The sequence below is a fragment of the Pseudomonas sp. MF08875 genome (assembly GCF_059862525.1).
On the sequence record NZ_JCBCUW010000018.1, the window covers coordinates 54,560 to 107,024 of the forward strand.

68 protein-coding genes, 2 tRNA genes and 1 pseudogene (2 of these 71 cut by a window edge) are annotated in these 52,465 nt (G+C 59.4%); 42 read left to right on the forward strand and 29 right to left on the reverse strand.

Annotation, left to right across the window (positions count from 1 at the left end):
• Window positions 1-421, forward strand: the 3' portion of a protein-coding gene (locus tag AC19YT_RS12755) for an SDR family NAD(P)-dependent oxidoreductase (RefSeq protein ID WP_500610365.1). The gene continues 398 nt to the left of window position 1, outside the view; the window shows 421 of its 819 coding nt (coding positions 399-819); its start codon lies off the left edge, out of view; the stop codon is at window positions 419-421.
• A gap of 10 nt (window positions 422-431) precedes the next feature.
• On the forward strand, window positions 432-1,601 hold the full coding sequence (locus tag AC19YT_RS12760) for an MFS transporter (protein WP_500610366.1): 1,170 nt from the start codon (window positions 432-434) through the stop codon (window positions 1,599-1,601).
• A 45-nt stretch (window positions 1,602-1,646) separates the two neighbouring features.
• Here the strand turns inward: AC19YT_RS12760 and AC19YT_RS12765 are convergent, their stop codons facing one another.
• The 4 genes from AC19YT_RS12765 to AC19YT_RS12780 are packed head-to-tail and all read right to left on the reverse strand — an operon-like array spanning window position 1,647 to window position 4,349.
• Complete coding sequence (locus tag AC19YT_RS12765; protein WP_500610367.1) at window positions 1,647-2,087, reverse strand: nuclear transport factor 2 family protein; 441 nt, start codon at window positions 2,085-2,087, stop codon at window positions 1,647-1,649.
• A 12-nt stretch (window positions 2,088-2,099) separates the two neighbouring features.
• On the reverse strand, window positions 2,100-2,495 hold the full coding sequence (locus tag AC19YT_RS12770) for a hypothetical protein (RefSeq protein ID WP_500610368.1): 396 nt from the start codon (window positions 2,493-2,495) through the stop codon (window positions 2,100-2,102).
• Window positions 2,482-2,829 carry a c-type cytochrome gene (locus AC19YT_RS12775; protein ID WP_500610369.1) on the reverse strand — a complete coding sequence of 116 codons (348 nt, stop codon included), beginning with the start codon at window positions 2,827-2,829 and terminating at the stop codon, window positions 2,482-2,484. Before AC19YT_RS12775 ends, AC19YT_RS12770 begins: the two co-directional genes overlap by 14 nt.
• Before the next feature lie 11 nt (window positions 2,830-2,840).
• A complete protein-coding gene (locus AC19YT_RS12780; protein ID WP_500610370.1) occupies window positions 2,841-4,349 on the reverse strand; it encodes an FAD-binding oxidoreductase in 1,509 nt (502 codons plus the stop codon).
• 129 nt (window positions 4,350-4,478) lie between these two features.
• Between AC19YT_RS12780 and AC19YT_RS12785 the strand changes: the two genes are divergently transcribed.
• The 8 genes and pseudogenes from AC19YT_RS12785 to AC19YT_RS12820 all read left to right on the forward strand — a co-directional run bounded on the left by AC19YT_RS12785 (window position 4,479) and on the right by AC19YT_RS12820 (window position 15,527).
• Entirely contained in the window at window positions 4,479-5,363 is an 885-nt protein-coding gene (locus tag AC19YT_RS12785) for a LysR family transcriptional regulator (RefSeq protein ID WP_500610371.1), read from the forward strand.
• Window positions 5,364-5,767: 404 nt separating this feature from the next.
• Complete coding sequence (locus tag AC19YT_RS12790; RefSeq protein WP_500610372.1) at window positions 5,768-7,396, forward strand: DUF1302 domain-containing protein; 1,629 nt, start codon at window positions 5,768-5,770, stop codon at window positions 7,394-7,396.
• Between the two features lie 13 nt (window positions 7,397-7,409).
• Window positions 7,410-8,768 (forward strand): DUF1329 domain-containing protein, encoded by a 1,359-nt coding sequence (locus AC19YT_RS12795; protein WP_500610373.1) that lies wholly within the window; start codon window positions 7,410-7,412, stop codon window positions 8,766-8,768.
• A 20-nt stretch (window positions 8,769-8,788) separates the two neighbouring features.
• Window positions 8,789-9,928, forward strand: a complete 1,140-nt coding sequence (locus AC19YT_RS12800; RefSeq protein WP_500610374.1) for a WD40/YVTN/BNR-like repeat-containing protein — start codon at window positions 8,789-8,791, stop codon at window positions 9,926-9,928.
• A gap of 5 nt (window positions 9,929-9,933) precedes the next feature.
• Window positions 9,934-12,399, forward strand: a complete 2,466-nt coding sequence (locus tag AC19YT_RS12805; RefSeq protein ID WP_500610375.1) for an efflux RND transporter permease subunit — start codon at window positions 9,934-9,936, stop codon at window positions 12,397-12,399.
• 36 nt (window positions 12,400-12,435) lie between these two features.
• A pseudogene (gene gabD / locus AC19YT_RS12810) lies at window positions 12,436-13,889 on the forward strand (NADP-dependent succinate-semialdehyde dehydrogenase).
• 27 nt (window positions 13,890-13,916) lie between these two features.
• Window positions 13,917-14,813 carry an alpha/beta hydrolase gene (locus tag AC19YT_RS12815; RefSeq protein WP_500610376.1) on the forward strand — a complete coding sequence of 299 codons (897 nt, stop codon included), beginning with the start codon at window positions 13,917-13,919 and terminating at the stop codon, window positions 14,811-14,813.
• Window positions 14,814-15,353: 540 nt separating this feature from the next.
• On the forward strand, window positions 15,354-15,527 hold the full coding sequence (locus AC19YT_RS12820; protein ID WP_500610377.1) for a hypothetical protein: 174 nt from the start codon (window positions 15,354-15,356) through the stop codon (window positions 15,525-15,527).
• A gap of 154 nt (window positions 15,528-15,681) precedes the next feature.
• On the opposite strand, the gene AC19YT_RS12825 is transcribed toward AC19YT_RS12820, so the two are convergent.
• The 6 genes from AC19YT_RS12825 to AC19YT_RS12850 form a co-directional block, all read right to left on the reverse strand.
• Window positions 15,682-17,073, reverse strand: coding sequence for a tyrosine-type recombinase/integrase (locus tag AC19YT_RS12825; RefSeq protein ID WP_500610378.1), 1,392 nt, complete (start codon window positions 17,071-17,073; stop codon window positions 15,682-15,684).
• 286 nt (window positions 17,074-17,359) lie between these two features.
• Complete coding sequence (locus AC19YT_RS12830; protein ID WP_308447964.1) at window positions 17,360-18,538, reverse strand: tyrosine-type recombinase/integrase; 1,179 nt, start codon at window positions 18,536-18,538, stop codon at window positions 17,360-17,362.
• A 352-nt stretch (window positions 18,539-18,890) separates the two neighbouring features.
• Window positions 18,891-19,385 (reverse strand): hypothetical protein, encoded by a 495-nt coding sequence (locus AC19YT_RS12835; RefSeq protein WP_500610379.1) that lies wholly within the window; start codon window positions 19,383-19,385, stop codon window positions 18,891-18,893.
• A gap of 49 nt (window positions 19,386-19,434) precedes the next feature.
• Window positions 19,435-20,208: a hypothetical protein gene (locus AC19YT_RS12840; protein ID WP_500610380.1), complete on the reverse strand. Its 774-nt coding sequence runs from the start codon at window positions 20,206-20,208 to the stop codon at window positions 19,435-19,437.
• A gap of 49 nt (window positions 20,209-20,257) precedes the next feature.
• Entirely contained in the window at window positions 20,258-20,845 is a 588-nt protein-coding gene (locus AC19YT_RS12845; protein WP_500610381.1) for a hypothetical protein, read from the reverse strand.
• A 46-nt stretch (window positions 20,846-20,891) separates the two neighbouring features.
• Window positions 20,892-21,620 (reverse strand): hypothetical protein, encoded by a 729-nt coding sequence (locus AC19YT_RS12850; protein ID WP_500610382.1) that lies wholly within the window; start codon window positions 21,618-21,620, stop codon window positions 20,892-20,894.
• A gap of 104 nt (window positions 21,621-21,724) precedes the next feature.
• Between AC19YT_RS12850 and AC19YT_RS12855 the strand changes: the two genes are divergently transcribed.
• Window positions 21,725-21,994: a hypothetical protein gene (locus tag AC19YT_RS12855; RefSeq protein WP_500610383.1), complete on the forward strand. Its 270-nt coding sequence runs from the start codon at window positions 21,725-21,727 to the stop codon at window positions 21,992-21,994.
• Here the strand turns inward: AC19YT_RS12855 and AC19YT_RS12860 are convergent.
• The 19 genes from AC19YT_RS12860 to AC19YT_RS12950 all read right to left on the reverse strand — a co-directional run bounded on the left by AC19YT_RS12860 (window position 21,984) and on the right by AC19YT_RS12950 (window position 33,593).
• Complete coding sequence (locus AC19YT_RS12860) at window positions 21,984-23,165, reverse strand: RNA-directed DNA polymerase (RefSeq protein ID WP_500610384.1); 1,182 nt, start codon at window positions 23,163-23,165, stop codon at window positions 21,984-21,986. The genes AC19YT_RS12855 and AC19YT_RS12860 overlap by 11 nt on opposite strands.
• 211 nt (window positions 23,166-23,376) lie before the next feature.
• A complete protein-coding gene (locus AC19YT_RS12865; protein ID WP_500610385.1) occupies window positions 23,377-23,733 on the reverse strand; it encodes a four helix bundle protein in 357 nt (118 codons plus the stop codon).
• 55 nt (window positions 23,734-23,788) lie between these two features.
• A complete protein-coding gene (locus AC19YT_RS12870) occupies window positions 23,789-24,409 on the reverse strand; it encodes an Lcl C-terminal domain-containing protein (protein WP_500610386.1) in 621 nt (206 codons plus the stop codon).
• A 75-nt stretch (window positions 24,410-24,484) separates the two neighbouring features.
• On the reverse strand, window positions 24,485-25,078 hold the full coding sequence (locus AC19YT_RS12875; RefSeq protein WP_500610387.1) for a DUF1566 domain-containing protein: 594 nt from the start codon (window positions 25,076-25,078) through the stop codon (window positions 24,485-24,487).
• A gap of 57 nt (window positions 25,079-25,135) precedes the next feature.
• Window positions 25,136-25,447, reverse strand: a complete 312-nt coding sequence (locus AC19YT_RS12880; RefSeq protein ID WP_095110524.1) for a hypothetical protein — start codon at window positions 25,445-25,447, stop codon at window positions 25,136-25,138.
• Between the two features lie 69 nt (window positions 25,448-25,516).
• The gene (locus AC19YT_RS12885; protein ID WP_500610388.1) at window positions 25,517-25,987 is read right to left on the reverse strand and encodes a hypothetical protein; all 471 of its coding nucleotides are present in this window, start codon (window positions 25,985-25,987) and stop codon (window positions 25,517-25,519) included.
• Entirely contained in the window at window positions 25,984-26,226 is a 243-nt protein-coding gene (locus tag AC19YT_RS12890) for a hypothetical protein (RefSeq protein ID WP_095110525.1), read from the reverse strand. The genes AC19YT_RS12885 and AC19YT_RS12890 overlap by 4 nt, the downstream gene beginning before the upstream one ends.
• The gene (locus tag AC19YT_RS12895) at window positions 26,223-27,851 is read right to left on the reverse strand and encodes a YqaJ viral recombinase family protein (RefSeq protein WP_500610389.1); all 1,629 of its coding nucleotides are present in this window, start codon (window positions 27,849-27,851) and stop codon (window positions 26,223-26,225) included. The genes AC19YT_RS12890 and AC19YT_RS12895 overlap by 4 nt, the downstream gene beginning before the upstream one ends.
• Window positions 27,848-28,654, reverse strand: a complete 807-nt coding sequence (gene bet, locus AC19YT_RS12900) for a phage recombination protein Bet (RefSeq protein WP_500610429.1) — start codon at window positions 28,652-28,654, stop codon at window positions 27,848-27,850. Before bet ends, AC19YT_RS12895 begins: the two co-directional genes overlap by 4 nt.
• Window positions 28,655-28,822: 168 nt before the next feature.
• Entirely contained in the window at window positions 28,823-28,993 is a 171-nt protein-coding gene (locus AC19YT_RS12905) for a hypothetical protein (RefSeq protein ID WP_017528181.1), read from the reverse strand.
• Window positions 28,974-29,201 carry a hypothetical protein gene (locus AC19YT_RS12910; protein ID WP_500610390.1) on the reverse strand — a complete coding sequence of 76 codons (228 nt, stop codon included), beginning with the start codon at window positions 29,199-29,201 and terminating at the stop codon, window positions 28,974-28,976. Before AC19YT_RS12910 ends, AC19YT_RS12905 begins: the two co-directional genes overlap by 20 nt.
• Entirely contained in the window at window positions 29,198-29,488 is a 291-nt protein-coding gene (locus AC19YT_RS12915) for a hypothetical protein (RefSeq protein WP_500610391.1), read from the reverse strand. Before AC19YT_RS12915 ends, AC19YT_RS12910 begins: the two co-directional genes overlap by 4 nt.
• A 21-nt stretch (window positions 29,489-29,509) precedes the next feature.
• A complete protein-coding gene (locus AC19YT_RS12920; protein WP_200656480.1) occupies window positions 29,510-29,770 on the reverse strand; it encodes a hypothetical protein in 261 nt (86 codons plus the stop codon).
• 21 nt (window positions 29,771-29,791) lie between these two features.
• Entirely contained in the window at window positions 29,792-30,034 is a 243-nt protein-coding gene (locus AC19YT_RS12925) for a hypothetical protein (RefSeq protein ID WP_500610392.1), read from the reverse strand.
• 167 nt (window positions 30,035-30,201) lie between these two features.
• Window positions 30,202-30,345: a hypothetical protein gene (locus AC19YT_RS12930; RefSeq protein ID WP_500610393.1), complete on the reverse strand. Its 144-nt coding sequence runs from the start codon at window positions 30,343-30,345 to the stop codon at window positions 30,202-30,204.
• Between the two features lie 256 nt (window positions 30,346-30,601).
• Window positions 30,602-30,841, reverse strand: a complete 240-nt coding sequence (locus AC19YT_RS12935) for a LexA family protein (RefSeq protein ID WP_500610394.1) — start codon at window positions 30,839-30,841, stop codon at window positions 30,602-30,604.
• Window positions 30,842-31,568: 727 nt separating this feature from the next.
• Complete coding sequence (locus tag AC19YT_RS12940; protein WP_500610395.1) at window positions 31,569-32,090, reverse strand: type II toxin-antitoxin system VapC family toxin; 522 nt, start codon at window positions 32,088-32,090, stop codon at window positions 31,569-31,571.
• A 1-nt stretch (window position 32,091) separates the two neighbouring features.
• The gene (locus tag AC19YT_RS12945) at window positions 32,092-32,802 is read right to left on the reverse strand and encodes a hypothetical protein (protein ID WP_500610396.1); all 711 of its coding nucleotides are present in this window, start codon (window positions 32,800-32,802) and stop codon (window positions 32,092-32,094) included.
• Window positions 32,803-32,858: 56 nt separating this feature from the next.
• The gene (locus AC19YT_RS12950) at window positions 32,859-33,593 is read right to left on the reverse strand and encodes a S24 family peptidase (RefSeq protein WP_500610397.1); all 735 of its coding nucleotides are present in this window, start codon (window positions 33,591-33,593) and stop codon (window positions 32,859-32,861) included.
• A gap of 104 nt (window positions 33,594-33,697) precedes the next feature.
• Between AC19YT_RS12950 and AC19YT_RS12955 the strand changes: the two genes are divergently transcribed.
• The 31 genes from AC19YT_RS12955 to AC19YT_RS13105 all read left to right on the forward strand — a co-directional run.
• On the forward strand, window positions 33,698-33,931 hold the full coding sequence (locus AC19YT_RS12955) for a hypothetical protein (protein WP_500610398.1): 234 nt from the start codon (window positions 33,698-33,700) through the stop codon (window positions 33,929-33,931).
• Between the two features lie 2 nt (window positions 33,932-33,933).
• Entirely contained in the window at window positions 33,934-34,242 is a 309-nt protein-coding gene (locus AC19YT_RS12960; RefSeq protein ID WP_500610399.1) for a CII family transcriptional regulator, read from the forward strand.
• Between the two features lie 205 nt (window positions 34,243-34,447).
• Complete coding sequence (locus AC19YT_RS12965) at window positions 34,448-35,272, forward strand: replication protein (RefSeq protein ID WP_500610400.1); 825 nt, start codon at window positions 34,448-34,450, stop codon at window positions 35,270-35,272.
• Window positions 35,269-36,669 (forward strand): DnaB-like helicase C-terminal domain-containing protein, encoded by a 1,401-nt coding sequence (locus AC19YT_RS12970; protein ID WP_500610401.1) that lies wholly within the window; start codon window positions 35,269-35,271, stop codon window positions 36,667-36,669. The genes AC19YT_RS12965 and AC19YT_RS12970 overlap by 4 nt, the downstream gene beginning before the upstream one ends.
• 1 nt (window position 36,670) lies before the next feature.
• Window positions 36,671-36,943, forward strand: a complete 273-nt coding sequence (locus AC19YT_RS12975) for a hypothetical protein (protein WP_500610402.1) — start codon at window positions 36,671-36,673, stop codon at window positions 36,941-36,943.
• Window positions 36,940-37,362: a phage protein NinX family protein gene (locus tag AC19YT_RS12980; RefSeq protein ID WP_095110401.1), complete on the forward strand. Its 423-nt coding sequence runs from the start codon at window positions 36,940-36,942 to the stop codon at window positions 37,360-37,362. Before AC19YT_RS12975 ends, AC19YT_RS12980 begins: the two co-directional genes overlap by 4 nt.
• Entirely contained in the window at window positions 37,359-37,787 is a 429-nt protein-coding gene (locus AC19YT_RS12985) for a hypothetical protein (protein WP_500610403.1), read from the forward strand. Before AC19YT_RS12980 ends, AC19YT_RS12985 begins: the two co-directional genes overlap by 4 nt.
• Window positions 37,784-38,011 (forward strand): hypothetical protein, encoded by a 228-nt coding sequence (locus AC19YT_RS12990; RefSeq protein WP_177006222.1) that lies wholly within the window; start codon window positions 37,784-37,786, stop codon window positions 38,009-38,011. The genes AC19YT_RS12985 and AC19YT_RS12990 overlap by 4 nt, the downstream gene beginning before the upstream one ends.
• A complete protein-coding gene (locus tag AC19YT_RS12995; protein WP_500610404.1) occupies window positions 38,008-38,424 on the forward strand; it encodes a recombination protein NinB in 417 nt (138 codons plus the stop codon). The genes AC19YT_RS12990 and AC19YT_RS12995 overlap by 4 nt, the downstream gene beginning before the upstream one ends.
• Window positions 38,424-38,693: a hypothetical protein gene (locus AC19YT_RS13000; RefSeq protein ID WP_500610405.1), complete on the forward strand. Its 270-nt coding sequence runs from the start codon at window positions 38,424-38,426 to the stop codon at window positions 38,691-38,693. The genes AC19YT_RS12995 and AC19YT_RS13000 overlap by 1 nt, the downstream gene beginning before the upstream one ends.
• Window positions 38,690-39,277: a recombination protein NinG gene (locus AC19YT_RS13005; RefSeq protein WP_500610406.1), complete on the forward strand. Its 588-nt coding sequence runs from the start codon at window positions 38,690-38,692 to the stop codon at window positions 39,275-39,277. The genes AC19YT_RS13000 and AC19YT_RS13005 overlap by 4 nt, the downstream gene beginning before the upstream one ends.
• A complete protein-coding gene (locus AC19YT_RS13010; protein WP_095111164.1) occupies window positions 39,274-39,855 on the forward strand; it encodes a hypothetical protein in 582 nt (193 codons plus the stop codon). Before AC19YT_RS13005 ends, AC19YT_RS13010 begins: the two co-directional genes overlap by 4 nt.
• A gap of 106 nt (window positions 39,856-39,961) precedes the next feature.
• Window positions 39,962-40,037 (forward strand) — tRNA-Thr (locus tag AC19YT_RS13015).
• A gap of 3 nt (window positions 40,038-40,040) precedes the next feature.
• Window positions 40,041-40,115, forward strand: a tRNA-Asn gene (locus AC19YT_RS13020).
• 295 nt (window positions 40,116-40,410) lie between these two features.
• A complete protein-coding gene (locus AC19YT_RS13025; protein ID WP_500610407.1) occupies window positions 40,411-40,782 on the forward strand; it encodes a chemotaxis protein in 372 nt (123 codons plus the stop codon).
• A complete protein-coding gene (locus AC19YT_RS13030; RefSeq protein ID WP_500610408.1) occupies window positions 40,782-41,120 on the forward strand; it encodes a hypothetical protein in 339 nt (112 codons plus the stop codon). The genes AC19YT_RS13025 and AC19YT_RS13030 overlap by 1 nt, the downstream gene beginning before the upstream one ends.
• A 51-nt stretch (window positions 41,121-41,171) precedes the next feature.
• A complete protein-coding gene (locus tag AC19YT_RS13035) occupies window positions 41,172-41,795 on the forward strand; it encodes a putative metallopeptidase (protein WP_500610409.1) in 624 nt (207 codons plus the stop codon).
• 31 nt (window positions 41,796-41,826) lie between these two features.
• Entirely contained in the window at window positions 41,827-42,300 is a 474-nt protein-coding gene (locus tag AC19YT_RS13040) for a DUF2280 domain-containing protein (protein WP_500610410.1), read from the forward strand.
• Window positions 42,300-43,850: a phage terminase large subunit gene (terL, locus tag AC19YT_RS13045; RefSeq protein WP_500610411.1), complete on the forward strand. Its 1,551-nt coding sequence runs from the start codon at window positions 42,300-42,302 to the stop codon at window positions 43,848-43,850. The genes AC19YT_RS13040 and terL overlap by 1 nt, the downstream gene beginning before the upstream one ends.
• Before the next feature lie 16 nt (window positions 43,851-43,866).
• Complete coding sequence (locus AC19YT_RS13050; RefSeq protein WP_500610412.1) at window positions 43,867-45,252, forward strand: DUF1073 domain-containing protein; 1,386 nt, start codon at window positions 43,867-43,869, stop codon at window positions 45,250-45,252.
• A gap of 1 nt (window position 45,253) precedes the next feature.
• Window positions 45,254-45,547, forward strand: coding sequence for a hypothetical protein (locus AC19YT_RS13055; RefSeq protein ID WP_500610413.1), 294 nt, complete (start codon window positions 45,254-45,256; stop codon window positions 45,545-45,547).
• Window positions 45,548-45,550: 3 nt separating this feature from the next.
• Entirely contained in the window at window positions 45,551-46,366 is an 816-nt protein-coding gene (locus AC19YT_RS13060) for a phage head morphogenesis protein (protein ID WP_500610414.1), read from the forward strand.
• 25 nt (window positions 46,367-46,391) lie between these two features.
• Window positions 46,392-47,549: a DUF2213 domain-containing protein gene (locus AC19YT_RS13065; protein ID WP_500610415.1), complete on the forward strand. Its 1,158-nt coding sequence runs from the start codon at window positions 46,392-46,394 to the stop codon at window positions 47,547-47,549.
• Between the two features lie 2 nt (window positions 47,550-47,551).
• Window positions 47,552-48,046: a structural cement protein Gp24 gene (locus AC19YT_RS13070; protein ID WP_500610416.1), complete on the forward strand. Its 495-nt coding sequence runs from the start codon at window positions 47,552-47,554 to the stop codon at window positions 48,044-48,046.
• A gap of 5 nt (window positions 48,047-48,051) precedes the next feature.
• A complete protein-coding gene (locus AC19YT_RS13075; protein ID WP_500610417.1) occupies window positions 48,052-49,080 on the forward strand; it encodes a DUF2184 domain-containing protein in 1,029 nt (342 codons plus the stop codon).
• 68 nt (window positions 49,081-49,148) lie between these two features.
• Window positions 49,149-49,475: a hypothetical protein gene (locus AC19YT_RS13080; protein ID WP_500610418.1), complete on the forward strand. Its 327-nt coding sequence runs from the start codon at window positions 49,149-49,151 to the stop codon at window positions 49,473-49,475.
• A gap of 43 nt (window positions 49,476-49,518) precedes the next feature.
• A complete protein-coding gene (locus AC19YT_RS13085; protein WP_500610419.1) occupies window positions 49,519-49,938 on the forward strand; it encodes a DUF4054 domain-containing protein in 420 nt (139 codons plus the stop codon).
• Window positions 49,939-50,538 carry a hypothetical protein gene (locus tag AC19YT_RS13090; RefSeq protein WP_500610420.1) on the forward strand — a complete coding sequence of 200 codons (600 nt, stop codon included), beginning with the start codon at window positions 49,939-49,941 and terminating at the stop codon, window positions 50,536-50,538.
• On the forward strand, window positions 50,535-50,906 hold the full coding sequence (locus AC19YT_RS13095; protein ID WP_500610421.1) for a hypothetical protein: 372 nt from the start codon (window positions 50,535-50,537) through the stop codon (window positions 50,904-50,906). The genes AC19YT_RS13090 and AC19YT_RS13095 overlap by 4 nt, the downstream gene beginning before the upstream one ends.
• Window positions 50,903-51,448, forward strand: coding sequence for a phage neck terminator protein (locus tag AC19YT_RS13100; protein WP_500610422.1), 546 nt, complete (start codon window positions 50,903-50,905; stop codon window positions 51,446-51,448). The genes AC19YT_RS13095 and AC19YT_RS13100 overlap by 4 nt, the downstream gene beginning before the upstream one ends.
• 18 nt (window positions 51,449-51,466) lie before the next feature.
• Window positions 51,467-52,465 carry the 5' portion of a DUF3383 family protein gene (locus AC19YT_RS13105; protein WP_500610423.1) on the forward strand. 144 nt of this gene lie beyond the right edge of the window, so the window shows 999 of its 1,143 coding nt (coding positions 1-999); its start codon is at window positions 51,467-51,469; its stop codon lies beyond the right edge, outside the window.

Genomic DNA, 52,465 nt, shown 5'->3' on the forward strand with positions numbered 1-52,465 from the left:
GGGCGGCGTGTTGCATACCCTGCAAGAGGCGGCGCGGCATATGAAGCCGGCTGGCAGCGGCAAGATCATCGTCACCACGTCGGTCGCCAGCTTCTGCAATGTAGGCGGGGTCGGCACGTCCTATTTCGCCGCCAAGGCCGCCGCCTCGCACCTGATGCGCCAGGCGGCCCTGGAGATGGCGCGCTACAACATTCAGGTCAACGCCATGGCGCCGGGTGCATTCGCCACCAATATCGCCGGCGGCCATGTGCGCGACCCGGAAATGCGCCGCCTGCTGGAAACATCCAACCCGCAGCAGCGCGTCGCCGAGCCAGACGAGATCAAGGGCCTGGCCCTACTCCTGGCCTCCGACGCCTCGTCTTTTATCACCGGCAGCGAGATCGTCATCGACGGTGGCGCACTGCTTGGCCACGCGGATTAAGGAGCACGCTATGACGATCAAATGGCCTTCAATTCTGTTGATTTACCTATTTGGCTTGGCCGGTACATCGGCGTTGGGCATGCTGGGACCGTTGGCCGCGGATATCGGGCGCGCCTTCACGGTGCCCGGTTCGCAGGTCGGTATCGCCATCGCAGGGCAGTTGTTGCCGTTGGCGTTTGCTGGCATTCCGGTCGGCTGGTTGATTGACCGTGTCGGGCCGCGCCTGTTGCTGGGTGTGGGGGTACTGTGTATCGCCGCCTGCAGCCTGGCCAATGGCCTGGTAAGCAGTTTCGGGCTGTTGCGGGTCGCCCTGTTGCTGGAGGGCATCGCCCTGGTTGCTGTGCTGACCTCGGGGATGACGCTGCTGATGATCAGCACCGAAGGGCGTCGACAAGTGCAGGCGTTGACGTTGTGGTCGACCGTGATGCCGTTTGGATACGCCCTTGGCCTGCTGTTGGTGGCGCCCTTCGCTGGTGGCACTCAATGGCAGGGCGGGTTCTTGCTGCATGCGGGTGTGCTGCTGGTGCTGGCATTGACGGTGGTCGTGCTGCCCGCCGCGCGCGCAAGGGTTAGCGCGGGCAGTAGGTTTGCCGTGCTGCGCAATGTACGGGTGCTGCGTTTTGGCCTGAGCCTGAGCATGTCGGCGCTGGCGGGTATCGGCACCAGTGCGGTGGGTGCGATTTACCTCAACCAGTTGCATGGGGTTGAACTGGCCCGTAGCGCGCAAATGATGGCGTTGGCCAGTTTGGCGGGCGTGGCGGGCAGCTTTCTAGTTGGCTTGATGCTGACGCGAGGGTGGTCGGGTTTGCCGATTAGCGTGCTGGTGGTGGTGGTCGCATTGACCGGCGGGGTAGCCTTCTATGTGCCCTGGGGCTGGGTCGCGCTGGCGTGGAGTGGCGCGATACTCCAGCAACTGGCGGTAGGCGGCTTTATTGCGCTGGCGTACGCATTATTGCCGCGTGCGTTGCCCGATCCGGGAATGGCTGGTACGGCGGCCGGGATGGTCGGGCAGATCACTGGCATTGGCGCCACGCTATCGGCGCCGCTGTTTTTTACCACGCTGGCGTATGGGCAGTGGAGTTACTTTCTGCTCATTCTGCTGGTTGCCTGGGGCGGTAGTTTGCTGTTGCTGCCTGTGTGGCCGCGAGCGCTGGCAGTTGCTCCGGCCGAGAACTCGTAGTCACTCAAGGCGCCAGCGCAATGCTGGCGCCCTTTACCTGTTTACTCAGAATAGCGGGTGCGCGCTAACCGATTTCTCGGGCACGGGTTGAAGCACGTCCCAGTGCTCAGCAATCCGTCCGTTTTCTAGGCGAAAAATATCCACCACCGCCATGCCACGATCGTCGGCACTGGTGCGCGCGTGGACGTGTACAAACACCAGGTCGTCTTCGCTGGCAACGCGCTGCACGTCGTAACGCGCGTCGGGAAACTGCTGCTGAAAGGCTTCGAGAAACTGGATGGCGGCCACGGCCCCATCCGGTGCGTTGGGGTTGTGTTGGATATAGCCCGGCGCCACATAACGCTCAAAGGCCGGGCGCAGTTGTTTTTCGGCGAAGGCGAGGTGGATAAAGTCGAGCACCACTTGCTTGTTGGCGACCGGGGCAGCCTGCACGTTGAGGCAGGCACTTAACAGAGCAGCGCCCAGGGGAATGGCTTTCTTGATCATCGAAAGAGCTCCTTAGAGGATGGCGTGCAACGTAAAACGGGGGGCGCCTGCTACAGAAAGCACGCGTTGTTCGTCGTGCAACTCGGCGCCATGCAGCCGCAGGGCATCCACGAGCAGGCAGTGGTTGGCCGGGCCCAGCGAACTGCATAAGCGGCTGCCGGTGCGCGCGCGCAAACGAGCGACATACTCGTCCGGCTGCAGCCACTGGCCGACGGGCAAGCGCCAGATTTCATCGGGCGTCTGGCCCAGTGCCTCGATCAGGTTGTCGGTGCTCGCATCGCCTTCGAGAAACACAATCAGCGGCATGGCGCCAGGGCCTGCCCAGGCGGTTCTGGCCAGCGGCAGGCCGGCCAGCAGCGCACCACCGCCCAGCAGCAGCGAGCCACGCAACAGGTCACGGCGTCGCATGGGTTTTCTCCTCGGCAGTCGGCGCCGGTTGCTGGCTGAGCCAGTTGGCCAGGGTGGTTAACTCGGAGTCGCTGATTTCACTTTCGCGAAACGCTGGCATCTGTCGCACGCCGAATCGGGCAAACGCCTGAATCATTGCCGGCGGCAATTGCCGGCCACGCAGCTCTGGGCCAATGCCGTTGGCGTGGCAGTAAGTGCAGGTGTCGGCCCAAACCTGCTGCGCGCTGCGTTCGGCGTGGGCGGGCAGGGCGGCGACAGCGAGGGTAAGCAGCAGCGGATTAAAGCGAAAAACGGTGCGGCGCGGGCGGCTAACGGCGAGAGGGGAGATGTTCATGTCAGGGTTCCTCACAGGCGAATGCCGGACTTGCCGGGCGCGAGGATGCCGTTGGGGTCGAGCGCGCGCTTGATCGCTCGGTTAACCTCTTTTTTCACCGGCCCGTAGCTGTCCGCCAGCTTGTCCATATAGCCGATGCCCGTGCGATAAACGGCGTGCCCGCGTTTGGCGAATTCATCCATTAGCTTCTCGAAGCATCGGTGCGCGCGCTGGGTTTCTTCGGCGTCGGTGCGGTCGTATTCCAGGGGCATCACATGGTGCAGGGCGCGCCCGCTAAGGGCTGGGGCGGACATATAGTCGAAGCCGAATTCTTCATAGATCGAGCGAGCCAGGCGGGTCTGCTCGACAAAGTCGCGGCCGCGCGCCGGGCAGATCGGTGAGAACCACATGGAGCCACCACCGCCGCGCCAGTTGTACAAACGAAAGGCGTCCAGCGACAGCTCGTTGACCTGCATCGGGTCATGGATATCGGGGATTACCCGAGCACCGGAGCGCTCGAACGCCTGGCTGACCAGCTTGTAGTCGGCAGCGATGCGTTCTTCGCTGCCGTACAGGGTAAAGATGATGTTCCAGTCGGCCAGGCCAATCTTCTTGGCTTCGCTGCGAATGATGTCTTGTGGTACGGCGCCGGTCCCCTGGTAGATCTCGTGGCGGCTTTTGGCTGAGGTCAGGGCAATGGCGGCGTTGGCCATTACGCCGACATTGGGGATGTGCCCGGCGATGCGCAGCGGCGCCAGGGTGTCGATCGCCGTTTCCAACTGCGCCTCGTCGTATTGCACCAGCACCGTGCGGTGCCCGGCGGGCGCAGGCATCAACCAAAGGCCGAGCTTGGTCACCACGCCGAAATTGGATTGGGTAAAGAGCCCGTCCAGATAAGGGCCAAAGCCATACTTGAACACCTGCCAGGAGTTGGAATTAGCCAGCCCGCCGGTGCCGGTGCGCAGCACGTCGCCGTTGGCCAATACCACTTCCATACCGCAGGCATTGTTGAAGTGATCGCCATAGGGCGTACTGCCTTCGCCGCGTTCCAGGGTGTTGCCCACCGGGCCGGCAATCGGGCCCGGAGCGGGGAAGGACAGCCACAACGGGATATTGCGTTCCTTCAGATAGTCCTGCAGTTGCTTGTAGGTAACGCCCGGTTCGACCAAGGCCGTGCACAGATGCGCATCCACTTCGAGAATGCGGTTCATGCGTTTGAGGTCAAGCACCACTTGGCCGCGTTCGCCGGGCGCTGCCGAGCCATAGCCGAAATTGCGGCCGGTGGAGATTGGCCACAGCGGTATTTTGAAACGGTTGCTGATTTTCAGAATGCCCTGCACCTGCTCGACCGAATCCGGCAACAGCGCGGCGGAGGCGGCGTAGTCGTTCTCATCGTGCGGCAGCATGATTTTTCGATAGGGCGCCAGGCGCTGTGGTTCGCTGATCACCTGGGCATCACCGAGTAACTGGCGAAAGGCCTCGATGGCGGTTGCAAAGCGTTCCTGCGTCAGGCCGGCAGGGAGCACGGAATAGCTGGTCATGCGGGACTCCGCTTGTTGTTCTCGTGGGGCTGTACACCGGTTGGCGGAAGCCTGGGCGGAATCATAGAGGGATGGATCTATAGGCATAAGCCATGTAAAAGCTATTTAAAGTATTCAGAAGTTTTATACATGGCGACGCCTTCTCTTGATCAATTACGGGTGCTGACTGAAGTGGTGGACTGCGGTTCGTTCTCGGCGGCCGCGCGCCGCCTGGGGCGCACGCAGCCGGTGATCAGTTACAGCATTGCCAATCTTGAAGCCTTACTCGGCCTGACGCTTTTCGAGCGCGGCAAGCGTCGCCCGATCCTTACCCAGAGCGGGGCGGCGGTGTTGGCGTATGCGCGGCGCATGTGCCTGCTCAGCGATGAGTTGCAGGCCGGGGTGGAAAACCTGGTCAAGGGGTTGGAGGGCGAGATCGGCCTGGCTGTAGACGTGCTTTACCCGTCTGAGCGCCTTGCTACCGTGCTGGGCCAATTCGCGGCCGAGTTTCCAGGCGTGGCGATGCGCATTGAAAGCGTACCGCTGGGACGGGTGCAGTACCTGGTCGAGTCGCGAACCTGTGTGCTGGGTATCAGTGGCCTGTTCTACGATTGGCCAGACCATATCGAGGCGCGTGATTTCGGTCATCTTCAGATGGTGCCTGTCGCGGCACCTACCCACCCGTTGGCTGCGCAACCGCAAGCATTGTCCATGGCCATGCTGCGCGAGCACCTGCAGCTGATTCTGGATGATGCCAGCGGGCTGACCGAGGGGCGCTCGCTGGCGGTCAGCGGTGTGCGCACGTGGCGTGTTACCGACTTCGATACCAAGCTGGCGTTGCTGCGTGCTGGCCTTGGCTGGGGGCATATGCCTTTGGATCGGGTTGAGGAAGACCTGCAACAGGGGCGCCTGGTGCGCCTGACGGTGCCGATCCGTCAGTTGGGCGAGCAATCGTTCACGTTGATTCACCGCGTGGACACGCCGCCCGGGCGGGCCGGCGGCTGGCTGGTTCAGTTGCTGATCGAGCAGGGCTGAGCAGCGGCGGCAGCGCCCCCTCGCTGCCAACTATCTTCGCTCTATCTTTCGATAGGAGAACCCTGGTAGAGATTGTGGGAATGTGGGGCCGTGCTCCTCTTCGGACTTCTTGTCGAAGTGGCAGCATCTCCAAACCCCAGCGTTTGGATTGTCCGGAAACTACAAGGAAAAACAGGACATGAATGCGTATTCGCCAACCCGTGCCGTCGCCCAACCCGTTTGTGACGGGAGATCTTCCCCGCCTGCAATGATCGATCTTCAGACACTGGCGTCAGAAGTACCCGGTTCGATCTAGCCAGACTTCCATGCTTGTTTGAACGCCTAACCGCGAGCTGCTCTGCGTGCTCGTGCAGGGTCTCTACACGCCTGAAAAAGAGCACATCTTGCCGGGGTAAAAACTCATCATGACAAAACAACAACAACGAGTCTGCCGCACCACCCTCGCCGCAACCATCGCGGCCCTCTCCGCCAGTGGTCCTGGCTTGGTTCAGGCGGCGCAGTTGCTGGACACCGACAATTACCAGTTGCGCTGGGACAACACGGTCAAGTACCAGATTGGCCAACGCACTGAAGCACCGTCGAATTTCAACACCAGCAACATCAATACCAACGATGGTACTCAGGCGTTTAACAAACACGACCTGATCACCAACCGGTTCGACATCCTCACCGAGTTTGACTTCAACCTGAAAGACGATGCCAACAGCGGTGTGCGCATCAGTGCGGCAGGTTGGTACGACAACGTCTACAACCGTGATCACCGCAGCATCCCCGCGGCCACCTACAACATGACGACGGTGGACAACGACCAGTTCACCGCCCAGGCCAAAGACCAGGCCGGTCGGGATATCGAGCTACTCGACGCCTTTATTCACAGCGGCATCGACCTGAAAGGTCACTACCTGTCCTGGCGTCTCGGCCAGCACACCTTGCTGTGGGGCGAAAGCTTGTTTCTGGCCACCAATGGTATCGCCCACGGCCAGGCACCCAACGATGCGTACAAGGCGCTGTCGGTGCCGAGCACGTTGGCCAAGGAAGTGTTTTTGCCGGTCAATCAGCTGTCGGCAGCGCTGTCGCTGACGGACAAACTGTCTGTCGAAGGCTACTACCAGTTCGAATACCAACAGACGCGCGTCGCCGCGCCGGGTACCTACTGGAGCATCGGTGACATGGTGTTCAAGGGCGGCGAAAACCTGCTGCTGGCGCCGGGCTTTGGCGTGCCTCGCGGTCGGGATATCGAGCCGCGCGAGCACAGTGGCCAGTGGGGCTTGGCGCTGAAATACCGGGACTTCGACAACGACTGGGATTACGGCGCCTATTTCCTGCGCTACCACGCCAAGACCCCGCAGGTTTTCCTGCATATGGCCACTGTCGCACCCGGTGTCGCGGTGCCTGACGAGTACCTATTTGTCTATCCCGAAGACATCAAGCTGTTTGGTCTAAGTGCTTCCACCAAGGTGGGCGATGCCAACGTCGCCGGAGAAGTTTCCTTCCGTGACAACGTGCCGTTGGTGAGCGATTCCACCCAATTGGTGGTGGTCGATGACCAGCGCGTTAACGGTGCTGGCAATGCCGGTTACGCGGTAGGGCAGACCATCCATGCGCAGGTGTCCACCATCTGGGTGCTGCCACGTGTGTCGCTGTGGGATACCTCGCAACTGACCGGCGAGCTGGGAGTCAACCATCTCTACAAGGTGACCAAGAACGACGAGCGTCGTGACAAGGACAACACTGTGCGTACCGCCGGCGGTTTTCGCACGATCTTCGAGCCCACCTGGTACCAGGCCCTGCCTTCCATCGACCTCAGCAGCCCGATCACCTTGGGTTACAACTTCACCGGCAGATCACCAGTTGATGCTGGTTTCAACAACACCGGCGCTGCCCACGGTGGTGATGTGACCGCCGCGCTCAACTTCAAGTATGCAGCCAACCTTCGAGGGGGCATTAGCTACACCAAGTATCTCGGTTCCGATGACAACAACGCTTATCACGATCGCGACTTCGTTCTGATGAACCTCGCCTACTCGTTCTGACTGGAGATGCTGCATGAAACACAACAACAAGATCGCGATGCTGACCCTGTGCGTGGCCGCTCTTTTGCCCTTGCACGCAATGGCAGCGGTCAGTGCCACAGAAGCGGCGCGCCTGGGCAGTGAACTGACCCCGTTTGGCGCCATCAAGGCGGGTAATGCCGATGGTTCGATTCCGGCCTGGACCGGTGGCCTGACCAAGGACGTGACGCGGGAAAACCCCAAGCTGCCACCCAAGCTGTTTGCTGACGAAAAGCCGTTGTTCAGCATCAGCGCCGGTAACGTCGATAAGTACGCCGACAAACTGTTCCTCGGTTCGCAACAGTTGCTGAAGAACTACCCTGGCTACCGCATAGATGTGTACCCCAGCCACCGTACGGCGGCGGCACCGCAGTACATTTATGACCGCACCCTGAAAAACGCCACCCGCACCACGCTGACCAATCAGATTCTGGACATGAACACCTATGCCGGTGGTGTGCCGTTCCCGATTCCGCTGGATGGCGAGCAGGCGATCTTCAACGTGCAGTGGAACTGGCGTGCAACCGACAGTTCAGTAAACGCCAATACCTGGTTTGTCTCGTCCAGCGGCAAGCGCGCGTTGACAGCAGGCAACATTCTGCAGGTGACCACGCCGCTCCATTACCCCGAAAACCGTCCTGATCCATGGCAGGGCAAGCTCTGGGGGCCAACTCTGGTGACGGCCACCGCTCCGGCCTATTCGGCAGGCGAAAAACAGTTGGTCCATGCCAACCCGGACCAGGGAATGATCACCCCGGTCAATGCCTGGGCCTACCTGACCGGCCAGCGCCGTCTGCGCAAGGCGCCCAACGTGCAGTACGACGTGCCGAACAACTTCAGTTCGGGGCTGACCAACTTCGATGACAGCTGGGGCTTCAACGGCGCGATCGACCGCTACACCTGGAAACTGGTGGGCCGTCAGGAGTTCTATGTGCCCTACAACGGCAACAACATGGCGTATGCCAAATCCAGCGATCTGGTCGGCGAAAAGTTCGCCAACCCTGACCTGATTCGTTGGGAACTGCACCGTGTGTGGGTGGTGGAAGCCAATCTGAAACCGGGCGCACGGCACGTGGTACCTAAACGCCGCATGTACATCGACGAAGACAGCTGGACCATCGTCGGCAGCGACCTGTGGGACGCCAAAGGCCAACTGTGGAAGACCTTCCAACTACCGCCTATGACCTTCCCCGAGGTGCCGGTAAACATGACGATTCCGATGATCGTCTACAACCTGCAAGCCGGTGACTACACCTTTATGAACACGTTGAACGACAGCGGCGAAGTGAACTTCAAGGTGCTGCCGCCGGAGATGTTCACACCGCAACAACTCGAGCGCTCAGGCGTCCGCTAAATTCAGTACAGGTAACGCTTATGAAACGCCTCGACCTGCAGTGGTTCATGGTCGGTGCGGTCATCATGGGGGCCGTGCTCGCGGCCCCCAGCATGGCTGCTGACAGTTCCTCAGAGAACACGCAAACATCGGCGTCCGCTACGCCGCTTGAACGGCCGGCACCGCCCGCTGCGCAGGTGCAGTACAGCATGCTGCTGGCGATAACCCGCGCCGGTGAACGCCTGGTGGCGGTTGGCGAGCACGGTGTTATCGCGCTGTCTGACGATGACGGCCAACACTGGCGTAGTGCCAAGGTTCCGGTGGACGTCAACCTCACCGCCGTCGCCTTCGCCGATGAGCGTCAGGGCTGGGTCATCGGCCAAATGGGCGTGGTGCTGCACAGTAGCGATGCGGGCGAAAGCTGGCAGAAGCAACTGGATGGCATCGGTGCTGCCAACACCTTGCGGACTCAGGCACAGCAACAGGCGGCGAGTCTCGACGAGAGCGCTCGTGAAGACCTGCTGTACCGCGCCGAAAGTCTGGTAAACGACGGGCCGGACAAGCCGTTTCTCGACCTGCTGGTTGAAGGCCCGAGCACCGTGACCGTGGTCGGCGCCTTCAATCTGGCGCTGCGCAGTACCGATGGCGGCACCACCTGGCAGGGCTTTTCCCAGGCACTCGACAACCCCAATGGCATGCATGTCTATGCCTTGAAAAAAGTCGACGGAAACTTGCTGGCGGTTGGCGAGCAGGGGCTAGTGCTCAAGTCCGCAGGCGCCCAGGCAACCCTGACGGCGCAGCCATCGCCCTATGACGGCAGCTATTTCGGTTTGCTCGCGATAGGCCAGCGCCAGGTGCTCGTCTATGGTCTGCGTGGCAACGCGTTTGTTTCCGATGATGCCGGTGACAGTTGGCAAAAGGCCCAGGTGCCGGGCAGCCACAACGCCACCTTCAACGCCGCCCTGCGCCGTAGCAACGGCGATGTGTTGCTACTCGATCAGTCCGGTCGCATTCATCTTAGCCATGACCAGGGACGCAGTTTCCGTACCTTGGCATTCGAGTGGGGCGCGCCATTAACCGGCGCCGTTGAAACCGCCAGCGGCAGCATTCTGTTGTCTAGCCTGGCCGGTGTTGTGCAGATTCCCCCGGCTGCGTTGGCCGATACCGCTTCCGAGGAGTAATACCCATGCATTCTATTCACGAAGAAGCGCCTGTCATTGCCGACCTCAAGGACTTTGATCAGCGCTCCGGTTCCGCCTTGGAGCGGCTGCTGTTTAACCATCGGCTGTGGGTGTTGCTGTTCTGCCTGTTTCTGACGGCGTTCTTCGTCGCCCAATTCAACGGCCTGAAGCTCAACGCCAATTTTCTGCGGATGATCCCCAACGACCATCCTTACATTCAGAACTACACCGCCCGCCAGGATGACCTGGCCGGGCAGGGCAACGTTGTGCGTATCGTGGTGGAGAACCGCAGGGGTAGAATTCTTGATGCCGACTACATGGCCACCCTGCAAAAGATCAGCGATGAGGTGTACCTGCTCGCTGGCGTTAACCGGCCGTATATGAAGTCGCTGTGGACGCCGACCATGCGTTGGCGCGGTATTACCGAGGTAGGCATCGAGGCCGGCCCGGTTATCGACTCCAACTACGACGGTTCTGCCGAGGCCCTGGCCCGTCTGCGTCTGAACATCGAGCGCTCCGGCGAAATCGGCAGCATTGTGGCGCCGGACTTCAAGTCGAGCATGCTGCTGGTGCCATTGCTCGATATCGATACCGAGACGGGAAAACCCCTCGACTATGGTGCGTTCAGCGCCAAGCTAGAACACATCCGCGGCAAATACCAGAGTGATTCGACCGGCATCTACATCGTTGGCTTTGCCAAAGTGGTCGGTGACCTGATTGCCGGGCTGGGCCAGGTGCTGGTGTTTTTTGCCGTGGCCATTCTGATCGCCGGCGTACTGGTCTACAACTACACCCGCTGCGCGCGCAGCACGCTGGTGGTGCTGCTGTGTTCGATGGTGTCGGTGAGCTGGCTGTTAGGCATGTTGCCGCTGCTGGGCTATGACCTGGACCCCTATACCATCCTAGTGCCTTTTCTGGTGTTCGCTATTGGCATGAGCCACGGCGCGCAGAAAATGAACGGCATCATGCAGGACATTGGCCGCGGCACGCACAAGCTTATCGCCGCGCGCTACACCTTTCGCCGTTTGTTTATGGCCGGGCTGGTGGCGCTGGCGTGCGATGCAGTCGGCTTTGCCGTGCTGCTGCTGATCAACATTGAAGTGATCCGCCAGTTGGCAACCACCGCCAGTATTGGCGTGGCGTTTCTGATCTTCACCAATCTTATTCTGTTGCCGGTGGTGCTCAGCTATGTCGGGGTAGGGCACAAGGCCGCCGTGCGCAGCCTGCGCAACGAACAGGCCGACATGAGCAGCGGCATTCGCCATCCGCTCTGGCGTTTCCTTGACCAGTTCACCAAGCGCAAGGTGGCCGGCCCCACGCTCGTGGCGGCGCTGGTGTTGGGTATCGTGGGTTTTACGGTTAGCCTGAACCTGAAAATCGGCGACCTCGATCCGGGGGCGCCGGAGCTGCGCACGGACTCGCGCTATAACCAGGACAACGCCTACATCACCTCGCATTTTGGCAACGCCAGCGACGTGTTTATTGTCATGGTCAACTCGCGCGAGGGGCAGTGCATGGACTACGCGCTGCTGGAGAAAATCGACCGCCTCGAATGGCAACTGCGTCAGCAACCAGGTGTGGCCGCGACCGACTCGTTTGCCTCGTTTATCAAGATCATGACCGGCCAGTTGACCGAGGGAAATCCCAAGTGGATTGGCTTGCTGCCCAACCAGGCGGTGATCAATAATCTGGTGAAATACGCGCCGCTGACGCTGGTCAGCCAGGTGTGCGATATGTCAATGCTGCGGGTGTTTCTCACCGACCACAAAGCCGAAACCCTGGGTGGCGTGGTCAAGGTAGTCGAGGACTTTGCCGCGCAGAACAACAGTGCCGAGCAGCAGTTCAAGATGGCCGCCGGCACGGCGGGCATCGAGGCCGCCACCAATATCGTGGTGAAAAAGGCCAACCGCGAAATGCTGTTCTGGGTGTATGGCGCCGTGGTGCTGTTGTGCTTCCTGGTGTTCCGCTCCTGGCGCGCGGTGACCTGCGCCATCCTGCCGTTGGTACTCACGTCAATTCTCGCCGAGGCGCTGATGGTGTGGTTGGACATCGGCGTCAAGGTGGCCACCTTGCCGGTGATCGCCCTGGGCGTCGGCATCGGTATCGACTACGCACTCTACGTGTTGAGCATCCTACTGGTGCATATGCGCAATGGTGAGTCGTTGTCCGAGGCCTACTACCGCTCGTTGCTGTTTACCGGGCGGGTGGTGCTGTTGACCGGTGCCACGTTGGCAATTGGCGTGGCTACCTGGGTGTTCTCGCCGATCAAATTCCAAGCCGATATGGGCATTCTGCTGGCCTTTATGTTCCTGTGGAACATGCTCGGCGCACTGATCCTGCTCCCGGCGCTCGCCAGCTTTTTGCTCAAGCCGGTGCTGCGGCCAATGGCGTCGACCGTGCGGCACAATGCCAGTAAGCACAGCGATAGTGACCCGTTGAACCAGCGCGTTCTGGACAGCCTTCCCCGTTGAGTTGGGCCCGCTTCGGCGGGCTCGTTGGAGTGACCAATGCAATTGCAAGACGCCTCACTATTTCGTCAGCTGGCCTTTATCGACGGTGCATGGGTAGACGCGGACAGCAGCCAGACCATCAAGGTCAATCACCCGGCTTCCAACGAGAGTCTCGGCACCGTGCCGAAAATGGCCGGCGCTGAAACCAAGCGCGCCATCGAAGCCGCTGAAAAGGCCCTACCGGGCTGGCGCTCTCTGACCGCCAAAGAGCGCGTGAACAAGCTACGTTGCTGGTTTGAGTTGATGGTCGGAAACCAGGACGACCTCGGTAGCCTGATGACCCTCGAGCAGGGCAAGCCATTGGCCGAAGCCAAGTGCGAAATCGCTTACGCCGACTCCTTCCTGGAGTGGTTCGCTGAAGAAGCCAAGCGCGCGTATGTCGATGTGATTCCGGGCCATCAGCCGGACAAGCGCCTTATTGTGCTCAAGCAGCCTATCGGTGTAACTGCCGCAATCACCCCGTGGAGCTTCCCGGTGGCGATGATTACCCGTAAAGCCGGCCCGGCCCTGGCCGCTGGCTGCACCATGGTGCTCAAGCCTGCCAGCCAAACCCCTTACTCCGCTTTGGCCCTGACTGAACTGGCCCAGCGTGCGGGCATTCCGAAAGGCGTGTTCAGCGTGGCTACCGGTAGCGCCGGCAACATCGGCAGTGAGTTGACCAGCAATCCGATCGTGCACAAATTGTCGTTCACCGGCTCGACCGAAATCGGTCGTCAGCTGATGGCGAGTGCACCCATGACATCAGGAAGATTTCGCTGGAGCTGGGCGGCAACGCGCCGTTCATTGTGTTCGACGATGCGGACCTTGACGCCGCCGTCGAGGCGCGCTGATCTCCAAATACCGCAACAACGGCCAGACCTGCGTCTGCGCCAACCGTCTGTACATTCAAGACAGCGTGTACGACGCGTTTGGCCGTCGCCAAGCTGAGGATCGGCAATGGTCTGGAAGACGGCACCACCACCGGCCCGCTGATCGACAACAAGGCCGTGGACAAGGTTGAAGAGCACATTGCCGGCGCCCTGAGCAAAGGCGCCAAAATCGTCCTCGGCGGGAAGTCCCACAGCCTGGGTGGCAGCTTCTTCGAACCGACCATTCTGGTCGACGTACCGAAAAAACGCCGCCGTCGCCAAAGAAGAAACTTTGGGCTCACTGGCGCCGCTGTTCCGCTTCAAAGATGAAGCCGATGTCTTCGCCCAGGCGAACGACACCGAGTTCGGCCTGGCTTCGTACTTCTATGCCGCGACCTGGGTCGTGTGTTCCGTGTAGCCGAAGCGCTGGAATACGCCATGGTGGATATCAACACCGGCCTGATCTCCAACGAAGTCGCACCGTTTGGCGGCATCAAGGCGTCGGGTCTTGGCCGTGAGGGCTCGAAGTACGGCATCGAGGATTACTTGGAAATCAAATACCTGTGCCTGGGCGTTTCAGCCGAACCAGTTCACACACTGTAAAACGTCATTCGCGTCGAGAGATAGACTATGAGCCAACAGGAACTGCGGGCGATCGTCGCCATGCTGGAACAAATGCCGCCGCTGGGCACGCTGCCCATTGAACAGCAGCGACAACTAACCGAACAACTGTTATCGCAAGGTTCTATCGCCCCAGGTTGCAGTTTCGAGCCGGCGCAGGTAGGTGGCGTGCCCGGATTGTGGGCGCACCCCCAACGAGTCAAAGCGGGCAGGGTATTGCTCTATCTGCATGGCGGTGGTTACGCCGTCGGAAGTGCCAATGCCTACCGCTCGTTGGCCAGCCATTTGGCGGCAGCTTGTGACGCGCGCGTGCTCACCATCGACTACCGGCTCGCACCTGAGCACCCGTTTCCAGCCGCTGTAGACGACGCCCTGGTCGCGTATCGCGGCTTGCTTGGCAGTGGGATCGATCCGCAGTGCCTAGCGGTGGCGGGAGACAGTGCTGGTGGTGGGTTAAGCATGGCGCTGCTGCTTGCAATTCGCGACGCCGGGCTAGCGCAGCCGGTTGCTGCGGCAGTCATGTCACCCTGGGTAGACATGACCCAGAGTGGCGCATCCTGGGCCGACAAGCGCGCGGTAGACCCTATGCTAGGCTGCCTCGGCCAAGGCCCTTCGATGGCCGACCTCTATCTGAACGGTGTGGATGCTCGCCACCCGCTGGCATCGCCCGTCCTAGCAGACCTACGCGGCCTCGCCCCAGTATTGATTCAAGTGGGCAGTAGCGAGTGCCTGTTGGACGACTCGACCCAGCTGGCGGCGCGCTTAGCAGCTGCCGATGTGAAAGTGGTGCTGGATGTCTGGCCGGGCATGATCCACGTCTTCCAAGGCATGGTGGACCAACTGGGGGAGGCTCGTGAAGCCATCGCGGGTCTTGCACGTTTCTTTGAAAAGCAGTGGGACGAATAGCTGTCTTAGTTACGTCATTCAAGTCTTGAGATCTGCCGTGAAAAGAAAGTGAGCTGCTTTCTAAAGATAGGTTTTTTGTGTTCCGCAGATTTGTGTAATAGCCCCTCAAACCCTTGCGTGAGCTCAGTGATGAAAATAAAAACAATGCTCTTCACCACGGTAGGCTTTTGCCTGTTTATCCTGGCGCTCCTTGCGATCCTTAACCAGCCGCCAAGAGCTATCTATACCATTTATGCACCTGGTTGCCAGGTATATGGCTGCGCCTTACCGGTAGGTTTTAAAGGGTGGCCTCAGCTTTGACTCATGGACTTATTCTGAGTTCTGGCCAGTCGCTCAAGTTGCTCCCGTGAGTACAGGTGGAGCCGCTTTGGCGCATAGCGATCTATGTATTGCCAACGCCCTGCTGGAACTGGAAACCAGGATCAGGAGAAGCAAAGACTGGGTACCAGCATTGATGGCAAACAACTTAAACGAGTAAGCGAAAAGCGCATGGGTTCATGGCCAGAAGCGGACGGTCACCCGATATGAGGATTGAGTTCTATGAGCCGTCGCAAGAACCTCGGCTCAAAAGCCTGTCCACATGTGGACGTCAAGGTGGTGAGTAAACAGGTCGGCGATCGTCAGGCCCGGTTGCCGGCCGAACTTTCTGAAAAAGCTGTATCAATCCCGTTCTTCAGGATTACAGATGCCGGCGAGAGATCATTCGAAAATTAGCCGTTAGTCGAAAAGCCAGACTTCATCCAGGGTGTGGGCTGAAGTGTGGGCTGGCAGGTTTTTACGAAAGCCAGAAACGACAAAGCCCCGAATAATCAGGGCTTTGTCGTATAAAGATGGCGGAGGCGATGACCTTCTATTGTGCCTCAAGTCCCTACAAACCATCCTGGTCAATCATGATCTCAGTGAGCTTCTCGCTCAGCAGGCTCCAGGCTGCTTTTTTCTCTTCGGCATAATCATGATGTAAGTAGTGCCGGCGGACCCGAGAACCTGCGAGCACATGGTTCTGGCACCGATCTATCACGTCAAGGCTTATGCCCCAGGCTTGCATCATGGTTGCTCCTGTTCGTCTCAAGTCATGGGGTGTCCATTCCCCATTCGCACCACCGGACAGCACCAGGGTGTCATCATGTCGGCGACGGGAAAGCGGTTTGCGATTTTTGAAGCGTGATTGGCGGTCTCCCACCTGTTTGCTGACGACCTTGAGATCGACATGACCATCATGATGCTTTGCGGGGAAGCACCATTGAGAGTGTCCCGTAAGCAACCGAAGCTTGCTGAAATAGTGGGTTACAAACGCAGATAGGAACACGTGGTGGTCCTGCTTCTTTCCACGGCTGCCTTTGACGTTTGCCACGGGAATAAACCAGACGCCATTTTCCAGGTCTACGTTTTTCCATTCGGCTTGAAGAAGTTCACCGATCCGGCATAGCGTTCCCAAACAGATCCAAAGCGCAAGTTGGGACTCTGGTTTGAGTGGGCGAATCCCATCGTACTTTTCGCCGGCAGGTAGTGCTGCGTAGTCCGCAGTCATTTTTTCAAAGCGGTGGTGTAGTTCTTGAAGTTCGCTAGAGGAGAGGATCCGAGTTCGCTCCTCCTGGTAGTCACTGGGTACCAGTTTGTTGATTTCGACCAAGTCTGCTGGGTTTCCGTCAATCAGCAGCGTTCGCCATGGCTGGCGTTTTTGGGCCCATCCAAACATCTGAACGAAATCCGAAAAAAGACTGATGGCTTGACGAGTAGCGCCGCGAGCCATTACGGACCGCACCAGGTTCCGCAGGTCATGCTCACTGATTGAATTGATGACTTTTGAGCCAAGGGCGGGGTAAAGATCTTTCGCGAACTTTCTCCGTAGCTCGGCATTACCATCCTTGCGTGCCACACCATCGCGAAGCCATTCTTCCGCCAGGTCCAGCAGCGTTAGCTCCTTAGACTTTTGCCGATCGGCCTCCGCGAGTTGAGCAGCCAGTTCCGCTTTTTGTCTGACCTTCCCGGCGCGCTTGTTTTCATTAGGATTGATCGCTTTGGCTACGAGGTCTCGCGCTTCGTTGCGCTCCTTGCGGATTTCGGTCAACGACTTGTTTGGCCAGGTACCGCAGGAAAAGCGGGTGTAAATACCTTCCCAACGAAATTGGAAGTAAAAGGGGATGGCGACACCTTTTTTGCGGAGTGAGACCCTGCCTGAGAGGCTGCCTTCGTCGCGTATAACGCTGCCGACATCTTGCTCAGTGAGTGCTTCTAGTTCTTTGGCGGTGAGCTTGGCCATAATCAACCTCCTGAGAAATTTACTCCCACATTTACTCCCACGGATCCGTCAGCTAAGGGTAGGTCAGGATAGCGGTTGTTGGAAGAGTTAACCGCTGAAAGGTCTTATTTTACTGGGGCTTAGGATTCTATAGAGGTGTTGTGCGAACTAGGGATGTCTAGTGATTAACTGAATGGGGTGCTAGGGGTCGAGTGTTCGAATCACTCCGTCCCGACCATATAATTCAATGACTTAGCCCAACTTTCGCGAGTTGGGCTTTTTCATGCGTAGGGACTTTTGCGGGGGATCATCCCGTTTTTCTCCTGAGCACGGTCAACGCCGGTCCTCGCGAATCGGTTGTTGACGCTTTGTTTGCCGCATCGATCAGTTGCCCTAGCTCTGCGGTAGAATAGTGGCTCGTAATGCTACCGTTCTTGTGTCCAAGCAATGCCTTTCGATCTTCCAGTGTCACGCCTGCTGCGCGTAGCCTTCTGCCAAAGGTGTGCTTCAGGTCGTGAACCCGGATCGATACGAATCCAGGTAACGCCGGCCGGAGGTACTTCTCCTGCCAGATCCTCCCAGCGCGAATGCGCGCCTTCTTCCATGCCGAGTCATTCATCCTGTGCATTGCTGTGCCGTCGTAAGGAAAAACCCATTCCTCGCTCTGGCCGCGCTGCTTATCGATGATCGATTTGGCCACGCCATTCAGCACCACCAGGCGGTCCTCGCCATTCTTCACGCCCGACAACGCATTCCTACCACCAAAATTGGCCGGTACCAGGAAAACGCTGGTTTCAAGCTCGGGCACGTAGATCTCCCAGTCCCAACGCAGTTTGCAAACCTCCTGCTCCCGGCAGCCCGTGTTCACCTTGAACAAGGACATCCGCTGCAGGTGAGCCGGTAGCTCGGCGAACAGCACGGATTGCTCTTCCCATGAAAGCGGGTAAGGCTTGCGGCTGCTCACCTTCTCGTCAAGCATGCGGATCATCGGCACCGACTCAAGCCATGGCCGTTTCTCCGCATCCCGCCACTTCCTGTGGCAAAGGTTCAAGATCCTGACGACTCGCTGCAGGGCGATGTTCACCGTCCTGTTCGACACGCCTGGCTTTACCTTCCCGGTTACCGTCTTGCCAGGTGTCTGCCGGTCCTTGATGAACTGGGCCAGGGTCCCGTCATCGATGTGCGTTATCGGCAAGTCACCGATGTACGGGTCAAGCTGTTCAATGTGCAACGCCGAAAGGGATATTGAAGTCTGGTCCTTGAACTCGACTAGGAACCGGGTGGCTGCCTCGCGCCAGGTTCGCACCTGGCGCACGCCATAAACCTTTTCCTGCCTGAGCTTTTCGAGCCGGTGAACTAGGTACTGCTCCGCTTCTTCCCTTTCGCTTGTTCCAGTGCTTTCTTGAAGTCGGCTACCTCTGACGACTTTGTCGATGTGCCAAATCCCGTTCCTCTCGTAGAGGCCGGACATTGTTTTTCGCGCCATTTGTTAACTCCTTGGCGCCCACTGCGGGGCGGATTGTTGTCCTCATTGCTCGCTTTTTCAATCGCCATGGACTCGACGTAGTCGTCTGCCCACCGGTCCAGCTCATGCCGATCGAACGCAACACCCTGCTTTCCAATGGGGAATTCCCGGACGTGGGGCCTGACGATGTTCTTGAATTCAGCCCGGCACATGCCGAGGTATGCAGGGGCTTCAGTTGCCCGGATGAAGCGTGGCGGGGTCTCGAAGACCTGCGCCGCTTTTGTGTTGGCCATGGGAATGCCTCGCCACGCCGTCGCCGGGTGGATTGATTGGTTTGGGGTGTCCTTGCCGCGCGTCGCGGTAGAAAGGCGGGTTAGCGGGTGGCTTTGGCGATTGCGGCGTCTGCAACCTTCATCGCTGCCTGGGCGTCATTCACATAGACAGGATCGAAACCACCGCACAGATGGATAGTTGCCTGGCAGGCGCGCAGGTTCTCTCGGGTGAGTTTCAGCGCCGCGACCAACTCTTCGCCCAGCGCACGCTCCTCCCGGCTGATATCCCAGAAGCGCTGCCCCCAGTGATCCGCCGGCGGCGGGTTGACGTTCTGGGCGCCCATGGCCAGGGCGCCGACAATCGCGTCGCACAAATCGCGCTTGTAGGTGTTGTCGCCGTCGATGCTCAGGCCGCGCCGGCGCAGCGCGCTGACCACCTCGTTTCTATCCAGGCCCTGATCTTCAAGAATGATGTCTCGCTCCGGCTCGCCCGGGGTAACAATGACCAGGGCAAGCTTGGCGCCCGGCGTGCAGTACCCGCTGAGCTTGACCAGGGCATCGTTGGCTGCTTCGTGGAATCGCTGAACTGCTGACATAGGAATACCTCGCCCGCCGTTCACCGGCAGGCATGTAGGGGGATTGGGGTTAGGCTGTTGCGGCGATATCGGCTTCGGCCATCTCGCAGAAAAAACTGCAGTTGGGCAGCTTCTCGTTGCGCGCGATTGGGCCAACAGGAAGGTCGCGCAAAGGGAATCGCTCATCCTTCCTAGGTCCTGACCGGTAGCGAAGAAACCATGAGCCGGGCCCCAGTTCGTCCTGGACCAAACACCGCTGCTCGAACACCTCTGGAAAGTCTTCACGAATTGCGCGCCAATACCCTTCGCCGCCTTTTGGGCAGCCAATACAGTTCGCGTTGTAATAGCCGATGCGATACATGGCAGGCAGTTCGATACCGGCTCGTTCTATGATGGCTTTGCAGTCCTCTTTGCCCAGGCCTCGATCTATTAGCGGCGCAATCACTGGGCGGTCTGGGTTTCTTTCTCTGAAGTCGTCCAGCCGATCGGTCTCTTCGGCGGTGTAGCCGAAGACCATCACGTCACCAGGCTGTTCGTAGGTGGAGAGCAGCCTGCGCTTAAGCAGCGTCGAGCATGGCGCTCCGTGAGGGCCCTTCATGTATCGTTCGCGTAGGAACACGCTCTGCACGTCGGCCCCGTATTTATCATCCCGAAGCACGGTGATAGGTTGGCCGAACCAGACTTCACAGTCCTGGGCGAACCGCCGGTTGTCGTCGTGCTCATTGGCCAGGAAGGCGTTGATTATCTGCACATCGCGGGTTGCGCCATATTCGGCCAGCGCCAGTTTGGTGGCGACCGCAGAAGCAGCACCGCAGCTGAACTGGCAAACGATTCTGTTACTCATGGCCTCGGCCCCTTGTAGATGAGCCAGAGCATGAGGAGGGGAGCGAGGATCATGGGGCCTCCCTGGAAGCGGTGATCTCAGCGAGAAGGGCTTGGGGAAGCTTTGCGGCAAACTCCCCCTCAGACCATGACAAGGGCTCGGACTGGCGGATCATCTCGTTCAGCAGTTCGAATGCCGCAAGCAGCTGGTCGTCGCGTATCTCGCCGTCTTCCGGCAGGTCATCGCAGAAATGGTCTGCCGGGTCGATTTGACTGGGGTAGTTCGGTTCGCAGATGCAGAGCTGCAGGTCGTCCAGATCGATATCGCTGTCGATGAGGTAGTCGCGCAGGCTGTCTTCATCGAAGAAGTACTGGTCGCCATCGAAGATAACCAGCGGCTCGCCGGCCCATTCCTTGATCGGCATCGCCGCGAATTTTGCTTGGCGGCGCGCTTGGCGACACTCATCGCAGGAACTGTTCACCTCATAGATTTGGTGCTCAGGGTTCACTTCGCAGCGGCGATGTGTGGCGCCGCAATAGCGGGCAAGGTTCTCGTCGGCGCCGAAAAATCGGCCATCAGCGGAAACCCAGCCGGTTACCGTTTTCAAGCTGGCTGCTTCTGGGGCGTCGAACATGATGATTGGCTTTTGTGCAGGCATGACTTCGTCCTTGCCGCTATAGCGGCTGACTTTAAAGGGGGAGGGGTTACGGCTTGGTGTGGACTTCGAGGAGGTGCTCGATTTGATTCGACATCTGCCCGCCGTCCCGTGCGGCCTCGACAAGTTCAAGTGCCCAGTCTTTCAGCCAGTTGCGCGGCACGCCTATCACTTGCGTGTCTGGCGCATCGGAGCAATCCAGCGGCCAAGCTCTCAGGATTTTGTCACCGCGATAGGCCAGCAGGGCGTCACCTGTTTCTTTGTCCGCCCATTTGCCATCGGCGTCCAGCATGGCGAAAGTCAGCGTTACGTCGCGTTCGCCATCCCAGTTATCGATGTGCCGCACGGCGTAGAGACCCGGCTTGTAGATGGGTGGACTCCCTTCGTCGGTGGTCGTGGGCTTCGATGTCAGATCATCAATCAGCTCATCCGCTGCTGTCAGGCGCTGTTGCAGGGCGTCACGCTCTTTGATTGCCTGCGAATGCTTGGTGCGCCAGTGCAACACGGCGTCGAGTTCTTCGGCGGCGGTTACCGGTGGTTGTCCGGCCATGCGGCGCTCGATCATCTGCCAGGCCGGCTCGTATTCTGGCCAGTCCGATTCGATGACGACCGATTGCCTTGCTGGCGCACCGGCTTTCAATACGGATTCATGAATCCTCCTCAGAAATCCGTTTACGGCCCGTCGCTCGGCATGAGGCAGTCTTTCCAGGTCCGTGTATTTGATGACGTTGTAACGATCTTCGCGGTGAAACGGAGCCGCTTTATTTTCTGTAGGCATGGGAAGTCCTTGCCGGGCCATGCCCGGGCGGTGGATTAAAGAGTGGGTGGTGGCAGGGCGGTCTGATTTGAGTTAAATGGATCTAAATTTCATGGAGCACCAAAATGCTTTACGCCAAACTTGGGTTCACAATTCTTGTCGCCTTGTTTTCCTTGAGCTCTTGCTGCCTTTGGGTAAAGTCAGCGACCGTTGCGGTACTGCACGACGAAGCTGCTGATAGCTGGTCTGGAGTTTTGTTAACTAAGGTCTCGAAAAAAGGCACCGTTGACATACTCAAGACGGCAGAAGAGCAAACCAAATGGAACAAGCTTGCCGCAGGATTTGCGGCAGCCGCTGCCATCTCACAGGTCGCCCTGACATGGATTACGTACTGAGCGAAATGCCTCGGCGCCTCTGGTAGGTCTTCGTCAACTCGGCATTGACGCTATTGCCACGCTTCAGCACAACGCGAGCGAGTTTTGCCCGGTCTTTCTCGCTGTGGCTGGCCTGACTGAGAAGGCCGAAGTAGCTGTTGGCGGTCTCGCGCAGATCCTCGGCGGGCGCTGCGGCGGTGCGCTTCAGTGCCTGGGCAAGTGACCGCTTGCGGGTGGTACGCCGCCAGGGCTTGATGACGTGGCCAACGAAGTCGACGCCGCGATCTACTGGCTGCAGTATCGTCTTCGTGGGGTTCAGCTTGGCGCCAAGCCTGGGCAAGAACGCTTCAACCTCTGCCAGCCACTGGTTGAGTTGCTGCGGTGACTCATGCAGGAACACGAAGTCATCGACGTACCGGATGTAGTGTTTAGCGCGCAGCTGGTGTTTGGCGAACTGGTCCAGGGCGTCGAGGTAGATGTTGGCGAAGAACTGCGAGGATAGGTTGCCGATCGGCAGACCGAGGTGAGCGGGCTGCGCAACCAGCCGCTTATGCTGTGGCACCCGGTTGAACAGGTGCGCCGGGCTTCGGGTCTCGTAATCCTCGCGCGGGTCGTGCATTAGGATTTGCGTGGCCAGGGTCAGCCACCACGGTTCGGTGATCCTGGCTTCAAGCTGTTTGCGCAGCACCGCCTTATCAATGGCGACAAAGAAGTTAGCTAGGTCGCACTTCAGGTAGAAGACTGGCTTCGACCAGTTCTCGCTGGCGCTCCGAATCTTCGACTCAAGTCGGGCGGCGGCGTAGAGCGTGCCGCGCCCTGGAATGCATGCGCAACTGTCCGCTATGAAGCTGGCGTAGAAGCGCGGTGCCACATGGTTGTACATGAGGTGGTGGACGACGCGGTCCCGGAAGGCTGCAGCCCAAACCTCGCGGGCTTTCGGTCGGGTGACCACGAAACAAATAGATCGGCCTGGCCGGTAGGTGCCGGCGGTCAGGTCGTTGTGAAGCGCTACCAGGTTCTGTTCCAGGTTCATCTCGAAAGCCAGCGCGCTGTCGCTGTTGCGCTTGGAGCGCCGGCAGTCGTAGTAGGCCTGGACCAAATCGCAGAACGGGTAGGGACCAACAGTCGAATCTGCGGACGGGGCGGACGTGGAGCTCGTTGTTCTTGTCGTTGTTGTTCTGATTGCCATCATCGAAGTGCAAGTAGAATGCGTTGTTGGCGGAGCGCTGCGACCTATCGTGCTATCTACGTCGCCAAGCCGAAGGCAGAGCCGATCAGCAAGGAAACTGCGCGAGACCTACGCGGACGCTTTAGACCGGCGGTATCTCTGATGCGCATGGCGGTGACCCAGAGGTCAGCGGCACGACCAGATTCAATTCGCACAGACCTGAAAGCCGTAACTCTCAGGTGGCGGGCGCGGTTGGGGTGGAGCGTTTCCAGGCGTTGGCCTGTTTGCCAATCGAGGTGGTGACCTCTATTGCATTGGCGTGCTGCGGGACGCTGATGAATCGACTCTCTTTGAAAAGCCGCATCAGGAACTCGATCACCTGGACCTTCTCGACCAGCAGGGTCAGGTGTGGACGCTTGTCCCGGGTCGAGTTGGCCCGGGCAATCAACATCAGCACGTCAATGCACTCATCGATGACGCGCTTCCCGAGAGACTGCTTTAGATCCCGGGGAATGTTGCGGGTGAGGTTGGTGGCCATCTGGAGCAGGCCCAGCGAAGCCTTGTAGATCGATAAGTCCGTGTGCATTCCCATTGCGCTACAGCTCCAAGAAGCAACCGCCCGCAAGCGGGCGGATTAAATAAGCGAATTAATCAATAAGCTCGCTGCGGACGGGGCGGACGTGGAGCTCGCCGTACTTGCCGTAGTCGTCCTGAGTGCCATCACCGAAGTGCAAGTAGAATGCGAAGTTGGCGGAGCGCTGCGAACTCGACCAGTAGGCGCGCCCCTGGAAGGCCTCAGGACCACCATCACGGAACACCTCGACATTGGTCTGGGTTGGCGATTCACCGGTGTACAGCAGGCCGACCGGCTCGCTGTTGGGGTTGTCGCCGCTGCGTCCGTACTGCCAGTTCTCCTCGGTGGTCGGTTTTAAGTGGCGATACTGCAGTTCCTGCACGTCCCGCGCGGGGATCGCCCAGTCGGTGAAGCCGCCGATTACCAGGCCCAGGACCTGCTGAGCCACCTCACTGCCGGCCGCGGCCATGGCCTCGGTGTTGGCCCGGCTGTTGGTGAAGCTGTCGGCGCCCTCGATCAGCGCGCCGCGCTTGCCCCAGGTGCCGCACAGTTCGTGCTCGGCGCCGGCGGTGATGTTCAGGTAACGCTTGCCCGTCTCCAGGTCGACGGTGATGCCGGAGACGAACCCGCCGCCGTAGGCCTCGCCGATCTGGGGGAGGTTGGTTGCTGGTGCTGCTTTGGATGCTACTGGCATGGTGATTCCTCTTTTCGTGGGCAACAAAAAAGGCGCTGGTGCGCCTCGGGCCGATCAAAAGCAATGAATGAAGGATTAAATAAATTTCCTGCGGACGGGGCGGACGTGGAGCTCGTTGAGCTTGTCGTTGGTGTGCTGAGTGCCATCATCGAAGTGCAAGTAGAATGCGATGTAGGCGGAGCGCTGCGAACTCGACCAGTAGGCACCCTCGACAATCAGGTCGTATGCCCAGATCTGGTAGAGCTGGGATGCCGCTGGCAGGTCGAAGTCGCTATGGCCGTCAGCGGTGTATGCACGGGCCGCTTCGGCTGCTGGGTGGCCACCTGCCACGATCAGCGCGTCTGTATTGGCCTTGCCGTCCCACTTGCTGATGGCTTTCGACTCTTCTTTGTAGCGGCCCCACTTGAGCTCGCCCAGGCTTTTGGTGGCGAGGATCAGGTAGTGGGCAGGCACATCGCCGCGGGCAGGGACGAAGCCGGCGTTGATGCCGCCTTCCCCGGGCCAGTGCTCGCCGATGGCCGGGATGTCGCCCGCCGAAATCGACTGAACATTCGCAGCCGGCGGCAGTGTCTGAGAGAGCATGCCGAGCGCGAACAACTGCACCATGCGTTCTGCGGGGCCCTTGAGCTTGAAGTCGTCAATCTCGACTGAAATCGTCTTGGCTTTCATTGGTGTTCCTCAGGTAGGCGCCGTCCTCCGGTTACCGGATGCAGCGAGTAGGGTGGGCTATTCGTCGTGGGAGATGCGAAGGGCTTCGCGGTTATAGGCGAGCAGCAATTTTGCCGACACGTTTTCGGGTATCACGTATTCGTGTCGCGGCGGGGAGAGGAACTGCGCCGACCCTGCTGGGCCCAGGCCGTGCAGGTGGTGAATCATCAGCGTCATGGCCTCGCCCTGTTCCTCGATGCCGTGCCAGGCCATCAGGTCAGCCAAGGCCTGGCGAGTGCCGGCCATGGTGTGGAGTCGCAACTCTTCCTCGCCGCGAGTCTTTCGCCTCGCCGCAGTCTTTGCCGATCGTTCTTTCTGCGCGGCAGCCATGGCCTACCTCTTCTATTCCGCTGGCCGGCAGTGCGAGCCATGTTTGACGTTTGCGTTGCTGGGTTCGGGCTATGCGGCGCATGAATCGACCTTCACCTGGTGCCAGGCGCCGACCGCTTCGAAGATCCGCGCTGCGTGCGCCTCGTCCAGTGACATCGCTTCGGGGATGGCGATCCAGCCAGAAGCCACCATCTGGCTTTGATTGGCCTCGTCTCGCAGCTTCTTGTAGCAATGCTCAATCACGTCTTCCAGGTGGTCGGAGAGGTAGACGCCATCGGGCGCCAGTTCCACCGACTTGCTGTAGCGGTCGCCGCGGGCGTCAATGCACATGGCGCTCATGTAGATCGTCCAGCGGTGGGGAATACCGCACACGGCCTGGCCGATCTTCCCCGGAGCGATGTTCTTGAGCGACTTGTAGTTGATCATGCCCTGGCGGCCGCTGGGATCGATGTTGACCACCGCGACATGGTTGGAAGCCAGCAGCGAGCGGCACGACCGGGCAATGCGGGCTTGCAGGTTATGCGGCTTGCGCTTGCTCATAATGCCTCCGCCAGTTTGCGAAGCGCCTTGCGCTCGGCCCGGGTGATGGGCGGCTTGCGGCGCTTGAGGATGGTTGTCGGGTCGATGAATTCCGATCGCTTCGCCGGGTCTGGATTGATTGCCGGACTATCGCCAATGGTGAGTTTTCCGCCAGCGGCAAGGTGCCGTTGTACCTGACTGGAAAGCTCCAGCGCTTTTTCGCGCCGGAACTCGATGTCTGATTTGAGATTGCTGATCATGCTGCCGCCTTGGCGAGTGTCACCCCGGCCATGCTGAAGGTTGATCCCTGCTCTGCGACCATCGCGTCGAGCGCTTCCCAGTTGACCAAAAGGACGGTGATCGGCGCCTGACCGTATGCGACGGCTTTCACCAGGGCCTCGAAGTCCGTCACGCTGGCCTGCAGCGCTACCTGCTCGACCGCATGGCTCGTTACTGACTTTGTGGCCTGGGCTACGGGGGCCGCCGTCTGGACAGGAGCGGTGCGGACGGGCTCTGATGTCGAAATTTTCTCCGCGACCGGATCTGGCTTGATGGCTGCCAGGCGCTGGGCCTCTTGTTCGTCGGCGATTCGCTTCGCGTCGGCCTTATCCTGTTCCGCCTTCTGGTGTTCCGAGATACGGAATTTTATCAGCGTCACCAGGTCATCATTGGCCTTGGTCACCAGTTGCTGCACGTCGTTGAACAGGAAGGCGTAATCAACGGCGAGCTCCGCCAGGCTGGTCAGGTTCAAGCGAATACTGTCCGCTGCCTGACTTGCATCGATCTTAGCCCGGGCCAGCTCGGTATCTACTGCGTCCTGGAGGCTGGCGATGGTGCGCTTGTTCTTCATGGCACCGGCGAAGTCCGAAACGACATAAGGCAGCGTGACCTTGCCAAGGGTCTTGTTGATTGCGGCGATGTGATCCGCCAGTGCCAGCTCGGCTTTTTGCTTGATGGTGGTCTTCACCAACAGCTCCTGAGCCTTCACCAGCTTATCGACCTTCAGGCGTGTCTCGCGGGCATGGGCGCTGATGCGATCCAGCGACGAAAACAGCTCGTCGATGCTTTGGGTCTGCGACAGGGCTTGCTTCTTGGCGATGGCGACAGCCTCTTCAACATCACCGCACCACTTGACCGCCTTCTTGGCGTCGGCGAAGTCCTGGTCGGTGGAGAGTGTGGTTTTCACCGTGTCGATGACCGCCAAGGCCGAGCCTTCAAACACCTTCAGGTTGCTGGCGGTGACCATGCCGGTCAGCTCGATACGCAGGGCTGGCAGCTCATCAGGCGCCTTGCCGACTACGATTGAAGGCGCGTCGACCATTTCGAAGTTGGCCAGGTCTGCCTCGAACTGTTTCCAGCCCTCAATCAACTGGGCCGCGCGCCCGGCGACGGGCCGGTATTCCATGTGCACGAAGTTCTCCGCGGTGCCGTCCGAGCAAACAAAGATCACTCGTTCAGCGCCGCTTACCAGCAGTTGCTGCTCAAGCTGCCAGTAGTAGTGCGGAGCAAGGTCGCCGGCTTTCACCTGGGCCACGACTGACTCATTCCACAGTTTGTGCTCGAACAGTGTCTCGCCGAGCACCGTGGCGCCATCCATGGAGGCCAGCAGGTTGCCCTCGGTGGCAACGATTGGATACAGCTCTTCGCCGATCAACGCTTCAGTCAATGGTCGGGCCAGGGCTTCAGTAGCGTGGCCTTTGTCGAAGATAAACTGCTGAGAGGGCGTGATGTCCGGCGTGATGCCGGTCTTTTTGGCTGCCAGCAGGTCCGTGCGGGTTTGGTACTTCGAGGCGCCCATCATTGCCGGGGCTTCGGAGGCGGTGCGGAACTTGGCGCGAAGGGCAAGCCACTCGGCGGAGCCTTGAGCTACGTTATGAATTTTCATGCTGATTCTCCATCGAGGGCTTTGAGGTTGGTGATTTTTTCAATCTGCGCCGGGCTCAGCGTGTACTTGCTGCTGATGGTCGCAATGAGGTGTTCAGGGCTGGTGCGGTTCGAGTCGATCAATGGCTGCCACTTCACGATGTTCGCGGCCAGCAGGTCGTCGGAGTAGGCGGGCAGCGATTCCGGTTCAGGCTGGGCTTGCTGTCGTGGGCTGACATCGCGCGCCGGCTCCTCGAACGCTTTGCCTTCCATCTCGTCGGCCGTTGGCGCTGATCCAACTTCAGGGAAAGCTTTGCGCAGGGCCTGGGCCTCGGCGCATTTTGCGAGCTGGGCAAATGCTCGACGCTTCCACATGGCGTTGGGCGCCGCGGTGTCCTTGCTCGATGTCGCGTAGTTTTCAAGCCAGCGCTCATTGGCCGTGTATTCGGCAACCAGGCCGTTGCTCATCTGCCGCTTGACGGTCACGCGGCACCATTCGGGATACGTGACTTCTACGCCGCTCAGCTTCGCCGTTACTGGAGGACCATATTCAGGCTCGCTGATTCCGGCGTACTGGCCGGTGCGTGCCGCTTGAATGCGGTATAGGCCGATGCCAGGCATCACCGTGTCCTGCATCTTTTTTGTCTTCGAGTTCCAGATCGGAACGATGTGCACCGGTTTCAACATGGGGTCCAGATGCGCGGCCTGGCAGTAGGCCAACACCATCACGACTGAGTTCTTTTCGGCGCCGGGGTAGAGGCTGCTGCTCAGCACTTCGACGAGTGCTGCCTCCGATATTGCAGGCGTGTTGTCGTCCTGCTTCATTACTGCGGACATGGGGATTCCTTGCCGCGATGCTCGCAGCGATTGAAGGTGTTGGTTATTGGGTAACGTGACCGGCGTAGGCGCTTGCGAGCATCCATGCGGTACACAGGAGTAGGACGATGGCAGAGCCTCGCCAGATGTAGAGGCGCTTGGCTCGTTGGTAGGCGCTCATGGCCGAACCCTAACCGCGATCCGGCCGCCCTTGATCGCAGCAGCAAGCTTTGGCGGCAGTGCCGACACAGGCAGGTCGCGCGGCAGGCCGGCGCCGAGGATTGTCAGGCTGCGTTCGATCTCAGCAATCTGCTCGTCGATCAGTGATTTAACCGGTGCAGTAGTCATGTGGATCTCCTTTCCGGCGCTCATAGGCGCGGCGCAATCGTTCGGTGTAATGAGCGTCCTCTTTGGAATCAATGATCCCAAGGGTGCGAAAGATCAGAAGAGCAGTACCGGCCGAGGCCTTCACCGCGACAGCGCTGCATTCAGGGTCAATCACGCGAGCGATGTACCCCTCAAGCATGCCAACGGCCAAATCGTGCTGGCTGCTCATGCTGCCCACCGTCTTTCTCGGCGCTTGAGGGCGTCTATCTCTACCCACAGCGCGTTTGTGATTGGGGTGTAGTACTGATGGGCCAGAACCGGCAACTGCCAGCCAGGAACGTCCATCGGCACGCCGTCTTCGTCGTAGCATTTGGCCGCGATCAGCTTGAACTCCAGCTCTCGGTCGCCCATTGCGTCCCAGTCGCTGTCCCAGGTACCGGGTCGCGCCGGCTCATTCACGCAGTGGGTCACCTCCACCTGGAGGACAAACCCCTCAACAACTATTTCGTGTTCCATGGTCGCCTCCAGGGTGGCGGGTCAGTCGTAGTAGTCCTGATCGGCCAGGTACTCGGAATGCTCGTTTACAAGCCATTCCTCCATCGAGGCAATCTCGGATTCAGTCATGAAGCTGGTGTCGTCCTTCGACTCCCAATTGATTTCGCAATGGCCGAAGTACTCATCGGGATCGGCGGCTTGCGAACTGAAATTTCCTTTCCGGGCCGAGTAATATGCGACGGTCAGTTTGATAGCGATGTCTTCGCCATCCTTGACCGTCCAATATTCGTAAGTGCGGGCCATGGCGACCTCCAGTGTTTGGGGTTAGGCGGAACGGGCGGCGAGCATGGCCTCGGCCTGTGCGTAGGCCATTTCTGAGATCGTGTCGAACTCGTAATCGTCGTAGTAAGGGTTCGCGCTCATGCCTTGCAGGGCTTTTGCCGCGAAATAGTCGCGCAGGCTCATCCCGGACAAATCACGCTTCGTTTCGGCGACTGTCTTCGGCTCAAAAACCATGTGGTCGTAATCCGCGACAGGGAAGGCAGGGCCTCCGTCTTGAATGCTCATGACTCTCTCCATTCGTTGATTGATCCAACAAAACTCGGCTGCGACCTCACAGCACGGCCAGCTGCCGGAGGGCGCCGTGGGAAGTCGCATGCGGGTTGTGTCGGGAAAAGAAAGGCCCGTTGGACGTTCGGGCCTTTCACCGATGCAGTGGTTTTTGGGCGGGGAGGTCAGCGCCAGAGCGCCGCGACCCCGGTGATCGTTCGCCAGCGCTCACGGATGAAGCGCAGTGGATCGGTTGGCAGGCCGTCATCAGGTGGCGGTTCTGGCCGCGCATGGCTGAGCGCTGCGCCGATCAGGAACAGAAGGAGCATGGTGATCTCCGGCTTGGTTGGGTGATGCAGATGGCCGGAGCTGATCCCGGCACGACTATTAGCGGCCTTAGTGACACCGGGGTTTCACCGGGGCGAAGGTTTCAGCCGCTTATTCTTGGACTCGCCGTGGCCATCTGGGCGCTTACTCACTTTACCGGCCACGATTCCCGCGATCCCTCAGGTCTTACACTTGCCCATCAGCCTGGGCGTGCATCCGCATCCCGCTGCGCACTCTGTGAATGCACAGGAGGATGGTTCAGGCGACAATTCGAATGCCGCGACTCACCTTTGGCACCATGGTGATGTGACCCTTCTTAGCAAGAGCTTTTAGGTGCTCATCCACGCCGTTTGGCGACGCTATACCAAGATCCTTTGCCAGCTCGGCCCGAGTTGGCGGCCAACCGTTTTCAGATATCCATTTTTTCAGCGCTTCCAGGACGACTTTCTGTCTAGGCGATGCTTCTATTTTCATTTCCTGATCTCCGTTGATTTCCAATGCCGCCTCATAGAAGCGGCATCAGTAAATCTGTGGTGCCCAGGCCCGCTACTGGCGACGGCCTGGGTTTGCTGCGTCATCGGTGTTGGCCAGTTACCCGCCGCTGATTGCAGGGCTGGCCGTTCGTCTTCGTGGTTGGGCTTCGAGCTTCCTACTCACAGCGTCAAACAGCATCTATTCGCCGTGGATCACAGGTCCTTACAACATGCACGCTACAGCTCTGAGTGCCCTGATTGAGTGGGGCAGGGTGCATGAGGTCCGGCGGTCCCAGCCGAAGCTATCGGGCCCGCTAATTCTTGAATTTGGTGTCTCTCCCATCTGCCGCTGGGATTCGCGGGGCGCATTGCTTGCCGGGTCATTCGTGCCTACTGGGCATACACGGTTCTGGCGTTTCACCATCGAGCAGCCGTACAAGGTTTTCCCTGTCGTTGGCAGGCTTTCGGGCCTGTCTGCTCGCCGGTCGCCGGTAGAGGCAATGCGGTCTGTTGTTTGTTGCGCTGGCTGTTAAAGAGCGGTTCGGCGTCTGCCTGGCATCGCTGCCTGTGTTGCGGCGGGTCTTGGTAGGCCCTGGCGAGTACCTGTTGGGTGACTCGATGGATGTAAAGTTACCGCATGGTAATAATTTAAGTAAATACCGTTTGGTAATAAATTTTAACGAGGCGAAAAAAAACCCGCTCGGTGGCGGGCTTTTGTAGATATGCGGAGCATCGCTAGCTATTGAGTAGGCTCACATCCGAGGTTCAAATCCGAATTGCAGTGGCGGCGGACCGATGTCGGCAAGGCACTTCACTGATATCCCAACCGACCTGGCCTTGTTCATAAGACCGATGTCGTGAGTCCAAATCTCAGAAGCCCCTAATGCTACCGCTATCGCTAAAATCTGCCGATCAACGCGAAGTTTTGCTTTGCTCGCAGCGGGGTCCATCTGTTTTTGCTCGGCATCAGATACAAGCATCGCGCACTCGATTGCAGCGACTTGATCAAACGCAGCAACCTCTATTGATTTTACGGAACTGATAACGTCTAGGTGTGCTTGGAGCGCGCCCTTGTCTACGCCGAAGAGGTACTCCGCAAGGACCGGAGCAGGGATGATAACTACGCCTCCCAGAGTGTCTATGTGATCGACAAGCGCAGCGGCGCGGTCAAAAACCCTATCTACCAATTCCCCTGTCTCCGGATGACGAAGATCAGAGGAGGCCTCGTTCTGCATGATCTGAACCAGAACGTTCGTGTCGATTACAATTTTCACCCTAGCCCCTAGATTCCAAGATTTCTGTGTGGGGGCTAGGCATGTCGTCCCATTTGACGCCCCCGGCTGCCTTCAGTTTTGCTATGGCAGCCTTGAATCCAACGTCTTCAAGCTTCGCGAACGAAGAAATTACAAGCTTTATCAGCCTCCAACTGCCATCTGGACGCCGCTCCCATTCACCTTCTCCCGTGAGCCTGACCGGCTTGAAAAGAAGGTGCGCGAGGCGCTCAGCGATCTGGACGTTGGTTTCGCACAGCAAGGTCTCCCCGTCAGCACCCTCCAGCCTAATGGGGACTGTGGAGTCTTTACCGCCAACGCTATACAGGCGCCCCTGGACGCTAGACTCTTTTATTACCCTCAGCGGGGGCTCGGCCAGCTTACCTCTTGGAAACTGGATGATCTGCGCGCCTTCGGCTTTTAGATATCCGTCAACCCGATCATCCAGCATCAGGTCCGAAAGCTTCCTGAAGGATCTGGTAGGCCTTTTAGCGCCGATACCGTTTGCAACCTCCCGGACCTGATTCAGTACCACTGGGTAGCAAGTGTCTTCAACGCGACAAACGAGCATCGCAGAGCCTTCTTTTACAGAGTCAAAATGCACAGATGCTTCCGATCCGTAGAAGGAAGAAAGTTCGCGCAGGTACTCCGCCAGGCGCTTCATTGAGAGCTGGTCAGGGGATGTGCCGTCGAGGTAAAGCGTTATGTCTTTCATGGCTTGATTATAGGTACACGTCCGTGTTCAAGATATTGCAGCCCGTCAGGAAAGGGCTAGAAGCTACGCCCAGTCCACCAGTAAATGATCTGGGCCAGCACCTGGATGTCGCTCTCACGGTCGCCCGGAACGTCAATTTCGCGGTACTGGCCGTTATCCGAGATGATTGTCAGGCCATCAAGGTTGCGCTGGATACGCTTCACATGCTGCTGCCCGCGCATCAAGAAGAAATAGATTGCATCTGACTCGACAGACGTGACGCCGGAGTCTACAAGCAGGGCGTCACCGTTTCGAATAGTAGGCGCCATGCTGTCTCCGCGGCCTGAGATAAGCCTTAGGTTGTCAGTAGACGTGTAGACAAGGTTCTGGCGCACCCAATTGGCATCGAGGCGCATGTGCTCAACAACCATGTTCATTTCTGGCGGCTCCGTGCCTGGGCCCATTGATGCGGCTATATCGAAACGAGGCACCTCTACGACTGGGCGATAGCTCTTAATTTTCTGAGCCAGCGCAGCAGGAAGCCCCTCAACGTCAATTGTGTCGCTATTCCCCAGGCCAAGGCTGTCCAAAGCATATTTGGGCAGCCCGAAGGCCTCTTCCACTTCCCGCGCCATAGATTCGCCGATGGTTTTTGCGCCCGGCCTATCGGAAGGCCCCAAGCAACGGGATATGAAGTTCTGTGGCTTGTCGAGCTTTTCTGCCAGGCGAGACTGCGCGCCCCGCGCACCAACGCCGAATTCTCTGTCCATCAATCTTTGCAGGTTCGCCCTGCGCACGTCATGTAGTTCCATTCGGCGATTCTCTACGGCCATTACTTTTCGGTAAATGACCATCCGGTATTGATTTAATGGTTACCAAGCGGTAATAATCTGCGCATCACTTAGGAGAATCCGTGATGCGAACCAAGCACACACAGTTATTGGAGTGGCTCAAGACAGCCTCGGACGAGGTTGTAGAAAGAACCGGGACCACTCGCGGCTACCTGAAACAGATTGCCTATGGCAATAAGCAAGCGTCCGCCAGCGTGGCCTCGTCTCTTGAGCGGGAAACTATGGGTCTTCTGACCCGGCAGTCCCTGCGCCCAAATGACTGGACCGTGATTTGGCCTGAACTCGCGTCGGCGGCCTAATCATGTCGACCAGTCAATTAAGCCAAGAACAGGTTGTAAGGTCCCGCAAGAATTACCACTTCATCGTGCAGAAGCTTGCATCCGTGGGCAATGCGCCAGTAGCGCATGCAGTGGGTTGCGACGAGGCGACGATCAGCCGCATGAAGCCGGAGAAGTTTGAGCAGTTCGCTCAGATCCTGGCGGTGCTCGACCTGAAGATTGTTCCGGCTGAGATGCGCTGCTTTAACGAGCGCGATATCGAGATGCTGATCCATGCGTCTAAACGCTGGATGGAGCACATCCACGGCGTAGACCAGTTGCAGGAGGAGTGATGTATCAACTTCCTGCTGAAGAACTGGAATTGAGCAAGGAGTACCACCAAGCGGTGGCAATGCTTCATGCCCGGTCGATCCGGAACATGTATTCGAGAGACAGTAAACAAAAAGCCCGCAGTGAGTGTTTGGCTCATCTGCGGGCTTCGCTGTGTCCGACGGCTGCAACCGAAGGGCGTGTAGCAATAAATCCAGAGGCCCAAGTATGAGCAATGTCATCCCACTACGCAATACCGGGGGATTTACCCGGATGGACAACGATCTCTACGAAGCCCTCATAGGGGCTGAACTGTCTGGCCGTGAACTGCGCGTAGCTCTGGCTATTCATAGGCTCACGGCTGGCTACAACAAAGAATCTGTGAAGGTAGCGGCGCTCTACATCTCAAAGATGCTGTATGGCGACACAGAGAAGGCCGAGTCGGAACGTGCAAACGTATCCCGTGCTATCAACTCACTCATCCGTCAACGGATTCTGTTTCGTGATGGCGGGAGTCGTGATCCGATCACTTTCCTACCTGTCAACGAATGGAAAATTGACCATAAATCCACTGTGTTGAAATCTACACACCGTGTAGAAAAGACACCTGCCACTGTGTCGAAAATCACACACATAAAAGACATAAATACAAATCTAACTGCTAACGCAGTTGTCGCCGCTGCCGCTTCGACCGGTGAAGATTTGGAATCTGAACCGGAACAGCAGGGCACCCCACAACCTGACCAACCTGCAGCCGCCAAGGCTGACCGCATCCCGTACGGCAAGATTCAGGAAATCTACAACACGGTCTGCGGCGAGAAGCTGCCGAAGTGCCTGAAGCTCTCGGCCAAGCGCAAAACCCTGATCAAGGGCTGCTGGAACATGGAAATCAACGGTATCTACCCGTTCCGCAAGGGTGAATTCTGGACCGCTTACTTCACCGACTGCCTGAAGAGCAAGCACTGGACCGGCGAGAACGACCGGGGCTGGACTGCTGACATTGAGTTTCTGACCCGCCAGGACAAGGTCCTGAAAGTGTTGGAGGCCCTATGATTACTGACCGCCCACTGGTTGCGATGGAAGCTGAGTACGGCGTTGTCGGATCCCTGTTCATCAAGCCAGACCTGATTGAAACAATCGGCGCCATGGTCAGCCCGACCGACTTTTACGACCAAGACGTTGCTGAGATTTACACGCTTATCCTTGCTGCCCGTTCTGCCGGCCGCCCAGCTGACCCTGTGTCGATTGCCGACATTCGCCACGAACTGTCCAGCGGCGAACTGACCATGATCCGGGCCTCCGAGATCTACAACGGCGTGCCCAGCGCTGCGAATGGTCTTGAATACGCCCGTATCGTGGTAGAGCGCTCCAAGGCCCGCAAGGTCGCGGAGATCGGTCAAGCCATCATCGACATGGCGAGCCATGCACGGCCATTGGCCGGGATCATCGCAGACGCTCAAGAGGCCGTCCTGGCCCTGAACAGCGAAGACGACGAGCCGGATGTGATCAGCCTGCGTGAAGCGCTCGGCCCGGTCGTTGACGAAATGGATGCTCGCTTCAATGGCGAGGGCATCAACGGCCACGCAACAGGGCTGAAGGATCTGGATGAACTGGTCCAAGGCCTGCGCGGCTCTCACGTAATCATCATCGCCGGTCGCCCAGGCACTGGTAAAACCACGCTGGGCCTGGGCATCGCCGAAAACCTGACTATCCGAGAAAGCAAGTCGGCGCTGGTCTTCTCACTCGAAATGTCGGCCAAGGAGCTCTCCAAGCGCAGCCTGGCGTCTTCTTCGGCGGTAACGCTTGGCAGCATCGACACCGGCCAGGCCATGGGCAACGGCGAATCGATCACGCGCATTACCGGCGCCGTTAGCCGTATGCACTCTGCCGATCTGCGCATCTGCCAAAAGGGCGGTCTGCCGCTGAGCCGGATTCGTAACATCGCCCGTTTTCAGCACCGCGCCAAGCCACTGGACTTGATCGTCATCGACTACATCGGTCTGATCGCGCCCGAAGCAAGCTCGCGTCAGCAGAACCGGAACCTTGAGCTCGGCGCCATCAGCCGCGGCATCAAGGCGATGGCTAAGGAACTGGATATACCTATCATCGTCCTGGCCCAGCTCAACCGCAGCATCGAAACGCGCTCGACGAAGAAGCCTCAAATGTCCGACCTGCGCGACTCCGGCGAGATCGAGCAGGACGCCGACATCATCATGATTGCCCACCGTGACGCCGATTCTGACCTCGGGCGCAGCGGCGTGACCGAGATCGACGTGGTGAAGCACCGCCACGCATCGGTAGGGCACTGCCTGCTCCAGCACCAGGGCGAGTTCGCACGGTTCGTCAACTACGCAGGGCAGCGCGAGCAGCAGCAAGAAGCCGCCGCGCCAGCGCCCCGCAAGTCCTCCAAATCCCTCTTGAACGACTTCAACCCACGGGGAGGTTTCTGACATGACAGTTACCAGCATTCGATACAGCTTCGCGCAGGCCAAGCCAAAGCCGCAGGCCGGGGACGAGCGCTTCCTGAAAGGCCGAGGCGTCCAGCAAATCCGCCAGCAGCAGTACAGCAAGATGTACCGGGCCTACATGGTCTGCAACGGCCGGCCGGTCTGGGAATGGGTCGACAAGGGCAGCGAGCGAGATCGCACGTCTGAGGCCTGGAGTGAGGCGCGCAAGTTGGAGCGCATGGCAGTGATCGCAGAAGCAGGGGAGAAGCGGGCATGACCGAATTTATAGAAGTTAAGACGCAAGACCTGTCTGGCGCCGCACTGAATTGGGCGACTTTCTGTGCTGTGTACCCAGGCATGCGGCCGGCGATCAAGGTTACCGAGAGCGAAACGCGCTTGCTGTTCAAGGGTGCAGCAAAGCCGGTGACGCTTCCTCGCACGATCCGCCTGACCTACTCCGGGGCGTATGGATTTGAGTTCGATTGGTATCCGTCCAGCGATTGGGATTGCGGCGGCGCGCTGCTGGATAAATTTGAAATTGAAATCCTTCGTGCTGGGAGTGTCGTTCACGCAAAGCGTTACGGCATGACGAATGCTGCTGGTGACGGGGAAACAATCCTCATCGCCGCCTGTCGCGCCATCGTCGCCTCGGTCCTTGGCGAAATCGCAAGCGTGCCAAAGGAGCTGCTGTCATGACCGACAACACCGAACTGAAGCGGCTGGCCGAGGCCTCGCTGGGCGATTGGTACGAAGTTGGAGAGCTTCGCTGCGAGGACCGCAGCGGCTACATCAACGGCCTGCATCATGACGATGAATATTTCATCGCAGCCGCCAACCCAGCCGCAGTCCTGGCCCTGATCGCCGAGAACTATCGGCTTGAGAGCGAGGCTGAGTATGCCGCTGCTGGTTTCGATGCCGCGCGCGAAGAAGTTGCCCGGCTCAAGTCCGAGAACGAGGCGCTGCTCGTCGCTCTGAAAGGGATGACCTCCATGTACGGCTACTGCTGGGACATAGTCGATGGCGGGCTGCTGTGCATGCAGGACAACGTCGAACGCTTCGAGGGTGCCCATGAGGCGGCCCAAAAGGTAATCGCCGCCATAGGCAAGGGAGAGCAGTCATGACTCTGGAGTCAATCGCTTTGTGGCTTGGCTACGGCGTGATGCTGGTCGGTGGCGCTCTGTTGGTAGCGGCAATGCTTCTGGCGATCAGCCTGGTTCTGTCAGCGAAGGTAAACCTGATCGGGAAGTACCTGCGGTTTCACTGGGACCTAAAGACGCTGCGCAACACCATGCGCACGCTTGAGGCAGAGGGAAAGGTCAGCAAGAAGACTGGAGTTCAATCATGACCAGCCTTCAGATCCGCAACGAATCAGACCGTAGCCGCGCCATGGGCCACCTTGCCGCGCTTGACCTTACCAAGCCAAAGAAGCTGGCCATCACCGAAGTTGACCGCAGCGGGGAGCAGAACAAGGCCCTGCACGCGGCGCTGGCCGATATCGCCGCCCAGGTCGAGCACGCCGGGAAGAAGTGGGACGTTCTGATCTGGAAGCGCCTGCTGACGGCCGCGTGGCTGCGTGAGTCGGGCGATCAACCACAGATGATCCCAGCGGTAGACGGCAACGGCTTCGACGTCATCTATGAACGCACAAGCAAGCTCACCGTGAAGCAGTGCGGCGAGTTGATCGAGTGGGTTCATTGCTTCGGCGCCGAGCACCAGGTGCGTTGGACACAAAAGGACAATTGGGGAGGGCGCTACTGATGAGCCATAACTTCAAACCGGGCGACCTGGCACTGGTGATTTCAGGTGGGTACTTGGGCGAGACCGCGGAGCTGGTGCGATTTGTAATGGCTGGTGACCTGATCGTCTCGCCCACCACGGGCAAGGTTTACGAATTCAGGCCGGCGGCCGGGGTTGGTGGATGGCTGTGCAAATTCAGAAGCATGCATGCGGTTAAGCACGAAAAGAACCTGATGCCCCTGCGCGGCGACTTCACCCCTGAGCAGCAAAAAGCCAAGGAGGCTGTATGACCATCGAACGGAAGCAGCCCAAGCCGAAGAAGTGCCGCGTTGTCACGTGCAGGGCCTCATTCGTCCCTTCGCGTATGGGCCAGGCGGTGTGCAGTCCGGCCTGCGCAATGATCGACGCGCCCAGGCACGCACCTAAGGCGCGCAAGGCGCTGGCCGACATCGAGCGTAAGGACATCAAGGTGCGCAAGGAGAAGCTGAAGAGCAGGGCGGATCACCTCAAGGACACGCAGCACGCATTCAACGCCTGGATACGGGCGCGGGATGCCGGTCAGCCTTGCATCAGTTGCGGCACGACGGCGGACGTTCAGTACTGCGCGGGCCACTACAGGACGACAGCGGCAGCGCCAGAGCTTCGCTTTGAGCCACTCAACGTACATCTCCAATGCAATCGCAACTGCAACATGGGCAAGTCGGGGAACTTGCTGGGGTATCGGCCTGGCCTAATCAAGAAGATTGGCATCGAGGCTGTCGAGTGGCTTGAAGGGCCTCATGAGGCCAAGAAGTACACCATCGAAGAATTGAAGGCGATGACCGCCGAATACCGGGCCAAGACCAAAGAACTGAGGAAGGGGCAGGCAGCATGAAGATCAACTCAGCGCGCCAGGCTTGGCATGACTGCAAGTACAACCCGGCCCCCGGCCAGACCTCTGACGTTGTTCAATTGGGCGTGGTGGTGCAGAACACCGAGCGCGGGCCCACGGCGAACCACGCGGTGCATAGCGCCTTGGCTGGTCAGATCCAGTCCGCAATCGCGCGGCTTCACTATCAGCTTCGCGCCTTTGGGAATGCCATGTACGCCGCAGAGCCTACCGATGATGATCGGGATGATGCTGAAGGGGCCGTATTCAATCTGGCCTGTTCCCGGGCGCCGCGCATGACGGCCGACAAGAGAGGGCGGGGCGAGTACGTGGCCAAGGGTGTGTTCCGTCGCTATCGCTACATGCACCAGGGCGGGCAGTCTTCAAATCCTGACCCTCTCATCAAGCCCGAGGTGTTCCGTGCCTGGATGGTTGCAGAGTATGGCGTCAAGCTTCCATCCACGGCATGGAGTCGTGACTGGGAGCCTTTCGTGCAGCTCTGTTTCGACGCTTGCTATGACATTGATGCGAAAGCACTAAGCCCGATTGGCGGGGTGATTTACAAGATGCAGGAGGCCGCTTGACTTCCCGCACGGCTGAGGGCATGATTTCCCCATATTGAGTATTTTGCCTGCGGCAACTTGCTCCACTAACCCTGCTTTCGAGCGGGGTTTTTTGTGTCTTAAATTCGCCGCCATAGCTCCAGTGGTAGAGCAGTCGCCTTGTAAGCGAATGGCCCGGGGTTCGAATCCTCGTGGCGGCACCACATTGGCATGTAGCTCAGAGGTAGAGCAGGCGGCTGTTAACCGCCTGGTCGGAGGTTCGATCCCTCCCTTGCCAGCCAGTAACACCTGTAGCCAGGACGGCCCTCGGGAAGGCCTGGACGCTGATAAGCCGGAAAGTACAGCGCTTCAAGAAAACACCGGCAGCCCGTGCACCCTGTCCCATCACCATGCTTACAGGGTGGCGCGAGACTGGATCAGCGAGATCAATGCAATGGGGCGTTGACGCTGGGATGGTCTTTGGCAGACAGCGCGGAAAGACGCGCACACCTATTCAGGGCCCCGCCATTGTGTGGGGCCTTTCTGTTTTGGGTTTTGCCCGGGCCAACGCAGGCCTTTTTTATTCATGGAGTGACGATGGATCCTACTGACCTCGGCCCAGGCACAGCTACCTGGCTGGGCGGTACTGGAACCGTATTGCTGGGCGGCTTTCTGTGGCTGAGGAAATTCCTCTCCAAGGACGCGACCGACCGGGCGATGGATAGCGCCGACATCGGCACCGTCCGCCGGCTGAATGAGCTGCTCGACACTGAGCGGGCCCGCGCGAACGCTGCCGAAGCACGCGCCGACCAGTTCGCCAAAGAGCGCAATGAGCTGGCCGCAGCGGTAGGGCGGATGGAGGGGAAGATCGAAGCCCTCACCAGCCAGGTGGCGCAGCTCACTGCAACCGTCACCACGCAGAGCGACGAGATTGCTCGCCTGCGAACCAAGCTCGGAGGGCTCAACTGATGGATCGATGCGCAATCAACTTCATCGCCCGCCACTGGTGGAGGCGCGCCGAGGTATGGGTCATTGCGATCCTGCTGGTGTTCGGCGGGCTGACACTTGGCTACCAGGCCGGCGTCTGGTCTGCCAGTAGCGAGCAGACCAAGCAGCTTGCTGAGGTGCGCTCCGCGTATGACGCCGCCCTGGGCAAGCGCGACCTACGCCTGACCAACCTGGCCGAGAAGACGCAGGACGCAGCCGTGAAGGTGCAAGAGGCATCGCACTCGGCAGTCCAGGCGGCTGACACAGCGAGCAAAGCGGCCGAGAAGGTCAACGAAGCGGTAGAGCGTCAGTCGCCGTAACCCGCGCCACGTTTTCGAATGCGCCAAATCGTGGCGCGCAAGGGGGTGACTATGGATAGGCCATACCCTCCATCGTCACTGCTTGAGCTGTCTGACCTCTCTCACTTCGGCATTCGCCTGACGCCCGCGCCTGAGGTGTGGGAATGGCTCCAAGCCGAGATCCTTGCCGACACCGGCAGCATTCACAATGAAGACCATGCTCACCTACTGGATGCAGACATCCGGGTCATGTGGGCGTCGTCGAGCTTCAATAAGCAGGGCCGCACGGTACTAGGTCAGGCCGAACAGGTAGCGTTCCGCGCCGGCGGCTGGCAGAAAGCCCGGATGGAGCAACAGATGCGCGATTGGTTCGGCGACGTGCCGGCCTACATCATCACGCTGGCCGCTGACTACTGCGACCAATGCAGCGACACCGACTTCTGCGCCCTGGTTGAGCACGAGCTCTACCACATCGCCCAGGCGACAGATCAGTACGGAGCACCCAAGTTCACTCAGGAAGGCCTGCCCAAGCTTGAGATGCGCGGACACGACGTAGAGGAATTCGTCGGGGTGGTTCGTCGCTACGGGGCAAGCCCTGATGTTCAGGTGCTGGTGGATGCTGCAAACAAGCCCGCCGAGGTGGGTAAATTGAACATATCGAGGGCCTGCGGAACCTGCCTGCTCAAGCTGGCCTGATTTTGGACAGGCATCAGACAGGTGAAAATATATGGCAGTCCTTCAAAACGAAGTGAAGGCCTTTATCGTGCAGGCGCTGGCTTGCTTCGATACGCCGTCACAAGTTGCTGAGTTGGTCCAAAAGGAATTCGGGCTGACCATTACGCGGCAGAAGGTTGAATCGCACGACCCCACGAAGATCTCCGGCAAGTTCCTGGCTAAGCGCTGGGTGACCCTGTTCGAAGACACCCGGAAGCGCTTCCGAGACGATACGGCTGACATCCCAATCGCTAACCGGGCGTTCAGACTTCGAGCCCTGGGCCGAATGGCTGAGCGGGCAGAGAACATGAAGAACATCTCGCTCGCAGCCCAATTGCTGGAGCAGGCCGCCAAAGAAACTGGTGGCACCTACACCAACAGGCAGCAGGTAGATCTCAGTTCGACCGACGGGACGATGACTCCCGTAAAGGACCGCCCGATTGACGCCGAGCTGGTTAAAGCCCTGGTAGACAAGCTGGTGGACTGATGGCTATCAAACCGATCGAGTGGGACGCGCTGAGCCACGCTGAGCGCTCCGCCTTGGTCGCGGCGGGGGAGCATAGCCCGCTGGCCTTCACCAGCCTGTGGTTCAACATCACCCAGGGCGACAGCTTCAGGACAAACTGGCACCACCACTACTTCGACTACGCCGCCCGCAAGATGCTTGCCGGTGACGCGCAGAACATCGTCGTGAATATCCCGCCAGGCGGCACAAAGACCGAGTTCTGGTCCGTCCACCTGCCGGTCTACACGATGGTCAAGCACCGCCGGGTGCGCATCCTCAACACCAGTTATTCCAAGAGCCTGGTAGACGAGAACAGCGAGCGCAGCCGCGCCCTGGTCAAGTCTGCTGAGTTCCGCGAGTTCTACCCCTTCGATATCGAGAAGGACAAGGTGGACGACTGGACGCTCGCCAAGGATGGGAAGCGCGTACACCAACTGTTCAGCCGCTCCAGTGGCGGCCAGATCACCGGTGTCCGTGGCGGCTACATGGGTGACGAGTACAGCGGACACATCCAGGCGGATGACTGGGACAAGATCGACGATCTGTTCAGCGAGGCAAAGCGGCGCAAGTCGCACACGCGCCTGGTGAACACCCTGCGCAGCCGGAAGGCGCACAGCGGCACACCGTTCGTTGCCATCCAGCAGCGCGGACACATCGACGACTCGACCGCGTTCCTGCTGTCGGGCGGCATGGGCCTGAAGATCGATCTGCACATCAAGATCCCGGCCCTGGTCAATCAGGAATACATCGACTCACTGCCTGACGGCATCCGCGAGCGCTGCATCAAGAGCGTGTGCGGTTCTGAGCAGGTGGACGGCTACTGGTCGTACTGGCCTGCCAAGGAGAGCGTTCACGACCTGATCGCGCTCCGCACGGCTCACCCGTACACCTTCAGCAGCCAGTACATGCAAGACCCTGACACGCTCGACGGCGGGATCTTCTCGGCAGACGACTTCCAGTACTACGGCGACGTGGATGCTGGCGCTGATCTACCGCTGCCGGACAAGTTCGACTACCGCTTCATCACCGCAGACACCGCCCAGAAGACCAACACCTGGAACGACTGGACGGTATTTGCGGAGTGGGGCGTATTCGAGGGGCGCATCTACCGAGTCGGCATGAAGCGTGGCCGGATGGATGCCAAGACGTTGCGCCGCGAGTTCGAGGCGTTCGTCAAAGGTGCCTGGGCAAAGAACGGGAAGGCCAACGGCATCCTGCGCCGCGTGTACGTCGAGGACAAATCAAGCGGTACCGGCCTGATCCAGGAGATGGAAAAGCGCCTGCCGCTCAAGGTCACGCCGGTTCCTCGTGACCGCGACAAGCTGACTCGAGCGCTCGACGTTCAAGGCTTCCACGCTGCCAAGCTGGTCTGCCTGCCCTACGACGACAGCCAGAACTACGAGTTCGTGTGTGAGGTGGCGTCGTTCACTGCCGACGATAGCCACAAGTACGACGACCAGACCGATGTGATGATCGACGCTTTGTCTGAGGTTTACATCAAGGGCAAGCGATCTATCCGCGACCTCCTATAACCAAATCGGTGACTTCATGAGCAAGAAGGGCTTAGTGCCAGCAGACAAAAAGCTGGGCAAAGCCCTTGTGCGGGCCGCTCAGAAGTACGAGGCGCAGATCAAGTCGTCGAGTGACGGCCTGGTAAACGTCGTGTCCGGCCTGGGCACGCAGAAGGCCAAGCGCTCACACAACCAGTTCCAGTACGGGTTCCTGAACGACTTCCAGCAGCTGGACGCGGCGTATCAGACCAGCTGGCTTGCCCGGGCGATCGTGGACTATCCGGCCGAGGACATGACCCGCGAGTGGCGCACCCTCAAGTGCGACGACGCGGATGTTATCCGGGCCGAGGAAGACCGCCTGCAACTGCCTGCCATGGTGAGCGAGGCTACAAGCTGGGCTCGCCTGTACGGTGGCGCCGGCATCCTCATGCTGACCAACCAGGACCTGACCAAACCGCTCAAGCCGGAGAAGATCAAGAAGGGCGACCTGTACCGCCTGCTGGTGATCGACCGCTTCGACATGACGGCGATGGACCTGAACCAGACCAACATCCTGGCCGCGAACTACTTGCAACCGGAGTTCTACACCATATCCGCCGGCGCCCAGCAGATCCACTGGACGCACTTCGCCCGGTTCGCCGGTGCCAAGCTGCCGCGCCGCCAGCGTGCACAGACGCAGGGATGGGGTGACTCAGAACTGCGCAAGTGCCTTGACGATGTGATGGATATCGTAGCCAGCAAGGACGGCATTGCCGAGCTGATGCAGGAAGCGAACGTCGACATCATCAAGCGCGAAGGCCTCTCGGATGAGCTGGCAAGCGATCAGGACGACGCCATCACGGCGCGGTACGCCCTGTTCAGCATGATGAAGTCGTCGATCAACCTGGCGCTGCTGGATGGCGAAGAGACGTACGACCGCAAGACCCTGGACCTTTCCGGGGTTGCGCCGGTGCTCGACCTGCTCATGACGTGGATCAGTGGCGCGGCGGATATCCCGCTGACCCGCCTGTTCGGCACTGCATCAAAGGGGCTTGGCGACACTGGCGCGGGCGACATGAACAACTATTTCAACTCGCTTTCCTCGAAGCGGTTGACGCAGATCGACCCAGGCCTTCGTCAACTCGACGAGGTGCTGGTTCGCTCGGCAACTGGCCAGTGGCTGGACGACTTCAACTACGTCTGGAACCCATTCCAGCAGCCTGACGCGGTCGAGATCGCTACCGCGAACAAGGCCAAGGCCGAGACCGACATCCTGTACAAGGACGCCGCCATCGTCACCACCAGCCAGATTCAGCGACGACTACAGGCCGAAGAGCTCTACCAGTTCGACGACGAGAAGATCGAAGCGCTGGAGGCTGATGAGGACCTGACGATGTTCAACGACCCGCCGGACGACGGCAAAGACAATGACCGAGGTGAGTGATATGTCGCTTTACGTTCAAAGCCCGCTTGGCGCGCTTGTGAGTCAGGAAGAAACAGTAGCGCTTCGTAATTTGGCCGCTCTGGCGTGCGAACTGGATGGCCACGGCACAGACCGGTCAATGGAGGTCGCAAAAAAATTCTTCTCATTGATGAGCAAGGCTGCAGACGATCTGATTGCCGCCCATACGAAGCTTTCTGGTGGCTGCGCAGCCTGCGGACAAACTGATACCGGGCAGACCGGTGAGTATCCGTGCAAAGCGTGCGGACTGCCGATGGAGCACGATCAGAAGGCTTAACCCATGGACATGATCGGCATCCAGTACAACGCCAGACTTCAGCGGCTGGTGAAGCAGGTCAAGGCGTCGATCAGCAAGGAGATCATGCCGCTGGTTCGCCAGCTGGCGCCGGAGTACACGCAGGACGCGATGGTCACGACTGATGCCTGGTCTGACCTGATCCTCAACGCCATATCCACGCTGGTGAGCCGATGGTCGTCACCGACGGTACAGGCCGCCGGTGCGCGTATCGCCGGTGAGTTCGTCCAGTCGTCGCTCAAGAAGTCCGAGCGCGACCTGAAGAAGTCGGCCGGCATCGACGTGTACAGCGGCAACTCCGCTCTGCAGGACTACCTGAAGGCCTCAGCCCAGCAGAACGCCCAGCTGATCAAGTCCATCCCCGCGAAGTACCTGGAAGAGGTGCAGACGCTGGTGATGGCGAACATGCGTTCCGGCATGCGCCCTGGCTACATCGAGAAGGCGTTGCAAGAGCAGTTCGGCGTGACCCAGCGCCGCGCCAAGATGATTGCCCGCGACCAGACATCGAAGATCAACGGCGAACTGGCTGAGAAGCAGCAGAAGGGCGCCGGCTTCGAGTACTTCCAGTGGATCGACTCCGACGACAGCCGTGTCCGGCATCGCCACTCGGAGATTGCCAACAAGGTCACCGCCTACGGCAAAGGGATCTACCGGTGGGACGACCTTCCGTTGAGTTCTGACGGCGTTCCGATCAAACCCGGCTCCGACTATCAGTGCCGTTGCATCGCACGCCCAGTGAGCGCACGCGAGGTCAAGGCCAACCAGGACGCGGGCCGCACAGCGCCGGGCGTTCTTCGCTAATTCATCCAATCCGCGAGGCCGCAACATGAAGTGCACGGTTTTCGACCGGGCTGGGTATCGCATCACCCAGCGAGAGTACACCGACGAGGGGTTCCTCAAGGTTCCGGGCCGGGTGGCTCGCACCGGGATTCAGGAATACCTGGCCCGCGAGCTTGGCCTCGACGGCGATCCGATGCGGGTTGTCCGCGTGTACCGCCCTGAGGAAGAGGTATTCAACGACGCCTCACTCAACACCTACGACGCCTCCGACATCACAAGTCCCCATCCGCCCCTGCTGGTCACGGCACTTACCTACAAGGGCGTGGCGGTTGGTGTAGTTCGCGGGCCAGGGCGCCGAGATGGCGACTTCGTGGTGTGCGACCTGATCGTAAAAGACCAGAAGACCATCGACGAGATCATTGGCGGAAAGTGCGAACTGTCCGCCGGATACACCGCCGTCTACGACGAAACCCCAGGGGTGACCGAGGACGGCCAGGCATACGACTACATCCAGCGCGATATCAAGATCAATCACGTCGCGATCGTAGAAAGAGCAAGGGCGGGCGCCAATGCTCGCGTTTTTGACCACACCCCGGAGAGCAACATGACCCATAAAGTCACGCTGGACTCAGGTAGCTCGGTCGAAGTGTCAGACGCGGCAACCGCTGTCGCGATCACTGACGCTTTCGAGCGCCTGAACAAGAAGGCACACGATGCACAGGCCCTGGCCGATAAGGCCCAGGCCGCTGCTGATTCTGCCACCGAGAAGCTCGGCGAGGCCTTGAAGGCTTCGAGCGACGAGGCCATTCAGGCGCGCGTCAACGCGGTTTCCGTAACCCACGCCCAAGCCCGCAAGGTCGCCGGCGACGGGTTCACCTGCGACAGCCTCGACGTGATCGAGATCAAGCGCGCCGCCCTAGCCGTTGCCCTGCCGAAGCGTGACTGGTCGGACAAGTCCGCCGGCTACGTTGAGTGCGCCTTCGACGCCGAGTCCGACAAGGATGAGGAAGAAGACGACGACAAGGACGAGAACGGCAACAAGAAGGTCAAGGCGCCCACCGGTGACACCGCCGCGCTCTTCGCCCAGTTCGTACAGCTCGCCAAGGACGGCGCGACACCGGCCGCTACCGCCGACGCCGCGCCGACCCCATACCAGGCCCACAAGCAAAGCTTGTCCGGCGCCCACAAACAGAAAGGAGCCTAACCATGCCAGTTCAAGGTGGTAACGCAATCAACCACGGCGTCGCGTACGCGGGCATGGTCGCTGATGGCGAAGTGTCCAACGGCGTCTCCAAGGTCAACAAGGGCACCGCCAACATCGCCTACGGCCTGGGTGTGGTCACTGATGGTGACGACGGCGCCAAGCTGCCGGTAGCCGCTTCGACCGCGGCCCAGTTCATCGGTGTCGTGAAGCGTGAGCTGAACCGCGCCTACACCTCGACCGATGTATTCGGCGCTGTCTCCAAGCGCGACATGACCGTCGAGACCATGGCGCCTATCTGGGTAACCGCCCGCGTGGCGGTCGCCAAGGATGACCCGGTCTACCTGGTAGTCGGCGACGGCACCGGTACCAACCAGGGCCAGTTCTCCAACGTGGTCGGCGCCGCCGCCACTCTGGCAGTCCTGATCCCGAACGCCAAATGGGTCAGCACCGCCGGTGCCGGCGCGCTGGCTAAAATTTCTCTGAAAATCGGGGGCTAATCGACATGACTCAGCTTAAGAAAATCGTCGTAGCCATCGATGCTGCTATCGCGCACCAGATTGGCCGCGATGCGTACCAAGTGACCTTCAACGACGGTCTTCCGACCCTCGACGACGGCCTGGCGTTCTACATCAGCCAGCTGGCTAGCCTGGAATCTCGTATCTACGAGGCCAAGTACGCCGCAATCAACTACATGGAGTTGATCCCGGTCGACACTTCTCTGCCTGAGTGGGTAGATCAGTGGGACTACATCAGCTACGACGGCGTGACCCTCGGCAAATTCATCGGCGCAAGCGCTGACGACCTGCCCGATGTAACGCTGAACGCCAACAAGTCGACCGTGCCAATCGGCTACGCTGGCAACAAGTACAGCTACAGCCTGGACGAGCTTCGCAAGTCTCAGCAGCTGCGCATCCCGCTGGACACCACCAAGGCGAAACTGGCCTTCCGTGGCGCCCAGGAGCACACACAGCGTGTGGCTTACTTCGGTGACGCTGCTCGCGGCATGACCGGCTTGTTCAACAACCCCAACCTGGCGCTGTCGAACTCCACGCTGGACTGGTACAACGCTGCCACCACCGGTGACCAGATCGTTGCCGACCTGAACAAGATCCTGGTTGACGGCTACCTCAACTCGGCAACTGTTCACCTGTTCGACACGATCGTCTTGGATGCCGCCCGCTTCGCGTTCATCTCGAACAAGCGTATGGGCACCATTACCGACAAGACGATCCTCGAGTACTTCCGCACCAACAACCAGTTCACCGCGCTGACCGGTCGGCCGATCAACATCTTCAGCCGCCTGCAACTGTCCGCTGCCCAGCTGGCCGCCGCCGGCGTGTCCAACGGCAACAAGGACCGCATCGTCGCTTACGAGTTGAACGACGAGAACCTCGGCATGCAGGTGCCGATTCCTTGGCGCTCCCTGGCTCCGCAGATGTGGAACCTCAAGGTCAACGTGCCCTGCGAGTACAAGATCAGCGGCGTTGAATTCCGCTATCCGTTCTCTGGCGCGTACCGCGACCAGTTCTAACCAGCCGATCCATGGCCGCCTCCGCTATGCCCGGGGCGGCGGCCAATGACTCCGGGCGAGGATTCGACATGTTCCTGAAGAACGAAGCAGCACGACTGATTACCATCAACCACCTGGTGGACGACAAAGAAACCAGCTACCCGATCCTGCCTGGCAAAAACCCGGCGGTCGAAGTGCCGGATGCGGTGGCCAAGATCGATTTCGTCAAGGCCCTGCTGAAGAACGGCGATCTGCGCCGCGTTGGTGCTGATGAGTTGGAAGGCGACGACGATGACGAAGGCGACGACATCGAAGATCTGCGCGAACAGGCGGGCCGAGCTGGCGTAAAGGTCAACAAGACCTGGGGCAAGGCTCGCTTGCTGGAAGAAATCGCCAAGGCCTCGAAGGCCGAGTAACACCCGGGCGCTTGGCGCCCACTCATTCATAGCCGGAGAGCCCATGTTAATCACCCCTGAGATGATCGCGGCTTTCCGCAGCAATCCCGTGTTCAAGGCGTTTGCCGATCCGGTGAAGTGGCACGACGAATACATCGTTGAGGCCCTTTGCGAGGCCGGCACCGAGACTGGCTCAAGCCGGTGGGGCGCCCTCGAACTGACCTGCGACAACTTCAAGTGGCGTGGCATGCAGTACTTCGCCGCGCACTGGCTGGCAACCAACTTTGCCACGCTCGGCGCCAGCGGCACACCCAACTCCGAGGCCCGTCTCAACGTGGCCCAGAAGTCCGTAGGTGATGAATCGATCGCTTACCGCGTACCACAGATGATGGACGCGGGCACCGACTGGCTGACCTTCACCAACTACGGCCAGCAGTTCTACAGGCTCAAGAAGCGCGCCGGGATGGGCGCCAAGGCGGTTTAGATGATCACTCTCGATATCCAGGGCTTCCAGGAACTGCAGGACGAACTGGCGAAAGAGCTGAACGCGCTGAAGTCGAACAAGGTCGTCACCGTCGGCATCCATGAAGAAGCCGGCGACGTTGAGTCGGGCGACCTGACCATGGCGAGCCTCGGCGCGATCAACGAGTTCGGCGCCGACATCAAGCACCCGGGCGGAACGTCCTACGGCTACGCCAGCAAGGCTGCTGCCGACCGCGATGAGGTTCGCTTCCTCAAGACCGGCAAGGGCTACATGGAACTTGGCGTGACCCAGGCGCACACCATCAACATCCCGGCCAGGCCATGGCTTGAGCCGGGGGTTGCGAGCGCGACGCCAGAAGTGCTGCTGACCATCCAGGATGGTATGGAGGCCGGTAAGTCGATGGACCAGATCCTCGAGGCAGTCGGTGTGGTGGCTGCAGGCAAGGTGAAGGTGTACATGACCGACCTGAAGACGCCGCCCAACGCCGCATCGACCATTCGCAAGAAGGGAAGCAGCAATCCGCTGATCGACACCGGCGCCATGCGCCAGTCGGTCACGCACAAAGTTTCCATTGGTCCCGCATCGGAGGGTCTCGAATGAGCCTGAATATGGAGGGCCAGATCGATGGCGTGTTTGTCAGCGTTGACGCAAGTCGCACGGTCGATGTGGGCGGGCAATTGGTGAAAGGAATATGGACTCCTGGTGCACCAGACACCAAGCCCTACGTCGTCAACATCCAGCCTGCAAGTGATCGAGAAGTAGATTTCATCCGCCAGGGTGGCGAGCGCATAACAGACGCGCGCCGCATCTACATCAACCAGGGCGAGATGCAACTGATCGACCAGACCGGTACCTGGACGTTCCTGGGCCAGCAGTGGAAGGCCGTCAAGTGCGACAACCGCTACTGGCGGAACTACTGCAAGGTCATTGTCATGCGCATTGACGATCAGTCAGGTGGCCCAGCATGACCAACCAAGAGCTATTCGCAAAGCTGCGCCCGATTGTGATGCTGGCGACCGGCGTGCCTGAGTGCCTGCTGGCCGATCAGATCGGCCCTGGCAGCATGCCTGCACCACAAGGGGCCTACGCAACGATCACGCCACGGCAGTCCGTCAGCGAGCGCGGCCAGGCCAACATCGTTTCGCGCAACAGGCCGGGGGAACTCGTAGAGGTCGATGTTCGAGCTCAGATCATGTGCTCGGCCAGCGTCAACTTCTACCGCGGCGAGGCCCTGATGTACGCCGAGCGCCTGAAGCAGGCCAACAAGAGGCCCGACGTAAGCGTGATGCTGTTCAAGTCCAAGATCGGCTGGAGCAGCACGGACGCCGTCAACAACCTCACCAGCCTGCAGTCGGCCAACTTCGAGCAGAGGGCGCAGATCACCATCCGCCTGATGTACGAAACCAGCAGCCTACCGGCTATCAACAACATCCTGAGCGCCGAAGTGGCGCTCCAGAACGAAAAAGCGCGGGTCATTGAGACCTTCACCGTGGAAGTCACCCCCACATAAACCATTGGAGCTAGCACAGTGAGCTATCCAGCTACCAACATCATCCGGATTAATGCCCGGATCAGCCCGGCCGGCCTGGGCAATGCGAACTTTGCCAGCGCCATGCTGTTCGCGCCACAGGTCGGACTACCAGCAGGATTCCTGCCGGATACTTATCGGTCGTACTCCACTCTTGCGGCCCTATCCATAGACTTTGCGGACACCACCGAGACGTACAAGGCTGCTCAGCGCTGGCTTGGCGGTACACCAGCTACTCGTGAGCTGAAGGTTTATGGCGCCGCCACCACCGACACTACTCGCGCGCAAACAATGAATAAGGCTCGCAACATGGTCTGGTGGTACTGGACTATGTGGACCGCTCCAATACTGGCTACCAAAGCAGATGTGCTGGCGATCGCCCAATGGTGCGAAGACAACACCAGCATGTTTATCGACAACCAGACCGGAGCCGCAGTCACTGCTATTCGTGATCCAGCACTGACGACGGACATTGCAAGTGCGCTTACTACCGCTGGCTTCCGTCACGCCTACACCGCAGCACACGCTACTGACGCTTATGCAGGTTCAGCCCTGGCAAAACACTTCGCAGCAGTGAACTACAGTGCCGACCGCTCGACCATCACTGGCGAGTTCAAAAAGTCGCCAGGCGTCGCCGCCGAAAATCTGACTGGTACGGCCTACACGGCTATGCAGAGTGACAAGAAGAAGGCTGTGTTTTACACCGTAGTCGACAATCAGGGTTCTACGGATTCTGGTCGCTGGCTGAACACGCTGACGCACAGCGCCTACGGCGAGTACATCGATGATGTGGTGAATCTAGATGCGTGTGTTAACTACCTGACCACATCGCTCTACAACGCAGTTGCCAACCAAACTACCAAGCTGGGCCAGACCCCGGTCGGCCAGGCCGTGCTGATCGGCGCCGCAAGGGCGACCATGCAGCAGTTCATCAGCAACGGCTATCTCGGCCCCCGCAACTATATCGACCCGGACGACGGTCTCGAGAAGTACACCGCC

Excerpts from the sequence above, each read along its gene's own strand:
- AC19YT_RS12760 (WP_500610366.1), top strand. The coding sequence starts at position 432 with ATGACGATCAAATGGCCTTCAATTCTGTTGATTTACCTATTTGGCTTG.
- AC19YT_RS12765 (WP_500610367.1), bottom strand. The coding sequence starts at position 2,087 with ATGATCAAGAAAGCCATTCCCCTGGGCGCTGCTCTGTTAAGTGCCTGC.
- AC19YT_RS12770 (WP_500610368.1), bottom strand. The coding sequence starts at position 2,495 with ATGCGACGCCGTGACCTGTTGCGTGGCTCGCTGCTGCTGGGCGGTGGT.
- AC19YT_RS12775 (WP_500610369.1), bottom strand. The coding sequence starts at position 2,829 with ATGAACATCTCCCCTCTCGCCGTTAGCCGCCCGCGCCGCACCGTTTTT.
- AC19YT_RS12780 (WP_500610370.1), bottom strand. The coding sequence starts at position 4,349 with ATGACCAGCTATTCCGTGCTCCCTGCCGGCCTGACGCAGGAACGCTTT.
- AC19YT_RS12785 (WP_500610371.1), top strand. The coding sequence starts at position 4,479 with ATGGCGACGCCTTCTCTTGATCAATTACGGGTGCTGACTGAAGTGGTG.
- AC19YT_RS12790 (WP_500610372.1), top strand. The coding sequence starts at position 5,768 with ATGACAAAACAACAACAACGAGTCTGCCGCACCACCCTCGCCGCAACC.
- AC19YT_RS12795 (WP_500610373.1), top strand. The coding sequence starts at position 7,410 with ATGAAACACAACAACAAGATCGCGATGCTGACCCTGTGCGTGGCCGCT.
- AC19YT_RS12800 (WP_500610374.1), top strand. The coding sequence starts at position 8,789 with ATGAAACGCCTCGACCTGCAGTGGTTCATGGTCGGTGCGGTCATCATG.
- AC19YT_RS12805 (WP_500610375.1), top strand. The coding sequence starts at position 9,934 with ATGCATTCTATTCACGAAGAAGCGCCTGTCATTGCCGACCTCAAGGAC.
- AC19YT_RS12815 (WP_500610376.1), top strand. The coding sequence starts at position 13,917 with ATGAGCCAACAGGAACTGCGGGCGATCGTCGCCATGCTGGAACAAATG.
- AC19YT_RS12820 (WP_500610377.1), top strand. The coding sequence starts at position 15,354 with ATGAGCCGTCGCAAGAACCTCGGCTCAAAAGCCTGTCCACATGTGGAC.
- AC19YT_RS12825 (WP_500610378.1), bottom strand. The coding sequence starts at position 17,073 with ATGGCCAAGCTCACCGCCAAAGAACTAGAAGCACTCACTGAGCAAGAT.
- AC19YT_RS12830 (WP_308447964.1), bottom strand. The coding sequence starts at position 18,538 with ATGGCGCGAAAAACAATGTCCGGCCTCTACGAGAGGAACGGGATTTGG.
- AC19YT_RS12835 (WP_500610379.1), bottom strand. The coding sequence starts at position 19,385 with ATGTCAGCAGTTCAGCGATTCCACGAAGCAGCCAACGATGCCCTGGTC.
- AC19YT_RS12840 (WP_500610380.1), bottom strand. The coding sequence starts at position 20,208 with ATGAGTAACAGAATCGTTTGCCAGTTCAGCTGCGGTGCTGCTTCTGCG.
- AC19YT_RS12845 (WP_500610381.1), bottom strand. The coding sequence starts at position 20,845 with ATGCCTGCACAAAAGCCAATCATCATGTTCGACGCCCCAGAAGCAGCC.
- AC19YT_RS12850 (WP_500610382.1), bottom strand. The coding sequence starts at position 21,620 with ATGCCTACAGAAAATAAAGCGGCTCCGTTTCACCGCGAAGATCGTTAC.
- AC19YT_RS12855 (WP_500610383.1), top strand. The coding sequence starts at position 21,725 with ATGCTTTACGCCAAACTTGGGTTCACAATTCTTGTCGCCTTGTTTTCC.
- AC19YT_RS12860 (WP_500610384.1), bottom strand. The coding sequence starts at position 23,165 with ATGATGGCAATCAGAACAACAACGACAAGAACAACGAGCTCCACGTCC.
- AC19YT_RS12865 (WP_500610385.1), bottom strand. The coding sequence starts at position 23,733 with ATGGGAATGCACACGGACTTATCGATCTACAAGGCTTCGCTGGGCCTG.
- AC19YT_RS12870 (WP_500610386.1), bottom strand. The coding sequence starts at position 24,409 with ATGCCAGTAGCATCCAAAGCAGCACCAGCAACCAACCTCCCCCAGATC.
- AC19YT_RS12875 (WP_500610387.1), bottom strand. The coding sequence starts at position 25,078 with ATGAAAGCCAAGACGATTTCAGTCGAGATTGACGACTTCAAGCTCAAG.
- AC19YT_RS12880 (WP_095110524.1), bottom strand. The coding sequence starts at position 25,447 with ATGGCTGCCGCGCAGAAAGAACGATCGGCAAAGACTGCGGCGAGGCGA.
- AC19YT_RS12885 (WP_500610388.1), bottom strand. The coding sequence starts at position 25,987 with ATGAGCAAGCGCAAGCCGCATAACCTGCAAGCCCGCATTGCCCGGTCG.
- AC19YT_RS12890 (WP_095110525.1), bottom strand. The coding sequence starts at position 26,226 with ATGATCAGCAATCTCAAATCAGACATCGAGTTCCGGCGCGAAAAAGCG.
- AC19YT_RS12895 (WP_500610389.1), bottom strand. The coding sequence starts at position 27,851 with ATGAAAATTCATAACGTAGCTCAAGGCTCCGCCGAGTGGCTTGCCCTT.
- bet (WP_500610429.1), bottom strand. The coding sequence starts at position 28,654 with ATGAAGCAGGACGACAACACGCCTGCAATATCGGAGGCAGCACTCGTC.
- AC19YT_RS12905 (WP_017528181.1), bottom strand. The coding sequence starts at position 28,993 with ATGACTACTGCACCGGTTAAATCACTGATCGACGAGCAGATTGCTGAG.
- AC19YT_RS12910 (WP_500610390.1), bottom strand. The coding sequence starts at position 29,201 with ATGAGCAGCCAGCACGATTTGGCCGTTGGCATGCTTGAGGGGTACATC.
- AC19YT_RS12915 (WP_500610391.1), bottom strand. The coding sequence starts at position 29,488 with ATGGAACACGAAATAGTTGTTGAGGGGTTTGTCCTCCAGGTGGAGGTG.
- AC19YT_RS12920 (WP_200656480.1), bottom strand. The coding sequence starts at position 29,770 with ATGGCCCGCACTTACGAATATTGGACGGTCAAGGATGGCGAAGACATC.
- AC19YT_RS12925 (WP_500610392.1), bottom strand. The coding sequence starts at position 30,034 with ATGAGCATTCAAGACGGAGGCCCTGCCTTCCCTGTCGCGGATTACGAC.
- AC19YT_RS12930 (WP_500610393.1), bottom strand. The coding sequence starts at position 30,345 with ATGCTCCTTCTGTTCCTGATCGGCGCAGCGCTCAGCCATGCGCGGCCA.
- AC19YT_RS12945 (WP_500610396.1), bottom strand. The coding sequence starts at position 32,802 with ATGAAAGACATAACGCTTTACCTCGACGGCACATCCCCTGACCAGCTC.
- AC19YT_RS12950 (WP_500610397.1), bottom strand. The coding sequence starts at position 33,593 with ATGGAACTACATGACGTGCGCAGGGCGAACCTGCAAAGATTGATGGAC.
- AC19YT_RS12955 (WP_500610398.1), top strand. The coding sequence starts at position 33,698 with ATGCGAACCAAGCACACACAGTTATTGGAGTGGCTCAAGACAGCCTCG.
- AC19YT_RS12960 (WP_500610399.1), top strand. The coding sequence starts at position 33,934 with ATGTCGACCAGTCAATTAAGCCAAGAACAGGTTGTAAGGTCCCGCAAG.
- AC19YT_RS12965 (WP_500610400.1), top strand. The coding sequence starts at position 34,448 with ATGAGCAATGTCATCCCACTACGCAATACCGGGGGATTTACCCGGATG.
- AC19YT_RS12970 (WP_500610401.1), top strand. The coding sequence starts at position 35,269 with ATGATTACTGACCGCCCACTGGTTGCGATGGAAGCTGAGTACGGCGTT.
- AC19YT_RS12975 (WP_500610402.1), top strand. The coding sequence starts at position 36,671 with ATGACAGTTACCAGCATTCGATACAGCTTCGCGCAGGCCAAGCCAAAG.
- AC19YT_RS12980 (WP_095110401.1), top strand. The coding sequence starts at position 36,940 with ATGACCGAATTTATAGAAGTTAAGACGCAAGACCTGTCTGGCGCCGCA.
- AC19YT_RS12985 (WP_500610403.1), top strand. The coding sequence starts at position 37,359 with ATGACCGACAACACCGAACTGAAGCGGCTGGCCGAGGCCTCGCTGGGC.
- AC19YT_RS12990 (WP_177006222.1), top strand. The coding sequence starts at position 37,784 with ATGACTCTGGAGTCAATCGCTTTGTGGCTTGGCTACGGCGTGATGCTG.
- AC19YT_RS12995 (WP_500610404.1), top strand. The coding sequence starts at position 38,008 with ATGACCAGCCTTCAGATCCGCAACGAATCAGACCGTAGCCGCGCCATG.
- AC19YT_RS13000 (WP_500610405.1), top strand. The coding sequence starts at position 38,424 with ATGAGCCATAACTTCAAACCGGGCGACCTGGCACTGGTGATTTCAGGT.
- AC19YT_RS13005 (WP_500610406.1), top strand. The coding sequence starts at position 38,690 with ATGACCATCGAACGGAAGCAGCCCAAGCCGAAGAAGTGCCGCGTTGTC.
- AC19YT_RS13010 (WP_095111164.1), top strand. The coding sequence starts at position 39,274 with ATGAAGATCAACTCAGCGCGCCAGGCTTGGCATGACTGCAAGTACAAC.
- AC19YT_RS13025 (WP_500610407.1), top strand. The coding sequence starts at position 40,411 with ATGGATCCTACTGACCTCGGCCCAGGCACAGCTACCTGGCTGGGCGGT.
- AC19YT_RS13030 (WP_500610408.1), top strand. The coding sequence starts at position 40,782 with ATGGATCGATGCGCAATCAACTTCATCGCCCGCCACTGGTGGAGGCGC.
- AC19YT_RS13035 (WP_500610409.1), top strand. The coding sequence starts at position 41,172 with ATGGATAGGCCATACCCTCCATCGTCACTGCTTGAGCTGTCTGACCTC.
- AC19YT_RS13040 (WP_500610410.1), top strand. The coding sequence starts at position 41,827 with ATGGCAGTCCTTCAAAACGAAGTGAAGGCCTTTATCGTGCAGGCGCTG.
- terL (WP_500610411.1), top strand. The coding sequence starts at position 42,300 with ATGGCTATCAAACCGATCGAGTGGGACGCGCTGAGCCACGCTGAGCGC.
- AC19YT_RS13050 (WP_500610412.1), top strand. The coding sequence starts at position 43,867 with ATGAGCAAGAAGGGCTTAGTGCCAGCAGACAAAAAGCTGGGCAAAGCC.
- AC19YT_RS13055 (WP_500610413.1), top strand. The coding sequence starts at position 45,254 with ATGTCGCTTTACGTTCAAAGCCCGCTTGGCGCGCTTGTGAGTCAGGAA.
- AC19YT_RS13060 (WP_500610414.1), top strand. The coding sequence starts at position 45,551 with ATGGACATGATCGGCATCCAGTACAACGCCAGACTTCAGCGGCTGGTG.
- AC19YT_RS13065 (WP_500610415.1), top strand. The coding sequence starts at position 46,392 with ATGAAGTGCACGGTTTTCGACCGGGCTGGGTATCGCATCACCCAGCGA.
- AC19YT_RS13070 (WP_500610416.1), top strand. The coding sequence starts at position 47,552 with ATGCCAGTTCAAGGTGGTAACGCAATCAACCACGGCGTCGCGTACGCG.
- AC19YT_RS13075 (WP_500610417.1), top strand. The coding sequence starts at position 48,052 with ATGACTCAGCTTAAGAAAATCGTCGTAGCCATCGATGCTGCTATCGCG.
- AC19YT_RS13080 (WP_500610418.1), top strand. The coding sequence starts at position 49,149 with ATGTTCCTGAAGAACGAAGCAGCACGACTGATTACCATCAACCACCTG.
- AC19YT_RS13085 (WP_500610419.1), top strand. The coding sequence starts at position 49,519 with ATGTTAATCACCCCTGAGATGATCGCGGCTTTCCGCAGCAATCCCGTG.
- AC19YT_RS13090 (WP_500610420.1), top strand. The coding sequence starts at position 49,939 with ATGATCACTCTCGATATCCAGGGCTTCCAGGAACTGCAGGACGAACTG.
- AC19YT_RS13095 (WP_500610421.1), top strand. The coding sequence starts at position 50,535 with ATGAGCCTGAATATGGAGGGCCAGATCGATGGCGTGTTTGTCAGCGTT.
- AC19YT_RS13100 (WP_500610422.1), top strand. The coding sequence starts at position 50,903 with ATGACCAACCAAGAGCTATTCGCAAAGCTGCGCCCGATTGTGATGCTG.